Here is a 57,450-nt window from a genome sequence, read left to right on the forward strand (position 1 = left end):
CTTCGGCTGGGACGGCACCATCGAAGCTGTGGAGGTCCGTGCCGGGGACGAAGCTCCGGATGGTTCCGGCCCCTTAGAAGCCGCACGGGGCATTGAGATGGGGCACATTTTCCAGCTCGGCCGCAAGTATGCGCAGGCGCTGGATTTGAGGGTATTGGATCGTAACGGCAAGCTGGCGGTGGTGACCATGGGGTCCTACGGGGTCGGCGTGACCCGCGCCGTTGCCGCGCTGGCGGAGTCGAACCACGATGACAAGGGCCTTATCTGGCCGCGTTCGGTCGCCCCCGCGGATGTCCATATTGTCGCCGTCGGACGGGGCGAGGAGATTTTCGCTGCTGCGCAGAAGCTGGCCGATGACTTCGAAGCGGCAGGCCTGGAGGTCATTTACGATGACCGTCCGAAGGTCTCGCCCGGTGTGAAGTTCTCCGATGCCGAGCTGATCGGAGTCCCCACTATTCTGGCCGTTGGCCGTGGCCTGGTGGACGGTGCAGTCGAAATCAAAGACCGCGCGACGGGTGAAGCCGAGAATATTGCGGTCTCGGATGCAGTGCAGTACGTGCTCAGCACCGCCGGCCGGTGATTTCCGGCTTCGAAAACCTGCAGCTGGCCACGATCATTCTGGTGATCGTGGCCGGCTTCGCAGCCGGCTGGGTTGATGCAGTCGTCGGTGGCGGGGGTCTGATCCAGCTTCCCGTCATGCTGATGATTCCCGGCATTACTCCCGTGCAGGCGCTGGCGACCAACAAAATGGGCTCTATTTTTGGCACGACCACCAGCGCCGTGACGTATTACCGGCGGGTGGGACCGGACCTCAAGACGGCCATCCCAATGGCGGTGGTAGCCCTCGGCGGGAGCTTTGGTGGAGCGGTACTGGCCGCCCATCTGCCGCAGTCCGTGTTTAAACCGATCATCGTCGCCGCTCTCATTGCGGTGGCGGTCTTCACCGCACTGAAGCCAAATGTCGGCGAACTGACAGCGCTGCGGCACACGGGCCACCGGCACTACGTTTTGGCCTGCATCATCGGCGCGGTAATCGGTTTCTACGATGGACTGATCGGACCGGGAACCGGTTCTTTCCTGATCATTGCCTTGGTGACCCTGATGGGCTACGCATTCCTGGAGGCCAGTGCCAAGGCCAAGATCGTCAATATGGCAACGAACGTCGGTGCACTGCTGTTTTTCCTCCCGCATGGTTCGCTGCTGTGGGGGGTGGGCCTGCTGCTCGGCGGGGCGAATATGGCCGGCGGGTATCTTGGCGCCCGTACCGCCGTCCGGCAGGGCAGCGGCTTCATCCGGATAGTGTTCCTGCTGGTGGTCGGCGTCCTGATCGTCAAACTTGGCTTCGACGTCTGGAATGAGAACTTCGCGCACCGTTAGCGACCCGCCGGGGTTTTGAGCTACGGTGTTCTGCAGTCACAAGGTCTTAAGCTCGTGGGCCGCCGGCAGCCAGGACAGTGTCCTCCCGGCCAGGGTGCTGGCCACCCAGAGTGACCTTTGAGCGTCGCCCGACGCCGCACTACCGGAGCTGATGCTGCCAGGCTGCGCCCTGTCGGCTAAATAGCAGAGCGCATTGTCCACCTCACGCGCAATAGTCCACTGCCGGGCAATCTCGTAGTCCAGCCCGGCAGCAGCACAAAGATCCGCGCAGCGTTGGCGCAACGCTGCCTGTGGATCCGCCCTGGAAAGCTCCGGAATCCGGTTCCACAGGCAGGGAGCTACCGCAAACTCCGCCTCGCCTACCGTCGGTTGCGGGTCGATTGCTGCGTAGCCCGCATTCGCGGGCCGGCCGAGGATATTCATAAAATGCAGATCGGAATGCACCAGGACATCCCGGGATGACCGTCGGCCCACCGCCCCGCGGGTCTGGCATACCTCCAGCGCCGCTTCCAGGAGCCAGCGGTCAAAGGGCCGTCCCAGCTCATCCCAATCGGCCGGCAAATCGTCACTCCAGCGCTCGGCAGTGTCCGCGATGTGGGAAAGCCCGGACCAGCCCGGCTCGAGCTTAGGGACTATCGACAATAGCCGCACTATGCCGCCCCAGATCTCAACAGCCGAATTCAGATCGCACACCTGCAGGGAGCGAAAGGCGTCCAGCCGTTCCAGCACCATCGCGCAATCACCGGCATTGTGATGAAGCAGGCGTACTGCCCCATGTCCGGCCCACCATTGCAAAGCCAACGGCTCCAAGCGGGTCTCGGCCGAGGGGTAGGCGACCTTCAGGACTGCCGGTGTACCGTCGTCGGCCTTCACCGGAAGCACGATGCCGGTCCTGCCGTTCCACGGTTCCAGGCCCGACGGCAGATCCACTGTGAGATTCCAACGCTGCAGGGACGCATCCAGCAGCCCGGGCAGGCTCGCCAGCCACGTGCGCCGGACGCTGCTGGTGGCGTAACGTCTTCGCAGATCGGCGGGAATCGGTATGACGGCGGTCACAGTCCATAGCCTACTGCGCAAATGGTCCGCCGGTGGCGGATCAGCCGCCGACCAGGCCGCTGGCGCCGAGCAGATTGCCGATGGCATAGGTGGCCGCCAGTGCCAGGGCCCCACCAATGACCACCCGCCACGCGGCACGCGTTCGCGAGCCACCGCCGATCCGCGCCCCGAGCCAACCGGTGGCGCCGAGGGCGATCAGTACGGCGAGGAAGGTAACGGGCACGCGCCAGCCTTCCGGTGGCAGCAGAATCGCCGCCAGCGGCAGGATCGCACCGAGGGTGAACGCGACCGCCGACGCTATTGCGGCGTGCCACGGACTGACGACGTCGTCCTCGTTAATGTTGAGCTCGATGGCTAGATGCGCGGCCAGGGCGTCCCCGGCCGTGAGTTCCTCCGCGACCAGCGCAGCGGTTGCCGGGCTGAGGCCCTTGGCCTGGTACATCGACGCCAACTCGGCAAGTTCTTCGTCGGGCTGTTCGGCGAGCTCGCGGCGCTCCTTGGCGATCAAATCCCGCTGGCTGTCGCTCTGGCTGCTGACCGAGACATATTCGCCCAGTGCCATGGAGATGGCTCCGCCGACCAGTCCTGCCATCCCCGCGGTCAGAATCGGTCCCGTGCTGGTGGTCGCGCCGGCAACCCCGACGACGATGGCAGCTACGGAAACTATGCCGTCGTTGGCGCCGAGCACGCCGGCCCTAAGCCAATTGAGCCGCTGCGCGGTGTCCTGCTGGTGCGGCTCATTGTCATGCGTGGAGAGTCCCTGCGCTTCGCTCATGGGTTAAGCCAACCACTCGTCATTGGGCACCGCCAGCAAGGGAAGGATGCCCTAGTTTAGCCAACCCTATTTTTGCATCCGGCTGGGCGCCGCCGGCGGGGCGTCCGGTAGGTCGATTCCCGGCAAGGGCACTTCGGGCGGCCCCCAGCTCCAGCGGTGCCGGGCGTTCTGAACCAACGCCATAATGGCCGTCGTGCGCACGACAGGGGTTGAGCCGCCGCCGGCGGGATCGCTGAGCGCCAGCAGTTGTGCATAGACGGTGGCAAGCTGGTCCTCCAAGGCTGCCAGCGCAGCGGCAGGAGCTGCGGTGAATCCCGGTGCCAACTCGTAGCCGGGTTGGAGTACCGGTTGTGGAAGGCACCGTGTGGAGAGCAAATCCTGCAGCGACGAAAGAGTCGATTCATGATCCGACAGAAGGTGCACGGCTAAACGCGAGGTCGGGTCTGTCAGGCGCGTCGCTGCTACCTGATATGCATAGATGGCCTTGTGTTCGGCTTCCACCGCGGTCAGCAGGGCCTGGTCTTCGTTGACCCCCGCAGGCGCTGCTTGCTGCGTGGCGCAGGGTGCGGGTGTGGATGCGGGCGCCGGGACCGCCGTGGCGAAGATGCCGGGAGTTTCGGGCGTGCCACTTGCCCCGCCGGGTCCTTGCCCGCCGGGTCCTGCCCCGCCGGGTTCTGCCAAATTAAGTGTGCTCGAAGCATCCAGATAGGGGGACTGCGGAACCGGGAGCCCCAGATCGCCGGCGAGTGAGCGGGCCTGCATGAGGGCAGCTGTACCTCCCGACGCCAGTACTCGCGCCATGCCGCCAGGTGCCGTACGGGCCGCTGTGAGAGAGGCAGTGCTGGCGTCCACCAGCCCTTGGATCAGTTCCGGGATGCCCGCCGGCGCGGCCTGGGTTTCATTCGTCTGCTCCGCCGTTGACGCCGCCGCAGTGGCGGAACCCGGGGTTTCGTCGCTGCGGAGCGACAGCGCGGCCGCGTACGCATCCAGCATGGTCCTGGCGTTGCGGAGCTTTAGGACGACGGCGGGCACGCTTGCCGTCGCCTGCAGCGCAGCGGCGGAACCGGCCAGGGTCGTGACACGATTTAGCGCGTCTGCTCTCGCCAGCCCGCTGGCCGACGGCCCGCCCGCCTCGCCTGGTTTAACACTGACAACGACGGTCCCCATCCCAAGGACGATGGCGCCCGTGAGCAGCAGCAGGAGCAGCCGCCGCACAATACGTCCCGCTCTGTGCAGGTTTGTGCCCGTCGCCTGAATCCTGGACGGGGGCGTGACTTTCGTCTCCACCGGAGCACTTAGCTGGTCATCAGCTCCCGCGCGCCGCAGCCCGGTACGTCGGGTGCGGCGTGGAGTCGAGGAGGATGTGGCTGCCCGCTGGCGGGCGTCATCGTCGGCGGCCCAGTCGGCGGGGGAGCGGGAGTCGGTCACAACACTTGATGATGTCACGACGGGCGGCTCCGCACCCACAGCAGCACCCACAGCCGCATGCACAGCCGCGTCGCAGCCGCCGGTGTTTAGCCAACTACGCGTGCTGTTGAGGAAGGTCCCGGTTCACCGGATCGGCCGGGAATTCGGTAGGCTATTGGCTACAACATCATCTAACCGGGAGGCGGCAAACTCATGACCCAGCCGAATCGGCCCAACGCTCACGGTGCGTCCGACAATCTGCATTCGGACAGCCCCTCGGATGGTGGAAACCTTGCCGGCACCGCGGAAGCACGGCGGCTCTTTGACCTGCTTAACCCCACGGTCGCCAACCATGGGCTCTTCCTTGAGGACGTGAACGTCCATCTTGCCGGGGCGCACCGGACGGTTAGCGTCGTCGTCGACCTTGAACAGAATCTTCGCGGCGGAGTCGGCATGGACGTGATCGCGGCAATTTCCCGTGAGCTCTCCGACGTCCTGGATGCGGATCCGCAGGATGACGGCCGCCCCTTCGACCTGGAAGTGTCTTCCCCCGGTGTGGGCCGGCCACTGACCGAGCGTCGTCACTGGTACCGCGCCCGCGGCCGAATGGTGAAGGTCAATGTGGTTGCGGGCGAGAACGTGACCGGAAGACTGCTGGAGGTCGACGACGACGGTGTAACTGTCCGTCCGGAGCTGACCGTCAAAAAAGGAATGAAGCCCAAACAGGGCAATCCGCAACAGATAGCTTTTGATAAAATCCGCCGGGGCACGGTCGAAGTTGAGTTCAGCCATCTGGACGAGGCCGGTCCCGAAGCGGGGCTGCATGAAGATTTTGGTCCGACCGCAGGTGCGGTCGATGGAGAGGAAAGCTGACATGGATATCGATATGAGCGCGCTGAGATTGTTGGAGCGTGAACGCGAGATCCCGCTGGATCTGCTGATTCCCACGATCGAACAGGCACTGCTGGTGGCCTACCACAAGTCCCCGGGAGCGATCACCGCGGCACGGGCAGAACTGGACCGCAAGAACGGGCACGTCACTATTTGGGCCGCGGAGCTCGATGAAGAAGGAACCGCAGTCGGCGAATTTGATGACACTCCCGCCGGTTTTGGCCGGATCGCGGCAAGTACGGCACGGCAGATTATTCTGCAGCGTCTGCGCGACGTTGAAGACGACAACGTGCTGGGTGAATTCCGCGGCAAGGAAGGCGAGCTGGTTTCCGGCCAGATCCAGCAGGGCCATAATCCAAAGATGGTCCAGGTGAACCTGGGCTCGGTGGAGGCCCTACTGCCTCCCACGGAGCAGGTCCCGGGCGAGCAGTACAAGCACGGGAACCGCATCCGGGCCTTCGTCATTGACGTGCGCCGCGGGCTCAAGGGCCCCTCGATTACGCTGTCCCGGTCCCACCCGGGACTGGTGCGGAAATTGTTCGAGCTGGAAGTCCCGGAAATCGCCGACAGGTCGGTGGAGATCGTGGCGCTGGCGAGGGAGGCCGGGCACCGGACCAAGATCGCAGTGCTCGCCCATCAGCCCGGGATCAACGCCAAGGGCGCCTGCATTGGCGAAATGGGCTCCCGTGTGCGCGCTGTCATGAGCGAGCTCAACGATGAGAAGATCGACATCGTCGATTTCAGCGAGAATTCAGCGACCTTCATTGCGAATTCGCTCTCACCGTCCAAGGTTATTTCCGTCACGATCACCGACGCGGATACCCGCAGCGCCCGCGTCGTTGTTCCGGACTACCAACTTTCGCTGGCGATCGGTAAGGAAGGGCAAAACGCGCGTTTGGCTGCCAAGCTCACCGGCTGGCGCATCGACATCGTTTCCGATGCGGCCGTTGACGCAACCCAATAGCTGTCCCTTCCGGCTCCTTGGCCATCAGGGGGCGCCCCCAACAGCTTCGCTGCGCCGGTTTAGGATCACTACGCCCTAAGCGCTAGAATGGCTGTGACCGGGTCAGCGACCGTCAACTCCCATTTGAGGCAATTGCAGTGTTTGAAGCTCCATTGGTGGGTCAAACACAGACTCTACCGTTGCGCACATGTGTTGGTTGCCGTCGTCGTGATACCCAGTCGAAGTTACTGCGGATGGTGCGGGAAACATCTGCCGACGGCATTATCGCCGCGGTAGCTGACCCACACCGTCGTCGCTGGGGCAGGGGTGCCTGGTTGCACCCGAGCCCTCAGTGCCTTGCGCTGGCGCTCAAGCGACGTGCCATTGGCCGCGCCCTTCCGGGCGTCGTCGACTGTTCGTCGGTGCAGAACCGGATACGCGATGAGGGTTCCACCGAAATGCTGGTGGAACAGCAGTAACTGCAGACCTAGAACTGTCCAACCTGAAAGCGGGTCAGAAAACTGATGGAAACCCGATGAGTACCCAGCGATGAGTGCCCAACGATGAGTGATTTTTTATGCTCTCACACCGCACATTCCAGCATGGAGTGTCGCATTAAGAATTAGAGGCTCGTACCTGTCCGGTGCGGGCCAAGACAGGAGAAATGTGGCCAAGGCCCGCGTACACGAGCTAGCAAAAGAGCTCGGCATCACCTCTAAGGAAGCTGTCACCAAGCTTCAGGAATTGGGCGAGTTTGTCCGTTCCGCTTCCTCGACCATTGAGGCACCCGTCGTGAAGAAGCTTCGCGACGCGTTCCCTGCGGCGCCCAAGGCAGCTGCCGGGTCCAATGGGACAGGGTCTGCCCCGGCAGCAGCTGCTCCCGCAGCAGCCGCACCGGCAGCGAAGTCCGGCCCGAAGCCGGCCGGACAGTCTGCCGCCGGGTCTGCGACTCCGGGGCCAGCCACCCCCGGACCCACAGCCCCCGCGGCTCCGGCCCCGGCCGTCCCGGCATTCTCAGAGCCCGCGGCGGCAACGCCTGCCCCCGCTCCGGCAGCAGCTGCTCCGGCAGCAGCTGCTCCGGCAGCCACAGCTCCTGCTGCGCCTGCTCCGGCCAGCTCCGCACCGTCAGCCGCCGCACCAGCAGATGTGGCTCCGCCGGCTGCGGCTGCGCCGTCCGCTGCTCCGTCCGGAGTCAAGCCCGGTGCCCGTCCGGCACCTGCTCCGGCAGCCCCGGCTCCGTCGCGTCCGGCTGCCACAGGCCGGCCAGGTGGCGCTGGTCCGCGTCCGGGTAACAACCCGTTCGCTCCCTCGCAGGGCATGCCACGCTCCGGGCGCCCCGACCGCGGCGAAGGCGAGCGGCCGGCACGTTCGGGTGCCGCTGGTCCGCGTCCTGGCAACAATCCTTTCGCTCCGTCGCAGGGTATGCCCCGTGCCGGAGCTCCACGTTCAGCTGAAGCCGGCACGGGCGGTCCCCGTCCCGCAGCCGGAGCCGGTGGGCCGCGGCCTGCAGCAGGTGCAGGTGGTCCCCGCCCCGGCGCTCCGCGTCCCGGCGGAGCCCGCCCGACTCCGGGTATGATGCCTAACCGCACCGAGCGTCCTGTGGCCCCGGGCCGCGGCAATGACCGCCCCGGCGGAGCTGGCCGTGGACGTCCGGGTGCACCGGGTACCGGTGGTGCTCCGGGTGCAGGCGGCGGGACAGGCGCACCGGCAGGTGGCGGTTTCGGTAAGGGCGGCCGCGGACGCGGCGGGACCCAGGGTGCCTTCGGTAAGGGAGGCGCCGGCCGCGGTAAGCAGCGCAAGTCCAAGCGCGCAAAGCGGCAGGAACTGGAGCAGATGAGTGCTCCGTCGCTGGGCGGCGTGAGCGTGCCCCGTGGCGATGGCAACTCCATTATCCGGTTGCGCCGCGGTTCGTCGATTACTGACTTCGCTGACAAGATCGAGGCGAATCCGGCGGCCCTGGTGACGGTGCTCTTCCACCTCGGTGAGATGGCTACCGCAACCCAGTCCCTGGACGAGGACACCTTTGCCCTGCTCGGCACCGAGCTTGGTTACAAGCTCCAGGTAGTTTCACCGGAGGATGAGGAGCGCGAGCTGCTCAGCAACTTCGACATTGACTTCGAAGCCGAGCTTGAGGCCGAGGGCGACGAGGACCTTGAGGTCCGCCCGCCCGTGGTCACCGTCATGGGCCACGTGGACCATGGTAAGACGCGTCTGCTGGATGCTATCCGTAACTCCGACGTCATGGCCGACGAGCACGGTGGCATCACCCAGCACATCGGTGCCTACCAGATCGTGCACGAGCACGAGGACACCGAGCGCCGCATTACCTTCATTGACACTCCGGGCCACGAGGCGTTCACCGCCATGCGTGCCCGTGGTGCCAAGGTCACCGACATTGCCATCCTGGTGGTCGCCGCCGACGACGGTGTCATGCCGCAGACGGTGGAAGCGCTCAACCATGCGCAGGCAGCCAACGTGCCGATCGTCGTCGCAGTGAACAAGATCGATAAGGAGGGTGCCAACCCGGAGAAGATCCGCGGTCAGCTCACCGAGTATGGTCTGGTTCCCGAGGAATACGGCGGCGACACGATGTTTGTGGATGTATCCGCCCGGGAGAATCTCAATATCAATGAGCTCCTTGAAGCGGTCCTGTTGACCGCGGATGCGGCGCTGGATATGCGGGCCAACCCGAACAAGGATGCCCGCGGTATTGCGATCGAAGCGAACCTGGATAAGGGTCGCGGTGCCGTTGCGACGGTACTGGTTCAGTCCGGTACGCTGCACGTGGGCGACACGATTGTGGCGGGAACCGCGCACGGCCGGGTCCGCGCCATGTTCGATGAGGACGGCGGCAATATCACGGAGGCGGGCCCGTCCCGTCCCGTGCAGGTGCTCGGTCTGTCCAATGTACCGCGTGCCGGCGATACCTTCTTCGTCACCGGAGATGAGCGCACAGCCCGTCAGATCGCTGAAAAGCGTGAGGCTGCGGACCGTAACGCTGCGCTGGCCAAGCGCCGCAAGCGGATTAGCCTGGAAGACTTCGATCAGGCAGTCGCTGCGGGTAAGGTTGACACGCTCAACCTCATCCTCAAGGGTGACGTTTCCGGTGCCGTTGAGGCGCTGGAGGATTCGCTGCTCAAGATCGATGTCGGCGAGGGTGTCCAACTGCGGGTTATCCACCGCGGCGTCGGTGCCATCACGCAGAACGACGTCAACCTGGCCACCGTGGACAATGCGATCATCATTGGCTTCAACGTCAAGCCGGCGGAGCGCGTTGCTGACCTGGCGGACCGTGAAGGCGTCGACATGCGCTTCTACTCGGTCATCTATGGCGCGATCGATGACATTGAGCTGGCTCTGAAGGGCATGCTCAAGCCGGAGTACGAGGAAGTCCAGTTGGGTACCGCGGAGATCCGCGAGATCTTCCGTTCGTCCAAGTTCGGAAACATCGCCGGTTCCATCGTTCGTTCCGGTACCATCCGTCGGAACTCCAAGGCACGCGTGCTGCGCGCCGGCAAAGTTATTGGGGAAAACCTCACCGTGGATTCGCTCAAGCGTTTCAAGGATGACGCCACCGAGGTCAGGGATGGCTTTGAGTGCGGTATCGGTCTGGGGTCGTTCAACGACCTGCAGGCCGAGGACATCATCGAGACGTTCGAGATGCGCGAGAAGCCGCGCGCTTAACATTGGCATCTGAGGTGCGCAAAATGGGGTTGAACAAGCCAAACGGCCCCGTTTTGCGCACCTCACCTGATTGAGGAGAAATTTCATGGCCGATTCGGCACGCGCTGCTAAGTTGGCGCAGCGGATAAAGGTTATTGTCGCTGAGGGTCTGCGCCGGCGGGTCAAGGACCCGAGGGTGGAGGGCGTCACCGTAACGGATGCCCGCGTGACCAACGATCTGCAGCACGCGACAGTGTATTACACGGTGCTCGGTGATGACACAGCCCAGGCGGATGCCAAAGTAGGGCTGGAAAAGGCCCGTGGCGTGCTGCGTCAGGAAGTGGGCAAGAACGTCACGGTGCGGCTGACGCCGACGCTGGAATTCGTCGCCGACGAGATCCCTGTCAATGCCGGCCATCTGGAGGACCTGATCCGGACAGCCAAGGCGCGGGACGCCGAGGTAGCGGCGATTGCGCAGGGCGCGACCTTCGCCGGAGATGCGGATCCGTACAAGAAGGACGACGACGGCGCCGAAGCGGACGACGACGGCGCCCAAACGCAGGAGAAGTAGGCCCGTAGGTTGACCGAAGTACTCGTCAGGGGCGCCCGATCCAAAGACCGGGCGCCCCTGACGTATTTCACAGTGGGGTTTATCTGCGGTCGACGGCGTCAGTCGTCGTACTGGTTCATGGATGGGTAATTCTCGTCGCCGGTGTTGAGCGGGACCTTAATGATCTGGCCCGCGGGCGGAGTCCCGTCACCGGGGAGTGCGTTGACAGTGGCATAGAGCGTCCCGCCGCGGATCGCCACATCGGCCGGCAGTGGAACCGCCAGGAACGGCTGTGCCGTGGAAGTCCCGCGCGGAATCACCGAGATCTGACCGCCGAAAAGTTCGGCGACGTAGATATCTCCGCTCCGGCTGACCGCAAGTCCGGTCGGCGAAACGAGCCCGGAGGCAACCAACCGCACAGTTGAGAACCAGGGACTGACCTTGTATACGCTGCCGCGGGCTCCGAGCGCGGCGCCTTCGGGACCGCCGGGCAGCGTGCTGACGTACAGCCACCCATCCCGGCCCCAGCGGATGTCCGTCGGAACCGGCTCGAAATAGTAGTCGTGGCCTGCTGCGCAGTCGGGAAGCCCGAAGGAAGCTGCGAGGGCAGCAGTAACATGCGTTATGGAGGGCGGGAGGACCGCAACAGTGCGCACCCGTCCGGTGAACTGATTGACGGCGACAATGTCATTGCCGCCCGCGTCGGCTACATAAATCTCGAACAGGCCGGGCTCGGTGGCATAGGGGTGTGAGTCCGTTACGCCGGTGTAGCTGCCGGGGAGCGTGTCGGGGATTTGCTGCAGACAGGCCGCGTCCAGATCACGGAAGCCGTAAGTGACGGATGCATCGGGATTATGCGTGGCCTCATATTGGGCGACATCCGCGATGGAACGCACCTTGCCGGCAGACGTAATGGACTTGATGATGCCGATGTTTGGGGCCGGATCCTCTCCGGCCCCGGCGTTCTCCGCAAAATAGGTCCTGCCGAACCGGGAAGAAACGGCGCCGACCTCATGGCCGGGGACGGACGCCTGGTAGACGGTGCTGACTGCGCCTTTCGCATCCAACTTGTCCAGCGAACCGGCAAAGTTCTGCGTGAAGTAAACGGACTGGGATGAGCCAAGGGTCAGGCTCAGCGGTGATAAGAGCCCGCTGGCCAATGTCTCGGGGACGCCGGGAACCGGTAACGGTTTATTGCCGGCCGCTTGGACCGGACCGGCGCCGAGTCCCACGGCGCCCATTCCCATGAGGGCTGTCAGCGCGGCAACGGTGCTGACCCGGATAATTATTCTGCGCATTTCTGGCTCCAAAGGTGACGTGACTAATGATCGAGACCAATGGTTCGCTGGACGCCCTCCGCATCGCCCGCCCGGGCCCGCCGTTCGCCGCGGGGTTGGGCGGCAAACAACATCAGCTGCGCTCACTGTAGGCTTCTGCGGGAGGTGTGTCATCCATTGTTGCCCTGCCAAACTTCACAGTAAACACTCGGACAGCGTACTGGCACCGTACAGCTCCCGGCTTCTACCATGAATCATGAATACTTTCCAGCAGAGCGCGGAAGAGCAACCGCACGGGGATGGTGACGCAGAGCCGCAACGCCGGCCGCGCGAACGCAGTATCTTCAGCCGCCGTGGCTTCCTGGCCGGTGCCGGGCTAGTGGGCGTAACCGCCGTAGCGACGGCCAGCTATGCCGGACATGATGCCATCTCCGGAGCGTTGACACGGGTAGCCGGCCATCCGGGCGGGGCATCGTCGTCGGGCTCTACGCTCTCCGGCGCTGCGGCGCCGGCCAGCAGCAAGCCGCCGGGACCGGCGGCTCCGCCGGATCGGACATTCGTCAGTACGCAGCTGACTGCGGCGCACGTCTCCAGCTGGGCTACGGCCGCCACCGCGGCCGGGCTGATCTTTGCCGGCCCGCAGGGGCACGGTTCCAGCGGCCTGATCGTGGACAATCATGGTGAACCGCTCTGGATGGAACCAACCGGCGTTGGCGTCACGGACCTGCGCGTTCAGACGTTCGAAGGCAAACCGGTATTGACCTTCTGGACCGGGACGGGAACCGGCGGCCACGGTTTGGGCTCCGGGCGAATATTGGATACCAGCTACCAATCCGTGGCAGAAGTCAATGCCGGCAACGGGCTCAAGGCCGATCTGCACGAGTTTACGCTCACCGAGGCAGGAACGGCTCTGATGATTGCCTACCCCACGGTGCCTTATGACCTGCGGCCGGTGGGAGGACCGGCCAACGGATTCATCTACGACTGCCACGTCCAGGAAATCGATGTCAGGTCCGGCGCAGTGCTCCTGGACTGGTCAGCCGTGGCGCATATCGATATCACCGAAACCTATGTCCATCCGGGGGACAACAATGCCAGCGCGGACGGGACCACGCAGGCGAAGGCGTTTGACCCGTTCCACCTGAACTCCGTGGACGAAAGCGGCGACGCGCTGCTGATCTCCAGCCGCCACACACATGCCCTTTATCTGGTGGATCGTACCGCCGGGACAATACGGTGGCGCCTCGGCGGGAAGCAGAGCGATTTCAACGTCGCGGACAACGCGGCCTTTGCCTGGCAGCACGACGCGCGGCGCAGGTCGGCAACGTCCCTGACGGTATTCGATAATCACTACTCCGAAGGCAGCACCGGAATTTCCCGTGGTCTGCTCCTGAACGTGGACGAGTCGGCGCGGACGGTGACGCTGCAGCAGGAGTTCAGCCACGCCGGCCACCGGGGAAATGCCGAGGGTAATGTGCAGTTGCTCGACAACGGCCATTACCTGGTTGGGTGGGGGGCGGATCCTGCCGTCACGGAGTTCACCCCGGACGGGACAGCGCTTTACGAATCGATTGGCCTGGGGAACGCTTCCTACCGTACCTATCGATGTGCCTGGACCGGGAGACCGGCTTCCTTGCCGGACGTCGCGGTGCTGCCGGGCAACGGCTCCAGCATGCAGGTCTACGCCAGCTGGAACGGCGCCACGGAGGTAGCCAGTTGGCGCTTTCTCACCGGCGCAACGCCGGAGTCGCTGACGCCTGCGGGAACCGTCCCGCGGCGCGGGTTCGAAACCTCGACGGCGGTCGCGGTGGCGGCCAAGGTGGCCGTGCAGGCTCTGCGCAGCGACGGCTCCGTGCTGGCCACCTCCACGGCGGTCAGCACCTAGAGGCGTCCCATATACTGGAAGGCGTGCATTCTGGACTGATCATCGTGGACAAGCCGCCCGGCCTCACCAGCCACGACGTCGTCGCCCGGCTGCGGCGCCTGACCGGAACCCGCAAGGTGGGCCATGCCGGAACCCTCGATCCGATGGCCACCGGGGTCCTGGTGATCGGCATCAACAAGGCCACCCGGCTGCTCACGTACATTGTGGGGACCGCCAAGACATACCGGGCCACCATCCGGCTCGGCGCCAGCACTCTCACGGACGACGCCGAGGGTGAGATCACCGGCAGTACGACGACGGCGCCCGTCACCGATGCGGCAATTCATGCGGGAATCGCCGCCCTCACCGGGGAGATCATGCAGGTCCCCAGCAGCGTCAGTGCTATCAAGGTCAAGGGCGAACGCGCCTATGCACGGGTTCGTGCGGGTGAGGATGTGGTCCTGGCCGCCAGGGGAGTAACCGTGCACAGTTTTCAGCTGCAGGCGATGCACCGGCTCACCGCTAAGAATCCTGCCGGGGAGGAAGCCGAATTCATCGATCTCGACGTTACCGTCGAATGCTCCTCCGGTACCTACATCAGGGCGTTGGCCCGCGATCTTGGGGCCGGGCTCGGCGTTGGCGGTCATTTGACCGCGCTGCGCCGCACCCGGGTGGGACCGTATGACCTCGGACAAGCCAAGACCCTCGAGCAGCTTGAACAGCAGGCGGATAATGACGGCGCGGTGCAGATCCTCGACATCACAGACGCTGCCCGTGCGCTAATGCCGGTCCGGGAACTGACGGACGCCGAGGCTTCTGAGCTGTCCTTTGGCCGGTGGATCGCGCCCAGCCTGACGGGTCTCCATTCCGTAGCACAGCCGGCCGCTGCCTTCCGGCCCGACGGCGAGCTTGTCGCGCTGCTGGCCGATGCGGGCAGCCAGGCCAAGCCCGTTCTGGTCTTCACCCCGGATCTGGGGGCTTAAGCGGTGACGGTGGATGGCTGGTTTACCGCTGCCCTTGTGGTCGGACTGGTTTCCAGCGCGATCTGCGTCATTGCCGCGCTGCTGAAGAAGGGTCCCAACGACGTCACGTTGCTCGCTGTGGCGGCCGTTGAAGTGTTCCTGCTGTGCTATCTGGTGGCCTCGATTGTGCGCACCGCGACCGGAACCGCGATCGCGGGTGCTCCGTGGGAATTCTGGGCATACCTGATCACCGCGATTTCCCTGCCGGTTGCAGGATTCTACTGGGCCATCCTGGAACGCAGTTTCTGGAGCAACTATGTACTGGCTGCAGTGGGAGTCACTGTGGTGGTGATGATGGCCCGGATGGCGCAGATTTGGTACGGCGTGGCAGCACCGGGACCGGGGGCAGCCCTGGGGACAGCACTAGGCACAGCACTAGGGACAGCATTAGGGACAGGACGCGGTCAGTGAGCACGAACCAGCCGGCAGTGGCCCGGACGCAGGATACGAAAGCGACGGGCCCGGGCCGTCTGCTGATCGCCGTCTACGGTATTTTTGCCTTGGCGGCCACAGCCCGTGCGGGATTCCAGATCATCAGCAAGTTTTCCGAAGCGCCCGTGGCCTACCTGCTTTCCGCAGTGGCCGCCGTCGTCTACATTGCAGCGACGATCTCGCTCGCGAGGAAGGGCCCGTTCTGGTACAAAGCGGCGGCCGTGGCGGTGTGCATCGAGCTATTAGGTGTGCTCATTGTGGGGGCGCTGAGCATTTTTGACGTCCGGGCGTTCCCGCAGGACACTGTCTGGAGCCAGTTTGGCCGTGGCTATGGATTCGTCCCGCTGCTGCTGCCTATTCTCGGTCTCATCTGGTTGTACCGGCACCGGAAGCCGATGGAGCAGCCATGAACGCGGTGGTAGCGGATGAGTCCGGTATCCCTGAACTTTCCGACGGCGTCGTCACTTTACGGGTTTTCCAGCGCGCGGATGCGGCCGATTATGCGGCGCTGAATCGGGACCCGGTCAACGTCCGCTGGGCCAATTCCCGGGCCCGTATGACCGCAGGCGAGGCCGAAGCTGCGATTACCGGGGCCATTCCCGAGGGTTGGTCCAGCGGTCACACCCGCAGATTCGCCATCGTGGACAGTGCCGGCGCACTCGTAGGAACAACGGCGCTGCATAATGTTGGCCAAGGTAGTGCATCGCTGGGCATCAAGCTTGCTGCGGACGCCCGCGGCAAGGGCCTGGCCCGGCGGGCGGCCAAACTGATGGCTGACTACGCCTTTGACATCCTTGGTCTGGCCGTCCTGCACTGGCATGCCGTCGTGGGCAATACGGCCAGCAGACGGCTGGCGGAGCACCTCGGGTTCACCCTGGAGGGCACCATCACCGGCTACAGCAACGTCGCCGGAGCGCCAGCCGACGCCTGGATTCTCACCCTGACGGCGCAGGGCCGGCTGGCTCCTGCCATGGTGGTGCCGGTCCTGCGCGGGGATACTGTGGTGCTTCGTGCCCTGGATCGCCGGGATGCGGACGAGTTGGTGGCCAATTGTCTGGATCCCGCGGCCGTGCAGTGGACCACGGTTCCGTTGAATTACAGCCGGGCTGACGCGCTGTCGTTCATCAATGACTTTGTGCCCAAGGGCTGGACCGGCGGGGAAACCCACACATTCGCCGTCGCCGATTCCCGGACCGATGCACTGCTGGGCACCATTGATCTGCATAACTTCAGGCCCGGATCCGCGGAAATCGGCATTAACATGGGTCCGCAGTCGCGCGGCACCGGGGCTGCGGCCGCGGCAGCGCATTTGCTGCTTGACTACGCGTTTTCGGGGCTGGCCCTGCAGTATGTATATTGGCGCGCCCTGCTGCCGAACTGGGCCAGCCGCAAGCTGGCCTGGAAAATGGGATTCCGGCTGGAAGCGCAGTTGCGCGGCTTCAGTGATGACAGAGGCATGCCCACCGATGCATGGATACTCACTCTGGCCGATTCGGATCCGCGGCAGCCGCAGCAGCCGTGGGACGGAGCGCGCGCGGGCGACGCGGGTAGCCTAGGAGAGGTTCCGGGCCCTCAAGGGCCGGACACGAACGAGGCCGCGCAGCTGTACGCGGCAAAGAGGCGAGGGTGATGGTGCACTACTGGAACGGACTTCACGAGGTTCCTGCCGGCTACGGCCCGTCGGTGGTCACTCTCGGGAATTTCGACGGCGTGCACCGCGGGCACCAGCATGTACTGTCCACGCTGGTGGAGACGGCGCACGGCCGCGGCGCCCGCGCCGTTGCCATCACCTTCGACCCGCACCCGGCCACGGTCCACCGCCCTGAGACGGCGCCGGAGGCCCTGATGGGGTTGGCGGACCGGCTTGCCACCATGGCCGCGTGCGGGGTGGATGCGGTGCTGGTGATGCCTTATACCCTGGCGCTCGCGGCGCAGACGCCGGAAGAGTTCGTTCGGTCGGTCTTCGTTGACACCTTGGGCGCCGTTGCCGTGGTCATCGGCCACGATGTGCGTTTTGGCAAAAGCAACTCCGGAGACCTCTCCACAATGCAGGCCCTCGGCCGGCAGCTCGGCTTTGACGTCGTCGTCGTCGATGAATTTGGGGCGGACCGGCGCTGCTCCTCGACCTGGGTGCGGGAGGCGCTGGCGCGCGGGGACGTCGGCACGGCAGCCGAAGTGCTGGGACGTCCGCACCACATGCGCGGCGAGGTTGTCCATGGTGCTGCCCGTGGCCGGGCGCTTGGTTTCCCGACAGCGAACCTCGCACCGGAATCCGACGGCTACATACCGGCCGACGGCGTCTACGCCGGTTGGCTGACCGACGCCGGCGGTACCCGCTGGCCCGCGGCCATCTCGATTGGCTCAAACCCCACCTTCGCTGGAGTCAGCCGTCAGGTAGAGGCCTACGTCCTGGACAGGCCGACGGAACCGGTGGAAGCATTCGATCTGTATGGCCAGTCAGTCATGATTGAATTTGTCAGCCGGCTGCGCGGCATGGTGGCGTACACCGGGCCCGAGGCGCTCGTGGAGCAGATGCGTCTCGATGTAAAGCAGGCACGGGAAATCCTGCTCTGCGGAGGTGGTACGGCCACGAGGGCCGCACCGCCCATTTCGACAGAGTCAACCCGGGCAGAGTAAACTTGGCAGAGTTGAATCCGGCTGCAGTCCGTGGCGGCTGGGTTCTGCCCCCAGGCTCGGGGGCGCACCCGGCAGCGCAACGCTGATCCGGGCCTCACGGCACAATCCTAGGAGTATCTGTGGCATTAGACGCCGCTGTAAAGCAAGAAATCATGAAGGCTTACGCCACCAGCGAGGGCGACACCGGTTCGCCGGAGGTCCAGGTTGCGATGCTCTCCAAGCGCATCCTCGATCTGACCGAGCACCTCAAGGAGCACAAGCATGATCATCACACCCGTCGCGGCCTGATGGGTCTGGTCGGCCGTCGTCGTCGTCTTCTGACGTACCTGCATGACACCGACATCACGCGCTACCGTACGCTGATCGAGCGTCTGGGCCTGCGCCGCTAGCAGCACCATGAGGCGGTCCCTTCCGAGTCGGAAGGGCCGCCTTTGCCGGTTTTAGCCCCGGCAAACCGCATGAAATAACCAAATAAGGAGCCAACCGGCGTCGCGCATTCGCGGTCCTCGGTAGTGATTTCCGGGACAGACGCCCCCTTTTTTTGGCGGCCGGTCCCGTGAGTCTCGATCGAAGACCGGGTGTTGTTCAGGTCCCACAGCTAAAGACGGTGGGCCTGAGGATGTTGATTGCCTCCTGCCACATACGCAAAGAAACGGAGGTGACTCTCTATGGAGGGTCCCGAAATTCAGTACTCAGAGGCCGTCATTGACAACGGCCGCTACGGCAAGCGCGTTATCCGCTTCGAGACCGGCCGGCTGGCGCAGCAGGCCGCCGGAGCGGCAATGGTCTACATCGACGAGGACACGGCACTGCTGTCGGCGACGACGGCGGGCAAGCACCCGCGTGAAGGATTCGACTTCTTCCCGCTGACGGTTGACGTAGAGGAGCGCATGTACGCTGCCGGACGTATCCCGGGCTCGTTCTTCCGCCGCGAAGGCCGCCCGTCCACGGAGGCCATTCTGGCCTGCCGCCTGATGGACCGCCCGCTGCGCCCCGCGTTCGTAAAGGGTCTGCGCAACGAGGTCCAGATTGTGGTCACCGTGCTGGCGATCAACCCGGACGTTCTGTATGACGTGGTTGCGATCAACGCCTCCTCGATGTCCACCCAGCTCTCCGGTCTGCCGTTCTCCGGCCCGATCGGCGGCGTCCGCGTTGCTTTGGTCAACAATGAGCAGGGCTCCCAGTGGGTTGCCTTCCCGAAGCATTCCGAGCTTGAAAACGCCGTGTTCAACATGGTGGTTGCCGGTAAGGTCACCGCTGACGGTGACGTTGCGATCATGATGGTCGAGGCCGAAGCGACGGATAACTCCTGGAAGCTGATTAAGGAAGAGGGGGCAACCGCTCCCACCGAGGAAATCGTTTCCGAAGGACTGGAAGCGGCCAAGCCGTTTATTAAGGCCCTTTGCGAAGCACAGGCAGACCTGGCAGCACGCGCTGCCAAGCCGACCGCGGTATTCCCGGTGTTCCTGGACTACCAGGATGACACCTTCGCAGCCGTGGAAAATGCCGCGGCGGCTAAGCTGACCGAGGTCTTCCAGATCGCTGACAAGCAGGACCGCGATAACGCTTCCGATGCGCTCAAGAACGAGGTTGTCAGCTCGCTGTCCGGTGCGTTCGAAGGACGCGAAAAGGAGCTTTCCGCTGCTTTCCGCTCGGTGACGAAGCAGGTGGTGCGCCAGCGCATCCTCAAGGACCAGATCCGCATCGACGGCCGCGGCCTGACGGACATCCGCCAGCTCACCGCCGAGGTAGAGGTCCTGCCCCGCGTGCATGGTTCCGCAATCTTCGAGCGCGGCGAGACCCAGATTCTGGGTGTCACCACCTTGAATATGCTCAAGATGGAGCAGCAGATCGATTCGCTGTCTCCTGTCACGCGCAAGCGCTACATGCACAACTACAACTTCCCGCCCTACTCCACCGGTGAGACGGGCCGCGTCGGTTCCCCGAAGCGCCGCGAGATCGGTCACGGTGCCCTCGCTGAGCGTGCGCTGATTCCGGTACTGCCCTCACGTGAGGAATTCCCGTACGCGATCCGCCAGGTCTCCGAGGCGCTGAGCTCCAACGGTTCCACCTCGATGGGTTCGGTCTGCGCCTCCACGCTGTCCCTGCTCAACGCGGGTGTGCCGCTGAAGGCGCCGGTTGCCGGCATCGCCATGGGGCTGGTGTCCGATCAGGTTGACGGACAGACCCGCTACGCGGCGATGACCGATATCCTGGGTGCCGAAGACGCTTTCGGTGACATGGACTTCAAGGTTGCCGGAACGTCCGAGTTCGTCACGGCCATCCAGCTGGACACCAAGCTGGACGGAATTCCGGCCTCCGTGCTCAGCGCGGCCCTGAAGCAGGCCCGCGAGGCCCGTTTGCACATCCTGGGCGTGCTGAACGCCGCGATCGACGTTCCGGACGAGCTCTCCGAGTTCGCGCCCCGCGTCATCGCGGTCAAGATCCCGGTGGATAAGATCGGCGAGGTCATTGGGCCGAAGGGCAAAATGATCAACCAGATCCAGGAGGACACCGGCGCCGACATCTCCATCGAAGATGACGGCACGGTCTACATCGGCGCGACCAATGGTCCCTCCGCCGATGCTGCCCGTTCGGCGATCAACGCGATCGCCAACCCGCAGATCCCCGAGATCGGCGAGCGTTACCTGGGTACCGTCGTAAAGACGACCACCTTCGGGGCGTTCATTTCGCTCACTCCGGGCAAGGATGGTCTGCTGCACATCTCCGAGCTGCGCCAGCTCGCCGGTGGCAAGCGCGTGGACAATGTGGATGACGTTGTCTCCGTTGGGCAAAAGATCCAGGTGGAAATCACCAAGATCGATGACCGTGGAAAGCTCTCCCTCTCGCCCGTCGTGGCCGAGGAAGCCGCTGCCGAGTCCGCCGTGTCGGCAGATAGCGCTGCTGAGTAATTCATGGCCTTTACCCCTTTGCCGCTCATGTCCGCCGCCGGAACGGTCGGTCAGGACTCCGCAGTGATTTCGGGCCACGCCGGTGGCGCCGTTGTGCGTCGTTCCGTCCTGCCCGGGGGAGTGCGGGTGTTGACCGAGTCCATGCCGTCGCAGCGGAGCGCGACAATCGGGTTTTGGGTCGGTGTTGGCTCTCGGGATGAAGCCGAGGGCCAACACGGCTCGACCCATTTCCTCGAGCACCTGCTGTTCAAGGGAACCCGGCGCCGCACGGCGCTGGAAATCGCCTCCGCTTTTGACGAGGTCGGTGGGGAGTCCAATGCGGCTACCGCCAAGGAAAGCACCTGCTACTACGCCCGAGTGCTGGATACTGACCTGCCGATGGCCATCGACGTCATCGCGGACATGATCACCGGCGCGGTGCTGGATCCTGCCGAGTTGGAGCAGGAACGGGACGTTATTCTCGAGGAAATCGCGATGGACCGCGATGACCCGACCGACGTTGCCCACGAAAATTTTGTTGCAGCCGTCATGGGCGGCCATTCACTGGGCCGTCCGATTGGTGGCACACCGGCTGCTATCCGCGCCGTTTCACGCGATTCCGTCTGGGCGCACTACCAGCGCTACTACCGACCCGATGAACTCGTCATTACTGCTGCGGGCGGGTTGGACCATGAAACGGTCTGCAGCCAGGTCCTTTCCGCGCTCAGCGCGGCCGGCTGGGAAATGGACGACGACGCAGCCCCGACCGCGCGTCGGTCCAGCGATCCGGTGCAGATTGCCGGGACTGCCGGCCTGCATGTGATCAAGCGGCAGGTCGAGCAGGCCAATATCATTCTGGGCTGCCCGAGCATCGTTGCCACCGACGAACGCCGCTTTGTGATGAGCGTGCTCAATGCCGTTTTGGGGGGCGGAATGTCTTCACGCCTGTTCCAGGAGATCCGGGAAAAACGCGGACTGGTCTACTCGACGTACTCGTTTGCCTCCGGCTACGCGGACGCAGGCTACTTCGGTATGTATGCCGGCTGCGCGCCGCTAAAGGTCGGCCAGGTGATCGCCCTGCTGACCGGTGAGCTGGAAAAACTCGCCGCGGACGGGATCACGGTGGAAGAGCTGAGCAAGGCCGAGGGCCAACTATCCGGCGGTATCGTGCTGGCATTGGAGGATACCGGCTCGCGGATGTCCCGGCTGGGGCGATCGGAACTGGTCTCCGGAGAATTCCTGGATATCGACGAGACCCTGGAGCGCATCGCGAAGGTCACTGCGGAAGAAGTTCAGGCACTGGCGCGCGAACTCGCAGCGGCGCCGCGGACCATCACCGTCGTCGGGCCGTTTGAGGAAACCGAAACCTTCGGTCTCTGACCCCTCGGCCGGGCAAAAGCGCACAAATCTGCGCAGCGTTGGCACGGAACCCTGCGCAGAAGCAACTCCTGCGCAGCGCAAGCACCCAGCGCTGCGCAGGTGCGCACCAATCTGAAGGGGTAGCGGGCACTTTAGCTCAGCAGCTCATCCGGGTAACACCAACGCCAGTTTTCTCCCGGTTCGGCGCTGCGCATCACCGGATGCCCGGTGGCACGGTAGTGCACGGTCGCATGCAGGCCGGGGGAGGAGTCGCAGCAGCCGACGTTGCCGCAGGTAAGGCACATCCGCAGGTGTACGGGTGTGGTGCCCTCGCGGATGCAGTCCGCGCAGAACGGTTCAGCCGGTACGGGCAGATCCGGTGCAGCCTGCAGGTGTTCGCATCCACCGGAATCCGTGAACCGGGCGCCCGGGGCCATTGCCGTCGTTTCGCCGTCGTCGTTCGTTTCTTCTATCGCTGAATCCAACATTGATTCCTCCACATCCAGACTTTCCAGGACACCGTCGAATACTTCATCGTCGTACGCACCGGAACGGCGCATGGTCAAAACCTTCTCCCGCTCCGCTTCCAGCATAGAGAGCCTCAGCCGGGCATACCTCTGACTGGGCGTTCCCTGGTCCGCCTCCGATCTACCCAATCGTTCCCAGGCAGCCAGGCCCCGTTCCTGTGTGCGTCGCTTGAGCATTGCCAGAACTTCCGGGGGATCCTCGGCCGTCCGCATGTCCTGCAGCCGGGCAAGCCCGGCTGTGGTGGCCATTTGCATCAGGGACGCCTGGCTCAGCACGTCCTCCCGCCGGTCCGGCCCGCGCACACCCAGCTTCCGCACCAGGGCGGGCAAGGTGAGCCCCTGCAACCCCAGGGTGCCGCCGACGACGATCAGTGCTGCCAGGATCAGGACGGATCGGTGCGCAAGGGAGACCGGAAGGACAAGGACCGCAGCGAGAGTCACCACGCCGCGCATGCCCGCCCAGGAAATGATGGTGGGATACTGCCACGGCGGGGCCGGGTCCTTTTCCCGGACTGCGGGAATCAGCCGGGGAAGGTAGGTGGCGGGAAAGACCCAGATAGGCCGCAGCAGCAGCACAGCCAGCAGAATAACGCCGCAGCCCGTCCAAATCCTGCCGGGACCGAAGGAGTCGTCCGCGACAGCTGCGATGATGGACCGCACCTGCAGACCGATCAGCAGGAACACGGCATTTTCCAGGAGGAACTGGACCGTGCTCCAGTTGCTGCGCTGGCTTAGCCGCGCCGCGCCGCCTGGCATCAACGGTGCTTTGGCCCCCATGATCAGCCCGGCAACTACAACGGACAAAACACCCGAGGAGTGAATGGCCTCGGCGGGGAGATAGGCAACCAACGGCGCCACCAGTGACAGCGAGGTGTTAATCGGCACATTTCGGGTGCGCTTGCGCAGCTGCAGCAAGAGGAATGCTGCGGCAATTCCGACGGCAGCGCCGCCGCCGGCTGCGAGCAGGAAATCGGCACCTATTCCGACTGCTGAGACCGTACCTCCGATCGACGCTATGGCGGCCCGGAGGCAGACCAGTGCAGTGGCGTCATTGACCAGCGATTCGCCCTCCAGGATATTCACAATGCGTCGGGGCATCCCGACCTTGCGGGCAATCGCAGTAGCCGCGACAGCATCCGGTGGTGCCACCACGGCCCCCAAAGCGATGGCTGCGGCCAGCGGTATTTCGGGGAACAGCCACCAGGAAACGAAGCCGATGGCAAGGGTCCCGAAAATCACATAACCCACGGACAGCAGCGCAATGGACCTTTTGTTGGAGCGGAAGTCAGTGATGGACGTCCGAAGTGCGGCCGCATACAGCAGCGGCGGTAACAACCCGATCAGCACCAGATCCGGGTTCAGTGCAATCCGCGGCACAAAGGGCAAAAAGGACCCGGCCACTCCGACCAGAACCAGCAGCAGCGGAACCGAAAACCCGATTTTCCGGCCTACTGCGCTGCAGGCACACACCACGGCCACCAGCGCCAGCAGCCCCAAAGCTACGTCCATCGCCCTATTCTCTCAGCTGCACGCTGGACCCGGCTTAACCGCCTGCGAACGGCGGCAGAACATCGACAACGTCGTCCGGGTGCAGTTCCGTTGTCAGATCCCGGACAGCGGTCTCGTTACGCAGGAAGCTGCACCGGGACAACAGGTCCGCCAACGGCTGTGCATGGGCGGAGGCCGAAACCGGATGCAGGGCAATCAGCTGTTCCAGCAGCTCATTGACGCTAATGGGCCCCCCGTGCAGCAGCGTCTCCTCGTTCATGCCCGTGGCCGCGCGGGCAGCAGCGAAGTAGCGGATCAGCATCTATCCACCGATCGCGCTCATCGTGCGCTCCGGCTGGACGTAATCCGCGTCGCCGAGCCCGGTGTGGTCCATTCCGTGGGCCTTTGGCTTGGCCCACATGGCCTCCTGCCAGCGGGCCGCAATGGCGCCGTCGCCGGCCGGTGTCTGAGGTTCCGAACGGAGTAAGGCCAGCAGATCCACCTCGGTGCGGGAAAACAGGCAGCTCATGACCTTCCCCTCGGCAGTGATCCGGGTCCTTTTGCAGTCCGCGCAGAACGGTTCAGTCACGGAGGCGATAATGCCCAGTGTGCCCAGCAGCGCACTGGAACCGGGGAGCCGGACCTCGTAGCGTTCGGCCGGTGCACCGTCGCGGTCGCGAGGATCAGCCGATAGCTCAAAACGGGGAGCCAGCAGCCCCCGGATCTCCTCGGCCGTCACCAGGTTGTCCCGGGTCCAGCCGCGGTCCGCGTCCAGTGGCATCTGCTCGATGAACCGGAGCTCGTAGCCACGGGTCAGCGCCCAGTCCAGCAGATCAGCGGCGCCGTCGTCATTAATGCCGCGCATCAGTACGGCGTTGATCTTAATAGGGCCCAGCCCTGCGGCATCGGCGGCGTCAATCCCGGCCAGCACCTTGTCCAGGAACGGGCGACGGGTCAGTTGCGCAAAAGTTTCCGCACACAGCGAATCCAGTGACACGTTGATCCTGGTCAGGCCGGCATCCTTGAGCGCCTGCGCCTTGCCCGCCAGACCGATCCCGTTGGTGGTCAACGAGACCGGGAGCAGCGGGTGGGCGCTGCGCAGACCCGCGATAATGCCCACCAGGTCGGCCCGGACCAGCGGCTCCCCGCCGGTCAGGCGCAGTTCGCGCACGCCAAGGCCATCCACGCCGATGCGCACCAGCCGCAGAATCTCCGCCGCCGTGAGGACCTTGTCCTTGCTCAGCCAGTCCAACCCGTCGGCGGGCATGCAGTAGGTGCATCTGAGATTGCATTTATCCGTCAGCGACAAACGCATATCCGTGGCACGCCGACCGAAGCGGTCCACTAATGCCGCGCTGTTTTCCGGCGCTGCACCGCTAAGCGCGCCGGGCATGCCGAGAGTCACCGGTCCTGAGACTGCGTTCATACCCCCCACGCTACGCCACTGGAGCCAGAGGTGGGAGGACGACGGCCGACGGCGGCAGGGGAGTGCCGTCGTCGGCCACCGGAACGTGACCATGGAACAGCAGCCCCGCGCCGGTCGTTATGTGGGTATGAGAGCTCAAACGGATGAACCACGCGCAGCCGTCCAACGCGCGGATATACCCCGCAGCGCCGGAATCTGGGCCGCGGCCGGGGGAATAGTCTCCGTGGCGTTAGGTGTCATCGCCGGTGAACTGACGGCCGCCGCGGTCAGCCCCGCGGTTTCTCCTGTCACCGCAGTGGGCGGCGCAGTTATCGATGCACTTCCGCCCGCTGTCAAAGAGGGTGCAATTTCGCTCTTTGGCACGTCCGACAAATTGGTCTTCCTGATCGTAATGTGCATCGTGATCGCGGTCCTGGCTGGCGCGGCGGGAATTGCGGAAACGCGCCGACGATTCACGGGGATAGTGGGGATCGCGGCCTTCGGCGTCATCGGAGCAGCAGCGGTGCTGACCCGGGCGCAGGCCAGTGCGGCGGCACTGGCCGGTCCTGTCGTGGCGGCTCTGCTGGCCATGGCGCTACTGGCGTTTTACCGCAATCGGTACCAGCGCTGGCTGGGCGTTTGGGACCCCGCGGTTGGGCATAGCGCAGACCGGACGCCGGATTTGGGCCGCCCGTCGGACCGTGCGACGGATCCGGACCGTGCGACGGATCCGGACCGTTCGCCGGCGCGACGCAGCTTCCTGCAGGCCGTCGGAGTTGGTGGGGCCGTCGCCGTCGTCGTCGGAATCGCCGCAGCGGCAGTGCGCTCGACCGCCGTCGGCATCGCGCAGGCCCGGGCAAATCTGGTTCTGCCCGCGCCGGCCACCCCCGCCGCTGCCCTTCCGGAGGGTGCCGAACTTGCCCTGCCGCATATTGCGCCGCTGGTGACCCCGAATGCCGACTTTTACCGCATCGATACCGCGCTGGTCGTTCCGACGGTCAATCCGGACAGCTGGAAGCTCAAGGTCAACGGCATGGTCGACCATGAGGTGGAAATTGACCTGAGGGCACTGCTGGCCAAGCCGCTCGTGGAGAACTACACCACGTTGGCCTGTGTATCCAACGAGGTGGGCGGCTCCCTGGTGGGGAATGCGAAGTGGCTGGGCTGGCCGGTCCGGGAGCTGCTGGCAATGGCCGGTGTGCAGCCCGGAGCGGACATGGTGCTCTCCCGCAGCACGGATGGATTTACCGCCGGAACGCCGCTTGAGGCCATGACGGACCAACGCAACGCAATCATCGCCGTCGGCATGAACGGTGAGCCGCTGCCGCAGGAACACGGTTTCCCGGCGCGGCTGGTAGTTCCTGGTCTGTACGGATTCGTCTCCGCAACGAAGTGGGTCACCAGTTTGACGGTCACCCGCTTTGCCGACGAGAAGGGCTACTGGTCAACCCGAGGCTGGTCGGATCACGGGCCCATCAAAACCCAATCCCGGATCGACACACCCCGCGACGGCACCTCACTGAAGACGGACACCGTTGCCCTCGGTGGCGTCGCGTGGGCACCGCACAGGGGCATCTCGAAGGTCCAGGTCCGAGCCGATGGCGGCAGCTGGCAGGACGCTGTGCTGGGTGCCGGGATCTCCAAGGACACGTGGGTGCAGTGGACGGCGCGGCTCGCTCCCGGAACCGGTCAGCATCAGATCCAGGTCAGAGCGTTCGACGGCGGCGGCGAACCGCAGACGGATCAGGTGGCACCGGTGGTTCCGGACGGGGCCAGTGGATATCATACGATCACGCTGCAGACGGCCTGAGCAGACGGTGCTGCCCCGCCCCCAGCTCAGGGCCGCGGGCCTGCCTCATCGTTACGCACTGTTTTCGCAGGATAGATGACAACGGCGGCGGCCTTGACTACGAAGTAGACGATGCTCCCTGGAGCTGGAGCGAGGTCGGCGGCGGCAGACAGCGTGACATCGGCGGCGAGTGCGCCGGCTCTTATCCGAATCTGGTCTCCATGCGGTTCCAGATCCGTGATGGTGGCGGGGAAGGTATTGCGCGGACTGCCGTGCACCGGCTCCGGGAAGACCGAGACTGCACCGGGCCGGAAAACAGCCACCCCCGGCTCTCCGGGAACAGCGGCGTCGTCCACCACTCCGGCAATAGACATATTGTCCTCGCTGACGAGCCCGTGGCCGGTGACGGTCCCGGTGATCTGATTGAGTCCGGCGAGACCGGCTGCGAAGGCGCTTTGCGGCCGTTCCAGCACCAGCCGTGTCGGCCCCGCTTCGACGATTCTGCCGGCGTCGAGCACCACGAGCCGATCGGCCAGAACCAGGGCGTCGACCACATCATGGGTGACAATGATGGCCCGGCGGCCGGCCAGGACGCGTTTGAGTAGTTTGCGCAGCATCGGCGCGACGGTGATATCGAGGGCCGCCATCGGCTCGTCGAGCAGCAGCAGGTCCGGCTCGGCAGCTAGAGCCCTTGCGATGGCGATGCGCTGGGCCTGGCCGCCGGAGAGCTGTCCGGGGCGGCGGTGGGCGAAGCCGAGGGCGTCGACTTCACCCAGCCAGTGCCTTGCGGCACGTCGGGCGTCGCCCCTGCTGGCGCCCGCAGACCGAGGGCCGAAGGCCACATTATCCAGCACAGTAAGGTGCGGGAAGAGCAGGGGTTCCTGTGCCAGCAGCGCGATTTTGCGCTGGTGCGCAGGGACCCAATGGGTGCCGGCATCGAACAGTACTCTGCCATCGAGATCGGCGCGGCCGGAGCTGGGGCGGAGCAGGCCCGCGATCAGCCCGAGCAGGGTCGACTTTCCTGCACCGTTAGGACCAAGTACGGCCACCGTTTCCTTGTCGGAAAGCTCCAGGGAAACACTCATGCCGCGGTCAGCTACAGCGGCGTCGATGCTAAAGACCGCGGGTCTGACCGTCACGGCGCCGGACGTGCCCTGGCCGGACGGGACCTGGCGGGACGTGCCCTGGCCGGAGGGGACCTGGCCGGAGGGGACCTGGCGGGACGTTTCCGGGCTATGCGTCACGGGTGCCTCCGGAGTTTAGGAGCTTGGGTGCCGTTCGGCGGAAGGTCAAGCCAACAATCGCGACGGCAATCACCACGAGCACCAGGGACAGCGCGACGGCGGTGTCCGGATCGGTTTCACGCTGCAGATAGATTTCCAATGGAAGGGTGCGGGTAACACCCTCCAGACTGCCGGCGAACGTCAGGGTGGCTCCGAACTCACCGAGGCTGCGCGCGAAAGCGAGCACCGCTCCGGAAGCCAGACCCGGCAGGACAAGCGGCAACGTGACACGGCGCAGAACTGTTCCGGGCCCGGCCCCCAAGGTTGCTGCGGCTGACTCATAGCGGGTTCCGGCGGAACGGAGAGAGCCCTCGAGGCTGAGGACAAGAAATGGCAGTGCCACGAATGTCTGAGCCAGCACCACCGCAGTCGTGGAAAACGCTATCTGGATACCCAGCACACTCAATGACGAACCCAGCAGGCCGCGTCGGCCAAAGGTATACAGCAGCGCGATTCCACCCACTACCGGGGGGAGTACAAGGGGCAGCAGCACCAGCGAGCGCAGCAGCCGTTGACCGGGAAACTGACCGCGTGCCAGCACCAATGCCAAAGGAACGCCCAACACAATGCACAGGACCGTGCTGACCGCAGAGGTGCGCAGGCTCAATCCCAGGGCCGTCAATGACGGACCGGAGGTTATCAGCGGCACAAACTGAGGCCAGTTGACACGGGTCACCATGGCCGCCAGAGGCAGGAGAATAAACAATCCTCCGGCGGCGGCGACAACCCAGATCCACAGCGGGATCGTAATGGCAGCGGGGGCTTTTCCTGCTCCGTGCACGCTCAGGGTTTTCCAAACCCCGCGGCGAGAAGGACTCTCTGCCCCGCCGGCCCGGTCACCAGTGCAATGAAGGCAGCTGCGAGCTCCTTGTGCGTGCTGCCGGCTACGGTAGCAATCGGATAGGTATTAACGGCAGTTGCTGCCTCGGGAAAATCAATAGCGGTGACTTTGTTGCCCGCGCCCTTGGCATCTGTGACATAGACCAGGCCCGCATCGGCCTCGCCGGAGCTGACCTTTCCGAGCACATCCGTCACCGAAGACTCCTCGCTGACGGGTTTCACCTCGGTACCTGTGACCTGCTCAACCTTTGCCGCTGCAGCACCGCAGGGGACCTGCGGCGCACAGACCACCACTTTCACCCCGGACCGGCCCAGGTCTTTGAAACTTCCGATATCAGCCGGATTATCCGGCGGAACCGCGATGGTCAGCACGTTGCTGGCGAAGTTCGTGGGACCGGCTGCGAGCAGGGACGCAGTCTCCAGCTTTGACATATTGGCATTGTCGGCGGAAGCAAAGACATCTGCCGGAGCGCCCTCGGAAATCTGCGTGACCAAATCGGAGGAACCTGCGAAACTGAGCCGGATTTTGCTGCCGGGATGGTCCGTTTCGAACTCCTTGGCCAGATCTGTAAAGGTGGTAGTCAGCGAGGCCGCGGCGAAAACGGTCAGAGTTCCGGACAAATCCGCGCCGGCGGACGCAGATCCCGGTGACCCGGCTGCGCCCGTTGCCTTCGAGGAGCCTGCTCCGGCGGGACCGGCATCCGAGGAACCACAGCCGGCCAGGACCGTGCAAAGGAGGAGCCCGCAGATCAGGCCAGCCAGGCGCCGCAGCCGGCGTTCAAGGGTGACCCGGGTTAAATGACCGGGCCGGGCGCGGGACGAAAGCCGGCTCATACGGCACTCTTGCGTTGCGCTGTCTCGACGATGACGGTGGTTGCTTTAACAACGGCGGTGGCCACGGAGCCCGGCTCCAGCCCCAGCTCTCGTACGGCTTCGCTGCTCATCAGCGAAACGATCCGATGCGGGCCGCATTGCAGTTCAACCTGGGCCATCACCTTGTCCGCCACGATATTGGTCACCAATCCGACAAACCTATTGCGCGCGGAACTGCTGACTTGTGCCGGGTCATCCGGCAGTACCGACTGTTTCCGCGCCAGCGCGGCGAGTTCCAGGCCTTCCACCACCGCCAGGCCGGAATCATCCTTGGCACCGGAAAGCATCCCGTTCTCAATCCAGCGCCGCACCGTGTCATCGCTGACGCTCAAAAAGCGCGCTGCATCTGAAATCCGTATCTGCGTCACATACGTCACATTATTTCCTCAGACGCGGTTAGGCAAGAGGATTGGACCTGCATGGACGACTGAGCGCACACCAGGGGCATTTGACGGTTTCAAACCTAATTTTGTGCACCGCAGATTTCAGCAGACTGTCAGAGTAGAATCCTGCCCACGGAACGTGACCGGCTCCCTGGCCGGCCGCACGAAAGTGCGTCCCGCTTCACAAACTCCACGGAAGGAATTGTTATGACGGTAGACGCCGGCCATGCCATGAATCTGCTGGAGCGCGCTTTGCTGCAGACGGGTAACCTCGTTGCGGGCGTGAAGCCGGAACAGACCTCACTCCCCACACCATGCAGCGCCTGGGACGTAAAGGCCCTGCTGGCACACATTGTGGTGCAGGACCTGGAAAATTTCACGCTGGCGGCCCGTGCTCAAACAGCCGATTGGGCACCAGCGCCCAAGCCCGCTGTAAGTGACTGGTCCGCCAACTTCCAGGAACGCGCACAGACGCTGCTCAGTACCTGGCGGGGTGCGGACCCGAAGGCGACTGCCCAAGAACCGGGTGGTCAGGACGTACCGCTGATTAGCCGCGCCGACCAGCAGATCACCGAGTTGACCGTCCATGCGTGGGATCTTGCCCGTGCCACCGGGCAGCGCGTTGAGCTGGATCCTGCCGTGACGTCCTATGCCCTGGCTTGGGGACGGCGGATGCTCCAACCGGCCTATCGTGGTCCAGACCAGGCCTTCGGCGCGGAGATCCCGGTGCCCGATGATGCTCCGATGCAGGATCGACTTGCCGGATGGTTCGGCCGGGATCCCGTCTGGGAGCCGGCCGCCGGCGTGTCAAACGTCGGACGCTGAGCCGATGATGGTCCGCCCGCCAACGAAAGGGACCAATTGATGAGCCAGGCGTCGCAACAGGTCTGGATCGCGATCAACCGCCCGATCGCCGAGGTTTACGCCTACGCCTCTAATCCTGCCCATCTGCCGCAGTGGGCCGCGGGGCTCACCGGAAGCCAGCTGGTGCGGGCCGGTGACCACTGGCTTGCTGATTCACCGATGGGACGGATTCGAATCGATTTCATCGGTACGAATCCTTAAGGCATCCTGGACCACGATGTGACGCTGCCTTCCGGAGAGAGCGTCTACAACCCGGTTCGCGTGATCGCTGATGGGGAGAGCTGCGAGGTGGTTTTCACAATCCGCCGCAGGCCCGGAATAAGCGAGGCGGACTTTGCCGGCGACGCGGCGGCCGTCGCCGCAGACCTTGCCGCGCTCAAGCGGATTGCAGAGAACGGCTGCTGACTGCGGTGCTGGTCTTCCCGGCAACCGGCTGTGGCAAGCTAGTGGAGAACCGCTAGCGAAAAGGATGGGCCATGCGCAGAACCGTTGCCGAACATCAGCTGGCGGTGCTTTCGCTGCTGAGCGCCGCATGGGACGGAAAGTTCGACGGCGGCACGCCCCTGCCGCTGATCGCGGCCCTGGGGCGGGTGGCGGCCGATGATGTGCTGGCGCCGCTGGATCTTCCGCCGTTCGCCAACTCGCAGATGGACGGGTTCGCGGTCAACAGTGTGGACGTGAACGGCCCGGACGGCATCGACCCGGATGTGAACAACCCGGATGTGAACAACCCGGATGTGAACAACCCTGATGTGAACAGCCCGGACGTCGACGGCGTTGATCGTGCGCGCGGTGCACACACAGTGGTGCTCACGCTCGCCGCGGCCATCCCTGCAGGCGCCGTTCCGGCCGCGCTGCTTCCCGGCCAGGCGGCGCCGATCATGACCGGCGCCATGCTGCCCGACGGCGCGGACGCTGTGGTCCCGGTGGAACTGGCCATTCCGCCGGTTTTCCCGGACGCGTCGCCGGGTTCCGGACAAACGGTAGCGCTGCCCGCCACCGCAGCAGGCACCTTTGTCCGTGCCGCCGGCAGCGATGTACGCCGCGGCGAGCGGGTGATCAAGGCGGGAACGCGGCTGACTGCCGGGCATTTGGGCTTGGCCGCTGCGCTGGGACTGACAACGTTGTCCGTCCGGCGCCAACCGCGTGTTCTGCTGCTGACCACGGGGGACGAGGTCGTCCTTGCCGGAACCCTGGCCCCGGGTACTGGGCTTCCGGCGGGCAAAATCTATGATGCCAATTCAATGTTGCTGCAGGCCGCCCTGCTCGAGGCGGGTGCGGAAGTACTGCCGGCAGGGCTGGTGCCGGACGATCCTGCCCTGTTCCTGCGGACAGTCCGGCAATACCTGGCCACCGGCGGCGGCGTAGACGCGATCGTTACCACCGGGGGAATCAGCGCCGGAGCCTATGAAGTCGTCAGGCAGGGACTGGCCGGAGAGCAGGTGGATTTTCTCTCCGTGGCGATGCAACCGGGGGGCCCGCAGGGACTGGGGACCTTCGACGGCGTACCTTTCCTGGGCTTCCCGGGGAACCCGGTGAGCGGGGTGATGTCCGTCGAAATGTTCCTCCGGCCGGCCCTGACGGAACTCATTGGAGCTCCGCGGTCACGAATCAAGGTCTTGGCGTCCTTGACCGAAGCGTTGACCTCGCCACCTGGCAAACACCAGATCCGCCGGGCGGTTTTCGAAGCTGCCCGCCCGGCGGCTCATCCCACCGTCCGTCCCGAAGGTGGGCCGTCGTCGCACCTGCTCGGTGCGCTTGCTGCCTCGAACGCGCTGATTCACGTCCCGGCTGAGATAACTTCCCTTGCCGCGGGGGCAGAGGTGGAAGTATGGCTGCTATGAATATTTCACCGATTCCGCCCGAGGCCGTGCCGAAGGCAGTCCCGCCCGATTCGCCGGACGCCGTCCCAACCGATTTGCGTGCCGATGGGCTGACTCATTTGCGTGCCGATGGCACGGCGCAGATGGTGGACGTTTCGGCTAAGGCGGAGACCACGCGGCAGGCCACGGCGCAGGCGGTGGTGACGACGACGGCGGCGGTCATGGCTCTGCTCGGGGCCGGCGAACTTCCCAAGGGCGACGCGCTGGCCGTGGCGCGCGTGGCCGGGATCATGGCCGCCAAGAAGACCCCGGAGCTCATCCCGCTTTGCCACCCGCTGCCGATCAGCAAAGTCACCATCGACTTCGAGCTTTCGGATTCCTCGGTAACGGTGCAGGCGATGGTCAAGACGCGTTCGGTGACGGGTGTGGAAATGGAAGCGTTGACGGCCGCGAGCGTGGCGGCGCTGAGCGTTTACGACATGATTAAAGCCGTGGACAAACATGCAGTCATTACGGACATCCGGGTGCTGGCAAAAAGCGGCGGCAAGAGTGGGGACTGGGCGCTGTGAATGCCAATCCCGGCCGGGTTGCCGGAATCGTCATTGCTTCCACCCGGGCCGCTGCCGGGACGTATCCCGACGCCAGTGCTCCGCTGATCGCCCAATGGCTGGCCACGCGCGGATTCGAGCTGCTCCCGGCGCAGATAGTACCGGACGGAGAGAACGTCCGCATCGCGCTGCAGAGCCTGCTCAACCAGCACCCCGCCGTCATTATCACCAGCGGCGGCACCGGATTGAGCGCCGATGACGTGACACCGGAAATGACGCTTCCACTGCTGGAGCGCGAGATTCCGGGCATCATGGAGGCGATCCGCGCGGCGGGAGCAGTGAAGACACCAACGGCGGCGCTGAGCCGGGGCTACGCCGGAGTCGCCGGCCGGACCTTTGTGCTGAACCTGCCCGGCTCAGCCGGTGGAATTCGGGATGGGTTGGCGGTTCTGGCGCCGATGCTGGACCATATTTGCGATCAGCTGGAGGGCAGTCATGAGCATTGAAATTCTTGCAGCGTTGTTAAGTGAGGCGCCGATTAGCGTCGATACCGCACTTGCCGCCGTCGAAGCCCCCGGCTGCGGGGCCGTCGTGAGCTTCAGTGGCGTGGTGCGCGATCACGACGGCGGCAAGGACGTACACCGGCTGGGCTACTCGGCGCATCCGAGCGCCGAACGGGTGATGGCCGACGTGGTGGCAGCCGTCCTGGCCGAATACGCAGCTGACCAGCCGAACGGTGCCGTGTCGGACAGTGCAGTGCCGGACAGCGCCGTGTCGAATAGTGCCGAGGCAAATATCCGCATTTGGGCTGCGCACCGGGTGGGTCCGTTGGAGATCGGCGACGCCGCGCTGGTGTGCGTCGTCGCAACCCCGCATCGGCAGCTGGCCTTTAGCCTATGTGGTGCACTGGTGGACCGGATCAAGGAAGAGGTGCCGATCTGGAAGGAGCAGCTCTTCGCGGACGGCACGGTGGAATGGGTTGGTGCCGGGCAGGGGCCCGGCCACCGGTAAACTTGGCGGTATGAGTGAACACGCACGCCAAATCCCCGCGGTCGGGCCGGCCGGTGGCCGGTCCGGCCGCGCCGAGCCGCGCCGCGGACCAGCCGGCCCTGCGGTGCGGGTCGCGGTGCTGGGTGCGCGTGGACAGATGGGGCAGGAGGCCGTTAAGGCGGTCGCCGCCGCGCCGGATCTGGAGCTGGTCGCCTCGCTGGGCCGCAGCGACGCGCTGGAGACACTGCTGACTGCGGATGCACAGATCGTCATCGATCTGACCGTCCCGGATTCCACCGAGACCAACGTCAGGTTCGCCGTCGAACACGGCATCCACGCCGTCGTTGGCACCACGGGGTGGACCGATGAAAAACTGCAGGCGCTGCGCTCCCTGCTGGCGGAGCATCCGAAGACCGGCGTGCTGATTGCACCGAATTTTGCCGTCGGCTCCGTGCTGGCGGGCAGATTTGCCGCCACCGCCGCCAAATACTTTGACTCGGTGGAGATCATCGAGCTGCACCATCCCCGCAAGGTTGATGCCCCTTCCGGGACGGCACTACGCACGGCGCAGCTGATCGCCGCAGCCCGCGCAGAGGCTTGCATGCCGCCGTCGCCGGATGCGACCGAAACCGCGCTCGACGGCGCCCGCGGGGCTACGGTGGCCGGCATCCCGGTGCACAGCGTGCGGCTGGCTGGCTTGACCGCGCACCAGGAGGTGCTCCTGGGCGGATTCGGCGAACAGCTGACGATCCGCCACGACTCGTTTACGCAGGCCTCGTTCATGCCCGGTGTCCTGCTCGGTGTGCGTACCGTCGCATCCCGTCCGGGCCTGACCATTGGACTCGACGGTTATCTGGACCTGGAGGCCTAGGAATGTCAAAAACAAAAATCTGGGTCGGGCTGATCTGCCTGCTGCTGGTCTTTTATCTGGTGATTATGGTCCAGCGCGCCTTCCTGCTCCTCGCGGACCCCAACCTGACCTCCAAGGGCCTTGGGGCCGCTTATCTGGTGCTGCCGATGGTGGGCGCGTGGGCCCTGATCCGCGAACTGCTCTTCGGCTCGCGGATGGAACGACTGGCAAAAATCCTGGAAGCCGAGGGCGGTCTGCCGGTGGATGAGCTGCCGCGCACGCCCGGTGGCCGGATTGTCCGTGCGGCCGCGGACGCAGAATTTGCGAAGTACCAGTTGGAGGCGGAAGCGGCACCGGAGAACTGGCGTTCCTGGTTTCGGCTTTCCTGCGCCTACGATGCGGCCGGGGACAGGACGCGGGCGCGCAAGACCATGCGTGCGGCCATCACCATGTTTCGCGCCGCTCCGGCCGCTGCAGGCCGCTGACCGCGGCAGCGCGCGCGCTGTGCGTACAGGAGCAGGGCTAAGCTTTTGCCATGTCCGACCAGCCCCTGCCATCCCGTCGCCAGCTGCTGCTGGTGTCTGCTGCAGCGCTGCTGACGGCTGGCTGCGAGGGCCGTGCCAGCGCTCCGTCAAGTGCGCCGCAGAGCCCATCCGGCCCGGTTCCGAGCTCCGGTGGCCCGGTGCAGAGCTCCGCCACGAACGCCGCCGGTCCGCCGGACTGGCCGTCGCTGGCGTCCGGGCTCAAGGGCACGCTGACGCTGCCGGACTCCAGCGCTGAGAACGCCGACCGCTACAACTCGCTGCGGCTGACCGAGAACCCGCGCTTCGATGCGGCCATGCCCCTTGCCGTGCTCTCGGCCGCGGCTGAGGAAGACGTCGCCGCTGCGGTGCAATTCGCCGTGCGGGAAAGGGTGCCGCTGGCGGTGCGCTCCGGCGGTCACGGCTACCGCGGATACTCCGCCGGTGGGGCGCCCGGAACGGGAATTGCTCCTTCGCTGGTGCTGGACACGCGCCCGCTGGCTGGAATCACCGTGGCCGCCGATGGCACCGCGACCATTGGCGCCGGTGCATCGCTGGTGTCGGTCTACGCCGCACTCGCCAATGCCGGCCGGGCGTTGGCCGCTGGATCCTGCCCCACAGTGGGAATAACCGGTCTGGCCTTGGGCGGCGGTGTCGGCGTGCTGACCAGGGCCTATGGCCTGACCTGCGACGCGTTGACAGGCGTTCGGCTTGTCACCGCTGACGGCCGGATCCGCACGGCCGACGCCAACAATGAGCCGGATCTGTTCTGGGCCTGCCGCGGTGGCGGCGGCGGCCTGCTGGGCGTGGTGACATCGCTGTCCTTCGCCACGCAACCGGCTCCGGTGATCAGTACCGTGTATTTACAGTGGGATTACGCCGTCGCGGCGGCGGTTATCCAAGCCTGGCAGAACTGGGCGCCGCAGGCCGACACCCGCCTCTGGTCGACGCTGAAACTGCTCGGCGGCAGCAACCACGCCGAGCCCTTGGTCCAGCTTTCCGGCACGTGGACGGGACCGGCGGCGGAACTGGACGCGCAGTTCGCGCCGCTGCACGCCGCCGTCGGCAGCTATCCACTTCTCACCCGCCCTGTCCTGAACCGCAGCTACCTCGACGTGATGCTCGGGTATGCCGGCTGTGCATCAACGCCGGTGGACCAATGTCACACCGGAACCGGCGGTGCGCTGCAGCGCGGTGCATTCAGCGGCACCTCGCATGTTCCCTACCGCATGCTCGACGCCGGCGGGGTAGCTGCGCTGTTGGCGCGCGTGCAGGCGGCATCGGCCGTGCCTGGGCTGGTCGAAGGCGGGGTCTCACTCGACGCCCTGGGCGGCGCGGTAGCCAAGGCGGCCCCGGACGCGACCGCGTTTGTCCACCGCCAAGCCCTGGCCACCGTCCAGTACACCGCAACGTATGCCAGCGGCGTTGACCCGGCGCCGTTCGACGCGTATGTCCGCGGAAGCCGCGCCGCCATGGTTCCCTCGTGGGGCAATGGCGCCTACGTTAACTATGCGGACGCAAGTATCCCGGACTCCGCTGCCGCCTATTTCGGTGTCAATGCCGGCCGGCTCAAGGAGATCAAGGCGACTGTTGATCCGGACAACCTCTTCAACCTGCCGCAAGGGTATTAGCAGCAGGGCAACTAATCCGTACCTGCCGACTCGCTGACGTGCGATGGCGTTCGCCGCCGTCATAATTGATCGACTTTAGCGTGTCCGCTTGCCGCGGTGTGGGCGCGTTGCTTCAGACCGCGGACGGAACGGGTAACGTTTTAGCCATGGCTGAGTCTGATACGCGCAATTATCCCTTTGGAACGCTGGTGACCGCGATGGTTACTCCCTTTACCGCAGACGGTGCGGTGGACTATCAGCAGGCCGCCGAGCTGGCCGGCAGGCTCGTGGACGACGGGTGCGACGGACTCGTTGTCACCGGGACAACGGGTGAAACGTCAACGTTGACAGATGAAGAAAACCTAGGCATGTTCGAGGCTGTCGTGGGCGCAGTCGGTGGCCGTGCCAAGGTGATCGCCGGGACCGGTACCAACGACACCCGCCACTCAATCAGCCTTTCCCAGCGTGCCGCTGCGTTGGGGGTGGACGGACTGCTGCTGGTCACGCCCTATTACAACAAGCCCAGCCAGGGAGGAATCCAGGCGCACTTTGAGGCCGTGGCGGACTCGACGGAGCTTCCGGTGATGCTGTACGACATTCCCGGCCGCAGCGGCGTCCCCATCGCCACAGAAACGATTATCCGGCTGGCGGATCACCGGCGGATCCTTGCGCTCAAGGATGCGAAGTCGGATTTTTCCGCTACGACGCGGGTGCTGGCCAATACCGATCTAGACGTGTATTCGGGCGACGACGGCCTGACGCTGCCGTGGATGGCCGCCGGCGCCGTCGGACTCGTCAGCGTTTCCGCACACGTTGCTACGAAGAAATTCCGCGCCCTCATTGATGCCGCGCATGCCGGCGACTTTGCCACTGCCCGGATCCTGCACTTTGAGCTGGATCCGGTGGTGCGTGCCGTAATGACCCATATTCAAGGTGCCGTTTCCACCAAGCAGATTCTCAAGTGGCAGGGCGTGCTGCCCAACTCGATGGTTCGGCTGCCGCTGCTGGAACCGGGCCAGGCCGAGATCGACGTAATTAAGGCCGATCTGGCAGAAGCCGGAATAGCGCTTTGATTCCCGGTTGATCCGGCGATGATCATTTTGCGTGGCTGGGCAGAGGGCATTGATCTGCCGAAGCCGGACTGCACTAATGCCAATGTCCGCGCCAGTGTTTATTCCGGCGGCACTTCAGGGCGCAGGGCGGGCGCTCCTTGCTGCCGGCCGGTGCATCTGTTCCCGGCACCTTCCACACGGCCTGGGGAAATGCCCGGAATTGCAGTGATTCACAGGTACTATGGCGGATATGGCGACTAGAACTTCCCCCGCCCGCCCGTCTGCCGGCCGTTCGGGCGGTACCTCCGGGCGCTCCCCGAAGTCCACCAACCGGCCGGCCTCATCGGACAAGCAACCGGGCACGCAACCGAGGGCACAGCCGCGCACAAAAGCACCCGACCCCGAGCCGGAAATCCGTCCCATCTGGCCGGCGCGGCTCATCGCCGCCTGCTGGCAGGGAATCGGACACCTCCTCGGCGGTGTCACCCGCAGAATGGGGCGGGATCTGAGCGCGCTGCCGCCGGAGGAACGCCGTGACGGAAGCGGTCTGTTCTTTGTGCTGCTTGCCGCTTTCATCGCGACCTTCGAGTGGTGGGGGCTGACAGGCGGGTTCGTTGATGGGGTGCACGGTGTCCTGCGCGGAACGTTCGGCTGGTTCGCCGTGGTCCTTCCGCCGATGCTGCTGATCTTCGCCATCCGGGTCTTCCGCCGGCCGGCGGATGTGCGGGGAAACAATCGCGTTGCCATTGGCTTTAGCCTGCTCACGCTCGCCGGAACGAGCCTGGCCCATGTAGGGGGCGGCATGCCGGGGCCGGGCGGCGACTTCGCCGGTCTGCAGGCCGCCGGCGGCATGCTCGGCTTCCTGGCCGGCGGCCTGTTGGCCGGGGTCAATGTCTGGTTGGCCGTGGCCGTCTGGTCGGTACTGGCGTTTGTCAGTGTGCTGATTCTGACGGCTACCCCGTTCCGGGCGATTCCGATGCGGTTGCGCGCGCTGTACGAGGCCCTGATGGGGCAGTATCCGGACGAGGCGGCAATGGATGCCGCAGGACATGATCAGAGCTACCTCTATGACGAGGACGGCCAGGCATCCGGACGGGACACCGAGGCCCGCGTCGGCCGGAAAAAGGGCAAGGGGCTGTTCGGGCGCAAACGCGGGGCCGACGATGGCGCGCTGCTGGACGGTTATGTCGGCGACGAGGCGTTTGAGCGTGCGCTGATTGACGACGACGGCACGCATCCTGCGCCGTCCGCCGGCGCTGTTCCGGCACGGGCCGAGCCTGCGGTGGCTCCGGGCGTCCGCCGCCCCACCCAGGCCGAAATCGCGGCCGACAAGATCAAGGCCCGACAGGGGCTGGCCACCAGCACGGATGCCGCTCCGGTGACGGAAGCCATTTCCACCGTGGCTTCGGGTATCGGCGGCGCGGGCTCTACGTCCACGGGGTCCGGTGCTGCAGCAACCGTGGCTGCACCGACGGTTCCGGTGCTGTCCCGGGTTCCGGCTCCGCAGCCGCCGATTCCGCAGCGCACCGAACAGCTCTCGCTGGCCGGGGACGTCACCTACACGCTGCCCGATGCCGAATTGCTGGCTCCCGGCACGCCGCCGAAGGAACGCTCCGAAGCCAATGACGCCGTCGTCGCCGCCCTGACCGACACGCTGACGCAATTTAACGTGGACGCGCAGGTAACCGGCTTCTCCCGCGGGCCCACCGTGACCCGATATGAGATAGAGCTCGGTTCCGGCACCAAGGTCGAGCGCGTCACACAGCTGTCCAAGAACATTTCCTACGCGGTTGCCAGTGCCGATGTCCGCATCCTCTCGCCCATCCCCGGCAAGTCCGCCATCGGTATCGAAATCCCCAACACGGACCGCGAAACCGTGTCGCTGGGGGACGTGCTGCGGAGCCAGAACGCGCGCCGCAATGAGCATCCCATGGTGATGGGCGTCGGCAAGGACGTGGAAGGCGGCTTCGTGGTGGCCAACCTCGCCAAGATGCCGCACCTTCTGGTGGCCGGAGCCACCGGGGCCGGCAAGTCCTCGTTTGTGAACTCGATGATTACCTCCATCCTGATGCGGGCCACCCCGGATGAGGTGCGGATGGTAATGGTGGACCCCAAGCGCGTGGAACTGACCGCGTACGAGGGCGTCCCGCACCTGATCACGCCCATCATCACCAACCCGAAGAAGGCCGCCGAGGCACTGCAGTGGGTGGTCCGGGAAATGGACACCCGCTACGACGATCTCTCCAATTACGGCTTCAAGCACATCGACGACTTCAACAAGGCCGTGCGCGCCGGCAAGGTGCACCCGCCGGTTGATTCCAAGCGCGTCGTCAAGCCGTACCCGTATCTGCTGATCATTGTGGACGAGCTCGCGGACCTGATGATGGTCGCCCCGCGCGACGTCGAGGATTCGATTGTCCGCATCACCCAGCTGGCCCGCGCCGCCGGGATCCACCTGGTGCTGGCTACCCAACGTCCCTCCGTTGACGTGGTGACCGGTCTGATTAAGGCCAACGTCCCGTCCCGGATGGCGTTCGCCACGTCCTCGGTGACGGATTCCCGCGTCGTCCTGGACCAGCCCGGTGCGGAGAAGCTGATCGGTCAGGGAGATGCGCTCTTCCTGCCGATGGGCGCCTCCAAGGCCATCCGGGTGCAGGGCGCCTGGGTCACGGAATCGGAAATCCACCAGGTCGTGGAACATGTGAAGGGGCAGCTGAAGGCGGTCTACCGCCAGGATGTTGCGGTAGAGGCGCCGAAGAAACAAATCGACGACGACATCGGCGACGATCTGGACGTCCTGCTGCAGGCCACGGAGTTGGTGGTGACCACACAGTTTGGCTCCACCTCGATGCTGCAGCGCAAGCTCCGCGTCGGTTTTGCCAAGGCGGGCCGGCTGATGGATCTGCTCGAATCCAGGGGAGTAGTGGGGCCCTCCGAAGGTTCCAAGGCCCGCGACGTGCTGGTCAAGCCCGATGACCTCGCGGCTACTTTGTCGGCATTGCGCGGGGATGACGCTGCGGCGCAGGCCCCGGTGAGTCCCTCCACAGCTGCACTGGCGGAGAACGCCAATGCCAATCACGGCTACGGCGGCGATCTGGTGGCGGATGACCTTGCCGCCCGCACACACGCGGTGGAGTACTACGATGGCGCAGATGTGCCATCCGGGGAGGACGACGACGGCGACAGCGACGCTTGGTCCCTGACCGGGCGTTGAGGGGCGGCGTCGCGCGGCGGCGGCTGAACGTGGCACGTCCCGGGGCCTCGCGCGAACGGTCGCTAACTGTCGTTTTAGTAGTCGTTTTAGCGTCGGGATAACGGCAGATAGTGACCGTTGGGCAATGGCGTGCCCGCCGGCGGGCCCCTCGGCGGGTAGCGGCTCCCGCCTCCCACCGGCCAAAGGCCGCCGGCGGGCCCCTCGGCGGGTAGCGGCTCCCGCCTCCCACCGGCCAAAGGCCGCCGGCGGGCCCCTCGGCGGGTAGCGGCTCCCGCCTCCCACCGGCCAAAGGCCGCCGGCGGGCCCCTCGGCGGGTAGCCTTAGGTGGTGAGCGAATCGACCGCGCCGGCCGCGCAGCTATGGAACCTGCCTAACATCCTGACGATGTTGCGGATTGTGCTGGTGCCGTTCTTCATCTGGTTCCTGCTCGCGGATAACGGTGCGGAGGGGATCTGGCGCTGGGTTGCCGTCCTGGCGTTCGCCGTCGCCATTTACACGGACAAGCTGGACGGCGACATCGCCCGCAAACGCGGGCAGGTGACCGACTTCGGAAAAATCGCCGACCCGATTGCTGACAAACTCCTGATTGGCTCGGCGCTGATAATTCTTTCGGCGCTCCAGGAGCTGCCGTGGTGGGTGACCATCCTGATGCTGGTCCGCGAAGTGGGCATCACCGTGTTGCGGTTCGTAGTGATCCGGTACGGCGTCATTCCGGCATCGCGTGGCGGAAAGCTCAAGACGGTGCTGCAGACAGCGGCAATTTTCCTTTATCTTCTGCCGCTGAGCACGGTCGCGCCGTGGCTTGGCATCATTGCTTTGATCGTCATTCTCGTCGCACTGTTGGTTACCTTGGTCACCGGCGTTGACTACATCGTTCAGGCCATCCGGTTGCGGGCGGCAGTAAAGGCGGGGCCTTCGTGATTATTTTGGATCTTCCGCGGATTATTGCCGATGCGACAGCCGCCGGGCTGAGCGTGGCGACGGCAGAGTCGCTCACCGGCGGGATGGTCGCCGCAGCGCTGGTCCAGGTTCCGGGAGCATCGGCCATGCTACTGGGCGGGGTCATCGCATACCAGAATTCGGTGAAGTCCTCGGTCCTCGGCGTCAGCGCCGGGCTATTGGAAAGCTCCGGGGCCGTTGATCCTGAAGTGGCCCGGGAAATGGCGCTGGGAGCATGCCGGATCACCGGTGCCCGAGTGGGCGTAGCCACCACCGGGGTCGCCGGTCCGGAACCGCACGGCGGAAAGTCAGTAGGTAGTGTTTACATCGGTATAGCGCTCGACGGTGTAGCGCAGGCCTACGAGTACCACTTTGCGGGCGTGCGCTCCGACGTCCGGCAGCAGGCGTGTGATGAAGCGCTGTCCTTGCTGCAGCAGGTGGTGGCCCAGGTCCGGGAACAAAACCCGTAACCCAATAGTTAGTCATAATGAAAGCGGGCAGGGAGTTCCGGTCTTAGGATTGGATGACCAACCTGCCGACACGGCAACCGGGCAACGCCGGTCGTCGTACCGAACAAAGAGGGAGCAAGGCGATACAGATGGTGAAGCAACCCGTATCCATAAACGGCGTGGTGCGCTGGCGGGATGTGGGTTTGACCGAGGCAAAGCACGAGCAGAAGGAGCGCAAGATGGTTGTTTTACGCCATGAGATCGGTGATGTCTTGCGCGACGTCCGTCAACGCCAGGGTCGTACCCTCCGTGAAGTCTCACATAACGCGCGTGTCTCGCTGGGGTACCTCAGCGAAGTTGAACGTGGGCAGAAGGAAGCGTCCTCCGAGCTGCTGTCCTCTATCTGTTCGGCCCTTGAGGTACCACTGTCACTGATGCTCCGGGAGGTCAGCGACAGACTGGCCATAGCCGAGGGCGTCTCGATTCCGGATACCGTTCCGCAGGAGTTCTCTGCCCGCTATGGCAGGGATCTGGGCGAGGAAATTTCCGATGAACTGAGCAAGGATCTAGTGTCCAACGCGTTCTAGTCTTGTAGTACTTGAGTTGGAAGGGCCCGACACCGCTGGTGCCGGGCCCTTCCGCGCGTGCACTGACATTGACACAATGGGGAGATGGAAAAGCTCAGCAGTGCGCAGATCATCAACGCCGGTCTGGCCGATTGGCGCAAGCTCGCCCGGGCGCTGCATGGTCGGTTTCTGACCGGAGATTTTGCCGGCGGTCTGGCGTTCGTCACGGCTGTGGCCGAGGCCGCCGAGGAGGCTAACCATCATCCGGATGTGACGCTGACATATCCGTGGGTGGATTTAAAGCTGATCAGCCATGACGCGGGCGGACTCACCCAACGGGACCTGAATCTCGCCGGCCGGATCAGCGAAATTGCCCGGGAGCGGGGCATCGCTGCGGAGCCGAGGGCCGTTACCGGGCTCGAGCTCGCGTTGGACACCGCCGACCTCGCCGCCGTCGGACCTTTTTGGGCCGCCGTACTCGCCGGCAGCCCGGCTGCACTCCAGGGTGACGACGTTGTCGATCCCACTGGCCAGTTGCCCTTGCTTTGGTTCCAGCACACGGACGCAGACGAGACTCCCCGTCAGCGCTTCCACCTTGACCTGTGGATCCCGCCGGATGTGGCGGACGAGCGCATCCGTACCGCGGTAGCCGCAGGTGGCCGCGTAGTCGATGATTCCCAAGCGCCGGCCTTTACTGTCCTGGCTGATCCGGAAGGCAACAAGGTGTGCGTCTGTACATTCCTCGATCGGTGAAGCACCGGCCATCCACGCGGCAATAGCCGCACGGCACGCTAGTGTGGTTCCTGCGGTTCCCCGGCTGCTTCTTTGCGTGCGTCTTTAGCAAGGCGGACCGGAAAGTCCTGGCCGTAGTCATCATTGAGCTTGGACATCAGCTCGGCGAGATCCAGCAGCTGGCCACGGGACCAGTGCTGCAGCTGGGAACGAAAGGCTTCTTTGCGGGCCGCATGGACGGCACGCATCCGTTCGGCCCCCCTTTCGGTCAGTAAAATCGCCTGGGACCGCCCGTCCAGCGGGTCGGCTTCCTTGCGGACCAGTCCGATGGTTTCCAAAAAAGCCACCTGCCGGCTGACCGAGGGTTTCCCCACACCGATGCATGCCGCGAGATCGGTCAGCCGCATGGAACCTTCGCGGACCAAAATTGTCAGAAGGCCGTAAGCGGCAGGTTCCAGCTCCGGATGAACGCTGCGGGAGAGGTTGAGGGAAATCGAGCGGGCACGGCGCCACAGCAGTGTTAATTGGCGTTCGACGGCGTCAACGGCGTCGTCGTCGCCGGCTTCGGCTATCGCTTGGGTCTGCAGGACGTCCGCCGGAACGGCGGCGGCATTGGGATGCGGGCCAGAGGCTGAAGCAGTCATTTATTCATTGTAGGTTGGGGGACCGTGAGAGACTCTACGGGTGCGGATAAGCGATTTTTGGCGTTTGATGGATGACGAATTCGGCGCGGGCTATTCCCGCGTGCTCGCGGGCGATCTGGTATTGAGCGAGGCGGGTGGCCGCAGCGCACAGGAGGCACTGCAGGCGGGGCTCGATCCCCGCTTGGTATGGCAGGCGGTCTGTCAGATGCAGGATGTGCCGCCCGAGCGTCGATTGGGCAAAGACACCCCGGCGACGTGACACGCCGCCTTTCATACTCGAATATCTGTTCGTATACGGATATCATGTAGACAGTGACTATGGCACGCATTCCATTCGGTTGTTGTCCACACCCGGGAGCTTCCCGCTCAAAATGTCGGTGGCCTGGACTAGCGTCGTAATTGACGGATATGGCAAAACCAGAAATGGCAAAAAAGGAAAGACCGAGGTGAATCATGGCAGCTCCGGCAGACCGTGAAAAAGCACTGCAAGCAGCACTGGCGCAGATTGACAAGCAGTTCGGCAAGGGATCGATCATGCGGCTGGGGGACGAGGTCCGCGTTCCGATCGAGACCATTCCAACCGGCTCCATCGCCCTGGACATCGCCCTGGGCATCGGCGGTCTGCCTCGCGGGCGGATAGTGGAGATCTACGGGCCCGAGTCCTCGGGTAAGACCACCGTTGCGCTGCATGCCGTGGCCAACGCGCAGAAACTCGGCGGAATTGCCGCCTTCATCGATGCCGAACACGCCCTGGACCCTGACTACGCTGCCAAGCTGGGCGTGGACGTCGATGCGCTTCTCGTTTCGCAGCCGGACACCGGGGAGCAGGCCCTGGAAATCATGGACATGCTGATCGGCTCCGGGTCGCTGGATATTGTTGTCATCGACTCGGTGGCGGCGCTGGTACCACGGGCCGAAATTGAAGGTGATATGGGTGACAGCCATGTGGGCCTGCAGGCCCGCCTGATGAGCCAGGCCCTGCGCAAGATCACCGGACGGCTGAGCCAGACCAAGACCACCGCTATTTTCATCAACCAGCTGCGTGAAAAGATAGGGGTCTTCTTCGGCAGCCCGGAAACCACCACCGGCGGCAAGGCGTTGAAGTTCTACGCCTCCATTCGCATCGATGTACGCCGGATACAGACCCTGAAGGAAGGCTCGGATGCGGTGGGTAACCGCACGAAGGCCAAGATCGTCAAAAACAAGATGGCGCCGCCGTTCAAGATCGCCGAATTCGACATTATCTATGGCCAGGGCATTTCCCGCGAGGGTGGCATCATCGACATGGGCGTAGAGCACGGCATTATCAAAAAATCCGGTTCCTGGTTCACTTATGACGGTGATCAGCTCGGACAAGGCATGGAGAACTCCCGCCGGTTCCTGCGGGATAATCCGGAACTGACCGAAGAGCTGGAACGGCTGATCAAGGAAAAGCTGGGCGTCGGTGTCAAGCCGGAGGCCGCCGATGAGGCCGAACCCAAGCTCAAAGCCGTCGACGGCTTTTAGGCGCGCGAGTGTCCGCTAACCGGGGGCATGCCGAAATGGACCCGGATGCGGATCCGGCCGCCGTGGCGCGGACGATCGTGCTGCGGCAGCTGACGGGTTCGGCCAAGAGCCGGCTGCAATTGGCCGACAAACTCACCGAGCGTAACGTCCCCAAGGACGTCGCGGATGCGGTGTTGGACCGGTTTGAAGAAGTGCATTTGGTTGATGACGCCGAATTCGCCCGGATGTGGGTCCGCAGCCGTGCGCAGACGCGTTCCTTGACCCGCAGTGCTCTTCGGCGGGAGCTGACGCAGAAGGGTATTTCGGGGGACTGCGCTGAGCAGGCGCTCGAACAATTATCCGACGATGACGAACACCGCTCGGCGGCTGCGCTGGTTCGCCGAAAGCTCCGCCCTCAGATGGCGCTTGGGGGCCGGGGGGAACGGGACAAATATGTCCGCCGACTGGTCGCCATGCTCGCGCGCAAGGGTTATGCGCCCGGTCTGGCGTTCGGCATTGTGACCGCGGAAATTGATGCTTACCTGGAGCAGTTACAGGAGAGCTGACAGCGGCTGCGGGAAACCAGTGCAACCTGCGGTTATGCTGGTCGGATTATGTTCATGTTCCCCATGCGGTTGAGAGTTATGAGTACAGCGGCCCTGCTGGCCGCTGTACTGCTGTACGGTGCCGTAGTTCCGGTCGCATTGGCCGGACCGGCGAGCGCCGATGAGGCGACTCCACCGAGCGGATTTCCGTCCTGGCAGGATGTGCAGACGGCGAAACAAAACGAATCCTCCAAGGCGTCCGAAATCACGCGGATCAACACGCTGCTGGACGGGCTGCAGGGGCAGGCAGATCAGCTCGGTAATGCCGCCGTTAAGGCCGGCGCCAGTTATGCCGAGGCCAAAGCCGGGCTGGACGTTGCCGGCGCGAAGGTGGATCTGCTGGCCGCACAGGCGCAAAGTGCCGGAGCGGTCGTGGGGCACTATAAAAAGGAAGCCGGTGCACTGGCTGCGCAGAGTTACAAATCCGGCGGCTCAAGCCTTGGCCTGTTTGCCTCCCTTGATGCGCTGGGAAGCAAGGACGGTCTGCAGCGTCTGGGTGTTTTGGGTATTGTCACCGACAGGGCTACCGCTCTCTACAACAAGTCCATGGTGGCTCAGGGGACGGCCACGTCGCTGGCCGATCAGGAAAAGGCGGCGAGGGCCGAGCGGGAGCGGCTCGCCGGCGAAGCCCAGCACAAGCTGGATGACGCCGTGGCGGCGCGGGCAGCCGTGGAGGCTCAGGTTGTTAGCCAGCAACAGCAAAGCGGGCAACTGGTAGCTGCGCTGGCGTCCCTGAAGGATTCCACGGTTGCCACCGAAGATCAGTACCGCAAGGGCCAGGTGGCCATGGCGGTTTATGAAGCGGCGCAGCAGGCCAAGCGGGCGGCAGCCGAGGAGCAGGCCCGGCAAGCGGCCGCCGCCGCAGCTGCTGCCACGCAACAAGGAACCAGAGGCGCCGGTGGGAGCCCTGCGGGGACCGCAGGCTCCGGCTCGCCTCAGGCGCCGGGTTCCGGCACCTCAGGACCTGCTGAGGGAGAAGGCTCCGGCGGTGGTGGGTACATTCCCGTGGACGTGTTACTGCCGAACATTCCGGGGAACCAGGTCAATGATCCTGCGGCGGCGAAGGCCTACGCCTCGGCCCGGCTGGGGGCGAACGGCTGGGGGCAGGATCAGTTCCCGTGCCTGGTGCAGCTGTGGATCCAAGAGTCCAGCTGGTTGACCAATGCGACTAATCAGTCCAGCGGCGCCTATGGCATTGCCCAGGCACTGCTGCCGAGCAAGTATGGTTCGCAAGGCAGCGATTGGCTGACCAGCTACCGGACGCAAATCGACTGGGGCCTGGGGTATATCCGGGATAGATATGGTTCCCCCTGCGGTGCCTGGGACCATGAGGTCTCGCACAATTGGTACTAGCAGAAGTCACCGGTTAACGACCACCACCGTGCAGGTCTTAAGCTGGTGGGGTGAGTTTGACCATTTCCGGCGTTGAAAATTCCGCCACCGACACCATGACCCGTCCGCGTACCTACCAGGTGCGCACCTTCGGTTGTCAGATGAACGTCCACGATTCCGAGCGGATGGCTGGTCTGCTTGAGGCGACGGGCCTGGTCGAAGCGGCGGGCGGCCCAGCAGACGGCCACTTCGAAAACTATGCGGACGTCGTTGTCTTTAATACCTGTGCTGTGCGTGAGAACGCTGACAACAAGCTCTACGGGAGCCTGGGGATGCTCGCGCCGGTCAAGAAGGCGCATCCGGGCATGCAAATTGCGGTGGGCGGCTGTCTGGCGCAAAAGGACCGCGAGACCATCCTGAAGCGTGCGCCCTGGGTGGACGTGGTGTTCGGGACCCACAATGTGGGCTCCCTGCCGGTTTTGCTGGAGCGCGCCCGGCATAATGACGATGCTCAGCTGGAGATTCTGGAGTCGTTGGACGTCTTCCCCTCCACCCTTCCGGTCAAGCGCGATTCGGTTTACGCCGGCTGGGTCAGCATTTCGGTGGGCTGCAATAACACCTGCACGTTCTGCATCGTGCCCTCGCTCCGCGGGAAGGAGCGTGACCGCCGTCCGGGCGAAATCCTGGCCGAGATCCAGGCGCTGGTGGACGACGGCGTCATTGAAGTGACCCTGCTGGGCCAGAACGTCAACTCCTACGGCGTTGAATTTGGTGACCGGCAGGCTTTCAGCAAACTGCTGCGCGCCTGTGGCGGGATCAGCGGACTGGAACGAGTCCGTTTCACCAGCCCGCACCCCGCGGCCTTCACCGATGACGTGATTGACGCGATGGCGCAGACACCGAACGTCATGCCGCAGCTGCATATGCCGCTGCAGTCGGGCTCGGACAAGGTACTAAAAGACATGCGGCGTTCCTACCGGTCCGCAAAATTCCTGGGCATCCTGGACCGGGTCCGGGAGCGAATTCCACACGCGGCAATTTCCACCGACATCATTGTCGGTTTCCCCGGCGAGACCGAGGAGGATTTTCAGGCGACCCTCGACGTGGTGGAACGATCCAGGTTTGCCACCGCGTTCACTTTTCAGTACTCCAAGCGGCCGGGCACACCGGCAGCGGAGCTGCCCGACCAATTGCCCAAGGCCGTCGTCCAGGAACGATTTGAACGTCTCACGGCGCTGCAGGACAGAATAGCCGCCGAGGAGAACGCACGCCAGATCGGGCGCACTGTTGAAGTCATGGTGACGGCTCAGTCCGGACGCAAGGCGGCACAGACCCGCCGCCTCTCCGGCCGTGCCCAGGACCAGCGCCTGGTGCACTTCACCGTCCCCGACGGCGGCACTGTGCCGCGGCCGGGCGATCTGGTTACGGTGACTATCACCTCGGCCGCGGCCTTCCATCTGGTTGCTGACCCTGAAGCTGGCTCAGACTACAGCGTCCGCCGCTCCAGCGCCGGCGATGCCTGGGACCGCTCGCAGGCCGGATCCTGCGGGACACCGTCCGCGGGGCAAGCAGGGCAATCAGGGCACACCGGTTCCACGGGACCGCGCAGGGCTGTCGCTCTTGGCATGCCCGCACTCCCGGCACCGCTGGTCGGATAGGCGTGCCCGCGCACCGGCCCGTCGTCGCCGTCGTCGGCCCTACCGGGTCGGGGAAGTCGGACCTTGCGGTCGCGGTCGCACTTGAGTTGGACGGCGAAATCGTCAATGCAGACTCGATGCAGTTTTACCGCGGCATGGATATTGGAACGGCGAAAATGCGCCTGTCCGAGCGTTGTGGCGTGCCGCACCATCTGCTGGACATTCTGCAGGTCCGTGAAGAGGCCAGCGTGGCTGACTTCCAGCGGCTGGCCCGTGCCGTCATTGCGGACATCCACCGGCGGGGCAAGACACCCATCCTGGTCGGCGGTTCCGGGCTTTATGTCCGGGCGGCCGTGGATGTGCTGGAGTTTCCCGGTACGGATCCGGCGATCCGGCTGCGGCTGGAGCACGAACTGGTGGAACAGGGATTCGAGCCGCTGTTGGAGCGCCTGCACAAGGTGGATCCCGTCTCTGCGGGCAGGATAGGCGATGGCAGGCGCGTGGTTCGTGCGCTGGAGGTCCACGAACTCACCGGCAGGACGTTTAGTTCATTCATGCCTGAACGGGTCTATTTTCAGCCAACCGTCCAGATCGGGCTCAGCGTGGAGCGTCCTGTCCTGTACCGCAGGTTGGAGGAACGCGTTGCCCGGATGGTTCAGGCGGGACTGGCCGCTGAGGTCGCGGGGCTGGATCGGGACGGCCTGCGGGAAGGCAAAACTGCCTCCCGTGCGCTGGGCTACCAACAGTTCCTGCGCATGCTCGACGGCGACGCGACGGTAGGGCAGGCCAGCGCGGAAACGGTGGCGGCAACAAGGCAGTTTGCCCGCCGCCAGCTGACCTGGTTCCGCGCCGATCCCCGGATCAGCTGGTTCGACAGTGACGCTGCAGGTCTGCTGCCGGCAGTGCTGGCCCAGGTTGCACTGACGTAGGGTTAATAGATGACAAATGATCCACAGGCGCCCGGATTACCGGGCCTCACGGGCCTCACGTTCGCGAAGGGCCACGGCACGGGCAATGACTTCGTCATAATCGCCGACCCGGATGGCCTACTGGACATGCCGGCAGGTCACGTCGCCGCGCTGTGCGATCGGCACCGCGGGATCGGTGCGGACGGGCTGATTCGTGCGGTGCGTTCGGAAGCGCTTGCCGAGGGGCGGGCGCTGCTGGCCGGGGAGCCGGAGGCGCAGTGGTTCATGGACTATCGCAATTCGGACGGCTCCGTTTCCGAAATGTGCGGTAATGGCGTTCGGGTCTTTGTTGAATTTCTGCTGTCCCGGAAGCTGATTTCGCTTTCCATCGGGCAGACTCTGACCATTGCCACCCGTGGGGGTGCCAAGATCGTCCTCCGCACGGCGGGTGGTTATGCGGTGGACATGGGACCGTGGAGTTTCATCCAACCGGGGCAGGCGGACGCCCGCGGGATGGATTCGCTCGTCACGGCCGGCGGCCTGGACGTGGCCCGTCCGGGCATCTCGATCAGCATGGGTAACCCCCATACCGTGGTCGCGTTGGCCCACGTCGATGAACTCGCGGCTGCGGATCTGACCAAAGCGCCCCTCGTGGATCCGCTGCCGAAGAATGGAACGAACGTGGAGTTGGCCGTCCCGGCCGATCCGCTGGTCGTCGACGGCGTCGGCGTTATTGCCATGCGCGTCCACGAGCGGGGAGTGGGGGAGACCCTCTCCTGCGGTACCGGCGCCTGCGCAGCCGCTGTGGCGACCCGCTTCTGGGCGGGCGCGACGGCACCGGATGTGTGGCGGGTTAGCGTTCCCGGCGGCGACTTAGGCGTCCGGTTCCTTCCCGGTGCCGATGGGACAGAGCACGTCGAGCTCAGCGGACCGGCAGTTATCGTGGCCACCGGAACCATCAGCTAGGACTTGACATGCGGTGCAGTAAATATTCTGCACTAATTATTTTCCTGTTTCCCTATGTTCCCAGTTTCCGTCGGTCCGGGATATTTCCAGAATACGGAACGTCTTTGCCGTGCTGTGCCGGTCGACGCCGAGGGTGGGAAACTCCGCGGTAAGCCAGCGCTGCAGGGAGTCCGCTCCAAGGTTCTTCTGCACCACCAGATACGCCAACCCGCCGGGAGCGAGCCGCGGCAGCCAGAGGCGGAGCAACGCATGCAATTCGTCTTTTCCGACCCGAATCGGCGGATTGGACCAGATTGTATTAAAAGTCAACAGCGGGTCCACCTCCCCGGGGAGGCTGGCGGTTACATTGGACAGACCCAGCGTGTCCGCGTTGTCGCGGGTCAGCGACACGGAGCGTTCGTTGATGTCTACTGCAAAAACCCGCGCCCCGGGGGAACGTAGGGCCAGCGTCAATGCCACCGGACCCCAGCCGCAGCCAATGTCCAAAAGATTGCCCTGCTCCGCGGGAGCCGGAGCGTGCGCCAATAGCATGGCCGTTCCCTTGTCTATGGCGTCCGGGCTGAAGATGCCGGCCGCGGTGGTCAGCTGCCGTTTCTGACCACTAAGGATCACCTGAAGTGGCCGCCGTTTTTCCGGCCCTGCCGGTTGCGCGCTGAAATAATGATCCGAGCCCATAGTCCGTCACGTTAGTGTGCTGGAGCCGGAAACGGAATCCGACTCAGGACTCGTCCGCCGCGCGCATAATTCTCCAGAGCACTGCACGGAGCACTGGTAGAGTAACTACATGAACTTTGTGTGATTAGACTGTCTCCGCCCCGACCGCCGGTGTGGGCGGTACGCAAGGCACTGTCAAGGGCTCACCGGGCCATTGCGTTCAACGTCGATTGATCCGCGGCCTCGCCGGCTGGCCCGCCATTGTTTGGGCAGCCGCCCCGTAATCCATATTCCCATCCGGCACGCGCCGAAGTTTCCTTCCGTGAGCAACCCTGACGATGAACAAAATCCGGGCCGCCTGCGTGCCGGCGATTAATGATGTCGACGATTAATGAGCAGGACCACTAATAAAGGACAAAAATTCAGGGCTACCGCCCCATGCAACCGGCCCGGGCCCTCGAGACGCAGATGTCTCTGGACCGGACTACGATATTAAACATCACACTCTGAAGGAGACTATGACCCACGCTAACCCGGCCTCCGGCCAGGATGATATCCGCCCAGACGGAACCGGCGCAGATGAAGCCGGTACCTCCGGGGATGGTCAGGACATGTCTGCCGCGGACATCCAGGCTGTTATTGACCGGATCCTGGCCAAGGACGCCGGGATGACCGCGCACTCTGGTGCCCGCGCGGTCAGCACCAATTTGAGTAAGGCGCAGGCAATCTCTGCTCTGGAACGCGAACATGGCTCGTATGACGGCGATCAAGAGGATCTGCAGGACCGTCGCGCCCTGCGACGCGTCGCCGGGCTCTCCACCGAGCTGGAAGACGTTACCGAGGTCGAATACCGCCAGTTGCGGTTGGAGCGGGTGGTATTGGCAGGACTGTGGACCGAAGGGACGCTCGCCGACGCGGAAAACTCGCTGCGTGAACTGGCCGCGCTGGCCGAGACGGCCGGTTCAGAGGTTTTGGACGGCATTGTCCAGCGGCGGATGAAGCCTGACCCCGGCACCTATTTGGGATCCGGCAAGGCGCAGGAACTCAAGGACATTGTTGCCGCGACAGGGGCTGACACAGTCGTAGTCGACGGCGAGCTGGCGCCGTCGCAGCGCCGCTCACTGGAGGACATCGTATTGGTGAAGGTGATCGACAGGACCGCGCTGATCCTGGACATCTTCGCCCAACATGCCAAGTCCCGCGAGGGCAAGGCACAGGTGGAATTGGCTCAAATGGAATACCTGCTGCCGCGGCTGCGCGGCTGGGGTGAATCCATGTCCCGGCAAGCGGGCGGCCGGATCGGTGCCGCCGGTGGCGGAATCGGTGCCCGCGGTCCGGGTGAGACGAAGATCGAGCTGGACCGTCGGCGGATCAGGACAAGGATGGCGAAACTGCGGCGGGAAATTGCCGCCATGAAACCGGCGCGCGATACGAAGCGGGCCAACCGCCGTCGTAATTCCGTGCCTTCCGTGGCCATCGCCGGCTACACAAATGCCGGTAAGTCCTCCCTGCTAAACCGACTCACCAACGCTGGAGCCCTGGTGGAAAATGCCCTGTTTGCCACGTTGGATCCAACAGTCCGCAAGGCGGAAACGGCGGACGGGCTGGGGTACACCTTGGCCGATACCGTCGGGTTTGTCCGGTCCTTACCGACCCAACTGGTCGAGGCTTTCCGCTCGACGCTGGAGGAAGTTGCGGATTCGGACCTGATTTTGCATATCGTGGATGCGTCCCATCCCGATCCGGAGGGCCAGATCGCAGCCGTACGCCAGGTGTTCAGTGAAGTGGATGCGCGGAAGATTCCGGAAATTATTGTCCTGAACAAGGCCGATGCCGCTGACCCTTTTGTGATCGAGCGGCTCCGTCAGCGTGAGCCGCGCAACGTCGTTGTTTCAGCGCGCACGGGTCAAGGCATTGACGAACTCCTCGCTGCCATCAGCGAGGCGATCCCGCGCCCCGAAGTGAAGCTGGAGCTGCTGATCCCCTATGACAGGGGGGACCTGATCAGCAAACTACACGAATCCGATGCAGAAATCCTCGCTCTTGACCACGGTGAGTCCGGAACGCACGCGAGCGTGAAGGTGCGGGCGGGACTGGCCGCGGAATTGGAGCCCTTTGTCCTCCATGGCTAAGGCTTCGGTTCGGATAGGTGACACCGGTCAGCCTACTGAAATTGTCCGGACAGGCGAGGCCAGGGGGGCAGCTGAGGCAGGGGTGGAACTGCAGGGTTCTGCCGGTGAACAATTCGCTTTTGGGCTCCTGGATGCGGCGGTGGAATCGATGGGCGGCCAACGCCGGGACGGGCAGCATGAAATGGTCCGGCAGGTGGTCAGGTCAATCCAGACCGGTGACCACCTGCTGGTACAGGCCGGTACCGGGACCGGAAAGTCGCTGGCCTACCTGATTCCGCTCATTGCCCATGCGCTCCAGAGCAACAAGCCGTCACTGGTCTCCACCGCCACATTGGCACTGCAGGCGCAGATTGTCAGCCGCGATCTACCACGTCTGCTCGAGTCCATTTCCGGGATGCTGCCGCGGCCGGTGAAGGTGGCGTTAGTGAAGGGCCGCAGTAACTACGTCTGCAGGCACAAGCTGCAGGGTGGCTTTCCTTCCGAGGAACCATCCGAAGGCCAGCTGTTCGCCCTCGGGGAGGACACCAGCGTAGTTCACCCTGCCGGGGCTTCCTCGGGACCGGGCAGCCAACTGGGCCGCGAGGTAGTCCGGCTTCGGGATTGGGCAGAGGAAACCGAAACGGGGGATCGGGACGAACTCACCCCCGGTGTCAGTGACCGCGCTTGGCGTCAGGTATCGGTGACGTCGATGGAGTGCTTGGGTGCGCAGAAATGCCCTCTGGCCTTGGAGTGTTTCAGCGAACTGGCGAAGGTCCGCGGCGCGGAGGCGGACCTGATCGTGACCAACCACGCGATGCTGGCCATCAGCGCCTTTGAAGGTCTTGCCGTCCTGCCGGAGTATGACGTCGTCGTCGTCGACGAGGCCCACGAGTTGCAGGACAGGGTCACCGGCGCGGTCAGCGGCCAGCTCTCCGTCCAAATGATTCACGTTGCGGCGTCCAGCGCCCGCAAGAACACGGGCATCTCGGCCGAAGCACTCAATTCCGCTGCAACGTATCTTGAAGCCGCCATTGACGGTTTGCCGTCCGGTTTGCTGGCTTCCGGACTGAATGAAGCGCAACTAATGGCCCTCGACCAAGTGCGGGACGCATGTCGAACGGCGCTGTCGGATTCGAAGGCCGACTCCGGCAATGCAGCCGACGGCGGACGGCAGATGGCGCGTTCACGCATTACCCTGATTCTGGAGTTGGCCGAGCGGCTGCTGGTAGCGCGCGCGGCCGGTGAAGTCGTCTGGATCTCCCGCCCCAGCGGGTTTACTCCGCAGCAGGGGTATTCCCCGCCCGACGAGTCTGCTCCTGCCCTGATCAACATTGCCCCGCTCAGCGTCGCCGACAAGTTGCGCGAGGGGCTCTTCGCCGAGCACACGGTGGTGTTGACCTCGGCAACGTTGGCTATCGGTGCCGCCTTTGATCCCGCCGCGGCCGGCTTGGGGTTGCTTGGGCCCGGGGCCCCGAGCTGGAACGGGGCGGACGTTGGATCTCCGTTCAATTACGCCAAACAGGGAATGCTCTATGTGGCGGCGCATTTGGCCAAACCGGAGCGCGGAACTTCAGCCGAGCAGCTTGACGAGCTGGAGGCACTGATCTGTGCCTCTGGAGGCGGTGCCTTGTGCCTGTTCTCGTCCCGCCGCGCTGCCGAGGATGCAGCCGACGCGCTTCGGCCGCGGTTGGCTGTCGACGTACTGTGCCAGGGCGAGTCGTCGATGGCAGCACTGGTTAAGCAATTTGCCGCGGAACCGGACACCTGTCTGTTCGGCACCATGTCGCTGTGGCAGGGTGTTGACGTTCAGGGTGCTTCCTGCCGTTTGGTGGTGATCGACCGGATCCCGTTTCCCCGCCCGGATGATCCGCTGATGACTGCGCGCTCGCGGGCGATCGCGAAGGCCGGCGGCAACGGCTTTATGTCAGTTTCCGCCACGCACGCGGCGATCCGGCTTGCGCAGGGGGCCGGCCGGCTGATCCGTTCCTCCACCGACCGGGGCGTGGTGGCGGTGTTGGATTCGCGCCTCGCCACGGCCCGTTACGGCGGATTCCTGCGGGCCGCGCTGCCACCGTTCTGGCCAACCACCGATCGTGCACTGGTGATGAGCGCACTGGAGCGCCTGCGGCACGAAAAGGAAACGGCGCAGTAAGTCAGGAACGGCGCAGTACGTCAGGAACGGTGCAGTACGTCAGGAACGGTGCAGGCGAAAGCGGCC

The 57,450-nt window shown here is 64.5% G+C and carries 54 protein-coding genes and 1 pseudogene (1 of these 55 cut by a window edge); 42 read left to right on the forward strand and 13 right to left on the reverse strand.

Annotated features, from left to right (window positions below; all coding sequences use genetic code 11):
- Together IV500_RS07675 and IV500_RS07680 are read left to right on the forward strand one after the other, a co-directional pair.
- Nucleotides 1-580, forward strand: partial view of a proline--tRNA ligase gene (locus IV500_RS07675; RefSeq protein ID WP_196396215.1) — the final stretch only. Its footprint begins 1,220 nt before the window's first position; the window shows 580 of its 1,800 coding nt (coding positions 1,221-1,800); the start codon falls outside the window, past its left edge; its stop codon occupies nt 578-580.
- A complete protein-coding gene (locus tag IV500_RS07680; protein WP_196396216.1) occupies nt 577-1,377 on the forward strand; it encodes a sulfite exporter TauE/SafE family protein in 801 nt (266 codons plus the stop codon). Before IV500_RS07675 ends, IV500_RS07680 begins: the two co-directional genes overlap by 4 nt.
- Before the next feature lie 36 nt (nt 1,378-1,413).
- Here the strand turns inward: IV500_RS07680 and IV500_RS07685 are convergent, their stop codons facing one another.
- The 3 genes from IV500_RS07685 to IV500_RS22125 form a co-directional block, all read right to left on the reverse strand.
- Entirely contained in the window at nt 1,414-2,433 is a 1,020-nt protein-coding gene (locus tag IV500_RS07685; RefSeq protein WP_312875860.1) for an aminoglycoside phosphotransferase family protein, read from the reverse strand.
- A 40-nt stretch (nt 2,434-2,473) separates the two neighbouring features.
- Nucleotides 2,474-3,208 (reverse strand): VIT1/CCC1 transporter family protein, encoded by a 735-nt coding sequence (locus tag IV500_RS07690; protein ID WP_196396218.1) that lies wholly within the window; start codon nt 3,206-3,208, stop codon nt 2,474-2,476.
- Nucleotides 3,209-3,274: 66 nt separating this feature from the next.
- Nucleotides 3,275-4,654, reverse strand: a complete 1,380-nt coding sequence (locus IV500_RS22125) for a DUF4439 domain-containing protein (protein ID WP_196396219.1) — start codon at nt 4,652-4,654, stop codon at nt 3,275-3,277.
- Nucleotides 4,655-4,828: 174 nt separating this feature from the next.
- Here IV500_RS22125 and rimP point away from each other — a divergent pair, with 174 nt between their 5' ends.
- The 5 genes from rimP to rbfA all read left to right on the forward strand — a co-directional run bounded on the left by rimP (nt 4,829) and on the right by rbfA (nt 10,683).
- Nucleotides 4,829-5,488, forward strand: a complete 660-nt coding sequence (gene rimP / locus IV500_RS07700) for a ribosome maturation factor RimP (protein WP_196396220.1) — start codon at nt 4,829-4,831, stop codon at nt 5,486-5,488.
- Nucleotide 5,489: 1 nt separating this feature from the next.
- Nucleotides 5,490-6,470 (forward strand): transcription termination factor NusA, encoded by a 981-nt coding sequence (gene nusA / locus IV500_RS07705; protein WP_196396221.1) that lies wholly within the window; start codon nt 5,490-5,492, stop codon nt 6,468-6,470.
- 233 nt (nt 6,471-6,703) lie between these two features.
- A complete protein-coding gene (locus IV500_RS07710; protein WP_230854648.1) occupies nt 6,704-6,928 on the forward strand; it encodes a YlxR family protein in 225 nt (74 codons plus the stop codon).
- Between the two features lie 187 nt (nt 6,929-7,115).
- On the forward strand, nt 7,116-10,133 hold the full coding sequence (infB, locus tag IV500_RS07715) for a translation initiation factor IF-2 (RefSeq protein WP_196396222.1): 3,018 nt from the start codon (nt 7,116-7,118) through the stop codon (nt 10,131-10,133).
- An 85-nt stretch (nt 10,134-10,218) separates the two neighbouring features.
- Nucleotides 10,219-10,683 (forward strand): 30S ribosome-binding factor RbfA, encoded by a 465-nt coding sequence (rbfA, locus tag IV500_RS07720; protein WP_196396223.1) that lies wholly within the window; start codon nt 10,219-10,221, stop codon nt 10,681-10,683.
- Nucleotides 10,684-10,781: 98 nt separating this feature from the next.
- On the opposite strand, the gene IV500_RS07725 is transcribed toward rbfA, so the two are convergent.
- Nucleotides 10,782-11,960, reverse strand: coding sequence for a ScyD/ScyE family protein (locus IV500_RS07725; protein WP_196396224.1), 1,179 nt, complete (start codon nt 11,958-11,960; stop codon nt 10,782-10,784).
- A gap of 235 nt (nt 11,961-12,195) precedes the next feature.
- On the opposite strand from IV500_RS07725, the gene IV500_RS21390 reads away from it, so the two are divergent.
- The 9 genes and pseudogenes from IV500_RS21390 (at nt 12,196) to IV500_RS07765 (ending at nt 22,165) form a co-directional block, all read left to right on the forward strand.
- Nucleotides 12,196-13,824, forward strand: a complete 1,629-nt coding sequence (locus IV500_RS21390; protein ID WP_230854649.1) for an arylsulfotransferase family protein — start codon at nt 12,196-12,198, stop codon at nt 13,822-13,824.
- A gap of 23 nt (nt 13,825-13,847) precedes the next feature.
- On the forward strand, nt 13,848-14,786 hold the full coding sequence (truB, locus tag IV500_RS07730) for a tRNA pseudouridine(55) synthase TruB (RefSeq protein ID WP_312875861.1): 939 nt from the start codon (nt 13,848-13,850) through the stop codon (nt 14,784-14,786).
- A gap of 9 nt (nt 14,787-14,795) precedes the next feature.
- Nucleotides 14,796-15,146 (forward strand): annotated as a pseudogene (locus IV500_RS07735) (hypothetical protein); the annotation flags it as partial.
- Nucleotides 15,147-15,232: 86 nt separating this feature from the next.
- Entirely contained in the window at nt 15,233-15,667 is a 435-nt protein-coding gene (locus IV500_RS07740; protein ID WP_196396226.1) for a hypothetical protein, read from the forward strand.
- Nucleotides 15,664-16,887, forward strand: a complete 1,224-nt coding sequence (locus IV500_RS07745; protein WP_196396227.1) for a GNAT family N-acetyltransferase — start codon at nt 15,664-15,666, stop codon at nt 16,885-16,887. The genes IV500_RS07740 and IV500_RS07745 overlap by 4 nt, the downstream gene beginning before the upstream one ends.
- The gene (locus tag IV500_RS07750; RefSeq protein ID WP_196396228.1) at nt 16,887-17,894 is read left to right on the forward strand and encodes a bifunctional riboflavin kinase/FAD synthetase; all 1,008 of its coding nucleotides are present in this window, start codon (nt 16,887-16,889) and stop codon (nt 17,892-17,894) included. The genes IV500_RS07745 and IV500_RS07750 overlap by 1 nt, the downstream gene beginning before the upstream one ends.
- Nucleotides 17,895-18,013: 119 nt before the next feature.
- Entirely contained in the window at nt 18,014-18,283 is a 270-nt protein-coding gene (rpsO, locus tag IV500_RS07755; protein ID WP_196396229.1) for a 30S ribosomal protein S15, read from the forward strand.
- A 279-nt stretch (nt 18,284-18,562) separates the two neighbouring features.
- Nucleotides 18,563-20,806, forward strand: coding sequence for a polyribonucleotide nucleotidyltransferase (locus IV500_RS07760; protein WP_196396230.1), 2,244 nt, complete (start codon nt 18,563-18,565; stop codon nt 20,804-20,806).
- A gap of 3 nt (nt 20,807-20,809) precedes the next feature.
- Entirely contained in the window at nt 20,810-22,165 is a 1,356-nt protein-coding gene (locus IV500_RS07765; RefSeq protein WP_376770193.1) for a M16 family metallopeptidase, read from the forward strand.
- A 131-nt stretch (nt 22,166-22,296) separates the two neighbouring features.
- Here the strand turns inward: IV500_RS07765 and IV500_RS07770 are convergent, their stop codons facing one another.
- Genes IV500_RS07770 through moaA form a run of 3 tightly spaced genes read right to left on the reverse strand, consistent with a single transcriptional unit; the run spans nt 22,297 to nt 25,552 of the window.
- On the reverse strand, nt 22,297-24,180 hold the full coding sequence (locus IV500_RS07770) for a cation:proton antiporter domain-containing protein (RefSeq protein ID WP_196396231.1): 1,884 nt from the start codon (nt 24,178-24,180) through the stop codon (nt 22,297-22,299).
- Between the two features lie 34 nt (nt 24,181-24,214).
- Nucleotides 24,215-24,481: a MoaD/ThiS family protein gene (locus IV500_RS07775; RefSeq protein WP_196396232.1), complete on the reverse strand. Its 267-nt coding sequence runs from the start codon at nt 24,479-24,481 to the stop codon at nt 24,215-24,217.
- Nucleotides 24,482-25,552: a GTP 3',8-cyclase MoaA gene (gene moaA / locus IV500_RS07780; RefSeq protein ID WP_230854683.1), complete on the reverse strand. Its 1,071-nt coding sequence runs from the start codon at nt 25,550-25,552 to the stop codon at nt 24,482-24,484.
- Nucleotides 25,553-25,676: 124 nt separating this feature from the next.
- Here moaA and IV500_RS07785 point away from each other — a divergent pair, with 124 nt between their 5' ends.
- On the forward strand, nt 25,677-27,374 hold the full coding sequence (locus IV500_RS07785; protein ID WP_230854650.1) for a molybdopterin-dependent oxidoreductase: 1,698 nt from the start codon (nt 25,677-25,679) through the stop codon (nt 27,372-27,374).
- A gap of 26 nt (nt 27,375-27,400) precedes the next feature.
- Here IV500_RS07785 and IV500_RS07790 read toward each other — a convergent pair whose 3' ends face one another.
- From IV500_RS07790 to IV500_RS07805, 4 genes are all read right to left on the reverse strand, one after another.
- Nucleotides 27,401-28,438 carry a sulfate/molybdate ABC transporter ATP-binding protein gene (locus IV500_RS07790; RefSeq protein ID WP_196396333.1) on the reverse strand — a complete coding sequence of 346 codons (1,038 nt, stop codon included), beginning with the start codon at nt 28,436-28,438 and terminating at the stop codon, nt 27,401-27,403.
- A 148-nt stretch (nt 28,439-28,586) separates the two neighbouring features.
- A complete protein-coding gene (locus IV500_RS07795; RefSeq protein ID WP_196396235.1) occupies nt 28,587-29,417 on the reverse strand; it encodes an ABC transporter permease in 831 nt (276 codons plus the stop codon).
- Between the two features lie 2 nt (nt 29,418-29,419).
- Nucleotides 29,420-30,310: a molybdate ABC transporter substrate-binding protein gene (gene modA, locus IV500_RS07800; protein ID WP_196396236.1), complete on the reverse strand. Its 891-nt coding sequence runs from the start codon at nt 30,308-30,310 to the stop codon at nt 29,420-29,422.
- Nucleotides 30,307-30,717, reverse strand: coding sequence for a TOBE domain-containing protein (locus IV500_RS07805; RefSeq protein WP_196396334.1), 411 nt, complete (start codon nt 30,715-30,717; stop codon nt 30,307-30,309). The genes modA and IV500_RS07805 overlap by 4 nt, the downstream gene beginning before the upstream one ends.
- Before the next feature lie 222 nt (nt 30,718-30,939).
- On the opposite strand from IV500_RS07805, the gene IV500_RS07810 reads away from it, so the two are divergent.
- From IV500_RS07810 to IV500_RS07880, 16 genes are all read left to right on the forward strand, one after another.
- A complete protein-coding gene (locus IV500_RS07810) occupies nt 30,940-31,557 on the forward strand; it encodes a TIGR03086 family metal-binding protein (protein ID WP_196396237.1) in 618 nt (205 codons plus the stop codon).
- A gap of 39 nt (nt 31,558-31,596) precedes the next feature.
- Nucleotides 31,597-31,797, forward strand: a complete 201-nt coding sequence (locus IV500_RS21395) for an SRPBCC family protein (protein ID WP_230854651.1) — start codon at nt 31,597-31,599, stop codon at nt 31,795-31,797.
- Between the two features lie 18 nt (nt 31,798-31,815).
- Nucleotides 31,816-32,001 (forward strand): hypothetical protein, encoded by a 186-nt coding sequence (locus IV500_RS21400; protein ID WP_230854652.1) that lies wholly within the window; start codon nt 31,816-31,818, stop codon nt 31,999-32,001.
- A gap of 71 nt (nt 32,002-32,072) precedes the next feature.
- On the forward strand, nt 32,073-33,440 hold the full coding sequence (locus IV500_RS07820; protein WP_196396238.1) for a molybdopterin molybdotransferase MoeA: 1,368 nt from the start codon (nt 32,073-32,075) through the stop codon (nt 33,438-33,440).
- On the forward strand, nt 33,437-33,988 hold the full coding sequence (gene moaC / locus IV500_RS07825; RefSeq protein WP_196396239.1) for a cyclic pyranopterin monophosphate synthase MoaC: 552 nt from the start codon (nt 33,437-33,439) through the stop codon (nt 33,986-33,988). Before IV500_RS07820 ends, moaC begins: the two co-directional genes overlap by 4 nt.
- On the forward strand, nt 33,976-34,473 hold the full coding sequence (locus IV500_RS07830; protein ID WP_196396335.1) for a MogA/MoaB family molybdenum cofactor biosynthesis protein: 498 nt from the start codon (nt 33,976-33,978) through the stop codon (nt 34,471-34,473). Before moaC ends, IV500_RS07830 begins: the two co-directional genes overlap by 13 nt.
- The gene (locus IV500_RS07835) at nt 34,463-34,978 is read left to right on the forward strand and encodes a molybdenum cofactor biosynthesis protein MoaE (RefSeq protein WP_196396240.1); all 516 of its coding nucleotides are present in this window, start codon (nt 34,463-34,465) and stop codon (nt 34,976-34,978) included. Before IV500_RS07830 ends, IV500_RS07835 begins: the two co-directional genes overlap by 11 nt.
- A 10-nt stretch (nt 34,979-34,988) precedes the next feature.
- Nucleotides 34,989-35,828: a 4-hydroxy-tetrahydrodipicolinate reductase gene (dapB, locus tag IV500_RS07840; protein ID WP_196396241.1), complete on the forward strand. Its 840-nt coding sequence runs from the start codon at nt 34,989-34,991 to the stop codon at nt 35,826-35,828.
- Between the two features lie 2 nt (nt 35,829-35,830).
- Nucleotides 35,831-36,292, forward strand: coding sequence for a hypothetical protein (locus IV500_RS07845; RefSeq protein ID WP_196396242.1), 462 nt, complete (start codon nt 35,831-35,833; stop codon nt 36,290-36,292).
- A 50-nt stretch (nt 36,293-36,342) separates the two neighbouring features.
- Nucleotides 36,343-37,959, forward strand: a complete 1,617-nt coding sequence (locus IV500_RS07850) for an FAD-binding oxidoreductase (RefSeq protein ID WP_196396243.1) — start codon at nt 36,343-36,345, stop codon at nt 37,957-37,959.
- Nucleotides 37,960-38,105: 146 nt separating this feature from the next.
- Nucleotides 38,106-39,011 carry a 4-hydroxy-tetrahydrodipicolinate synthase gene (dapA, locus tag IV500_RS07855; protein ID WP_196396244.1) on the forward strand — a complete coding sequence of 302 codons (906 nt, stop codon included), beginning with the start codon at nt 38,106-38,108 and terminating at the stop codon, nt 39,009-39,011.
- Between the two features lie 229 nt (nt 39,012-39,240).
- Complete coding sequence (locus IV500_RS07860) at nt 39,241-42,204, forward strand: FtsK/SpoIIIE family DNA translocase (RefSeq protein WP_196396245.1); 2,964 nt, start codon at nt 39,241-39,243, stop codon at nt 42,202-42,204.
- Between the two features lie 327 nt (nt 42,205-42,531).
- Entirely contained in the window at nt 42,532-43,125 is a 594-nt protein-coding gene (gene pgsA / locus IV500_RS07865; RefSeq protein WP_312875863.1) for a CDP-diacylglycerol--glycerol-3-phosphate 3-phosphatidyltransferase, read from the forward strand.
- Nucleotides 43,122-43,613, forward strand: coding sequence for a CinA family protein (locus tag IV500_RS07870; RefSeq protein ID WP_196396246.1), 492 nt, complete (start codon nt 43,122-43,124; stop codon nt 43,611-43,613). Before pgsA ends, IV500_RS07870 begins: the two co-directional genes overlap by 4 nt.
- Before the next feature lie 128 nt (nt 43,614-43,741).
- Nucleotides 43,742-44,179 carry a helix-turn-helix domain-containing protein gene (locus IV500_RS07875; protein WP_196396247.1) on the forward strand — a complete coding sequence of 146 codons (438 nt, stop codon included), beginning with the start codon at nt 43,742-43,744 and terminating at the stop codon, nt 44,177-44,179.
- 84 nt (nt 44,180-44,263) lie between these two features.
- Nucleotides 44,264-44,911 carry a 4a-hydroxytetrahydrobiopterin dehydratase gene (locus IV500_RS07880; RefSeq protein ID WP_196396248.1) on the forward strand — a complete coding sequence of 216 codons (648 nt, stop codon included), beginning with the start codon at nt 44,264-44,266 and terminating at the stop codon, nt 44,909-44,911.
- A gap of 38 nt (nt 44,912-44,949) precedes the next feature.
- Here IV500_RS07880 and IV500_RS07885 read toward each other — a convergent pair whose 3' ends face one another.
- The gene (locus tag IV500_RS07885) at nt 44,950-45,534 is read right to left on the reverse strand and encodes a MarR family winged helix-turn-helix transcriptional regulator (protein ID WP_196396249.1); all 585 of its coding nucleotides are present in this window, start codon (nt 45,532-45,534) and stop codon (nt 44,950-44,952) included.
- Between the two features lie 40 nt (nt 45,535-45,574).
- On the opposite strand from IV500_RS07885, the gene IV500_RS07890 reads away from it, so the two are divergent.
- From IV500_RS07890 to dapF, 7 genes are all read left to right on the forward strand, one after another.
- Entirely contained in the window at nt 45,575-45,793 is a 219-nt protein-coding gene (locus tag IV500_RS07890) for a DUF3046 domain-containing protein (protein ID WP_196396250.1), read from the forward strand.
- Nucleotides 45,794-45,987: 194 nt separating this feature from the next.
- Nucleotides 45,988-47,040 carry a recombinase RecA gene (recA, locus tag IV500_RS07895; RefSeq protein ID WP_196396251.1) on the forward strand — a complete coding sequence of 351 codons (1,053 nt, stop codon included), beginning with the start codon at nt 45,988-45,990 and terminating at the stop codon, nt 47,038-47,040.
- Between the two features lie 35 nt (nt 47,041-47,075).
- Complete coding sequence (locus IV500_RS07900; RefSeq protein ID WP_196396337.1) at nt 47,076-47,585, forward strand: regulatory protein RecX; 510 nt, start codon at nt 47,076-47,078, stop codon at nt 47,583-47,585.
- A 78-nt stretch (nt 47,586-47,663) separates the two neighbouring features.
- The gene (locus tag IV500_RS07905) at nt 47,664-48,977 is read left to right on the forward strand and encodes a coiled-coil domain-containing protein (protein WP_230854654.1); all 1,314 of its coding nucleotides are present in this window, start codon (nt 47,664-47,666) and stop codon (nt 48,975-48,977) included.
- A 95-nt stretch (nt 48,978-49,072) separates the two neighbouring features.
- Nucleotides 49,073-50,614, forward strand: coding sequence for a tRNA (N6-isopentenyl adenosine(37)-C2)-methylthiotransferase MiaB (gene miaB / locus IV500_RS07910; RefSeq protein ID WP_230854690.1), 1,542 nt, complete (start codon nt 49,073-49,075; stop codon nt 50,612-50,614).
- Between the two features lie 2 nt (nt 50,615-50,616).
- Complete coding sequence (gene miaA / locus IV500_RS07915) at nt 50,617-51,522, forward strand: tRNA (adenosine(37)-N6)-dimethylallyltransferase MiaA (RefSeq protein WP_312875864.1); 906 nt, start codon at nt 50,617-50,619, stop codon at nt 51,520-51,522.
- Between the two features lie 9 nt (nt 51,523-51,531).
- A complete protein-coding gene (dapF, locus tag IV500_RS07920; protein ID WP_196396254.1) occupies nt 51,532-52,467 on the forward strand; it encodes a diaminopimelate epimerase in 936 nt (311 codons plus the stop codon).
- Between the two features lie 36 nt (nt 52,468-52,503).
- Here the strand turns inward: dapF and IV500_RS07925 are convergent, their stop codons facing one another.
- Nucleotides 52,504-53,142, reverse strand: a complete 639-nt coding sequence (locus IV500_RS07925; protein WP_196396255.1) for a class I SAM-dependent methyltransferase — start codon at nt 53,140-53,142, stop codon at nt 52,504-52,506.
- A gap of 590 nt (nt 53,143-53,732) precedes the next feature.
- On the opposite strand from IV500_RS07925, the gene hflX reads away from it, so the two are divergent.
- A complete protein-coding gene (gene hflX / locus IV500_RS07930) occupies nt 53,733-55,253 on the forward strand; it encodes a GTPase HflX (RefSeq protein ID WP_230854691.1) in 1,521 nt (506 codons plus the stop codon).
- On the forward strand, nt 55,246-57,384 hold the full coding sequence (locus IV500_RS07935; protein WP_196396257.1) for an ATP-dependent DNA helicase: 2,139 nt from the start codon (nt 55,246-55,248) through the stop codon (nt 57,382-57,384). The genes hflX and IV500_RS07935 overlap by 8 nt, the downstream gene beginning before the upstream one ends.
- Nucleotides 57,385-57,450: the final 66 nt, after the last annotated feature.

The organism is Arthrobacter terrae (genome assembly GCF_015708085.1).
In the GTDB taxonomy this organism is placed as follows: domain Bacteria; phylum Actinomycetota; class Actinomycetes; order Actinomycetales; family Micrococcaceae; genus Arthrobacter_M; species Arthrobacter_M terrae.

Bases quoted from the DNA above. Each gene is read 5' to 3' on its own strand.
- IV500_RS07690 (WP_196396218.1), bottom strand. From the start codon at position 3,208: ATGAGCGAAGCGCAGGGACTCTCCACGCATGACAATGAGCCGCACCAG.
- rimP (WP_196396220.1), top strand. From the start codon at position 4,829: ATGACCCAGCCGAATCGGCCCAACGCTCACGGTGCGTCCGACAATCTG.
- nusA (WP_196396221.1), top strand. From the start codon at position 5,490: ATGGATATCGATATGAGCGCGCTGAGATTGTTGGAGCGTGAACGCGAG.
- IV500_RS07710 (WP_230854648.1), top strand. From the start codon at position 6,704: ATGGTGCGGGAAACATCTGCCGACGGCATTATCGCCGCGGTAGCTGAC.
- rbfA (WP_196396223.1), top strand. From the start codon at position 10,219: ATGGCCGATTCGGCACGCGCTGCTAAGTTGGCGCAGCGGATAAAGGTT.
- IV500_RS07725 (WP_196396224.1), bottom strand. From the start codon at position 11,960: ATGCGCAGAATAATTATCCGGGTCAGCACCGTTGCCGCGCTGACAGCC.
- IV500_RS21390 (WP_230854649.1), top strand. From the start codon at position 12,196: ATGAATACTTTCCAGCAGAGCGCGGAAGAGCAACCGCACGGGGATGGT.
- IV500_RS07745 (WP_196396227.1), top strand. From the start codon at position 15,664: ATGAACGCGGTGGTAGCGGATGAGTCCGGTATCCCTGAACTTTCCGAC.
- IV500_RS07750 (WP_196396228.1), top strand. From the start codon at position 16,887: ATGGTGCACTACTGGAACGGACTTCACGAGGTTCCTGCCGGCTACGGC.
- IV500_RS07760 (WP_196396230.1), top strand. From the start codon at position 18,563: ATGGAGGGTCCCGAAATTCAGTACTCAGAGGCCGTCATTGACAACGGC.
- IV500_RS07765 (WP_376770193.1), top strand. From the start codon at position 20,810: ATGGCCTTTACCCCTTTGCCGCTCATGTCCGCCGCCGGAACGGTCGGT.
- IV500_RS07770 (WP_196396231.1), bottom strand. From the start codon at position 24,180: ATGGACGTAGCTTTGGGGCTGCTGGCGCTGGTGGCCGTGGTGTGTGCC.
- IV500_RS07775 (WP_196396232.1), bottom strand. From the start codon at position 24,481: ATGCTGATCCGCTACTTCGCTGCTGCCCGCGCGGCCACGGGCATGAAC.
- moaA (WP_230854683.1), bottom strand. From the start codon at position 25,552: ATGCCCGGCGCGCTTAGCGGTGCAGCGCCGGAAAACAGCGCGGCATTA.
- IV500_RS07785 (WP_230854650.1), top strand. From the start codon at position 25,677: ATGGAACAGCAGCCCCGCGCCGGTCGTTATGTGGGTATGAGAGCTCAA.
- IV500_RS07790 (WP_196396333.1), bottom strand. From the start codon at position 28,438: ATGAGTGTTTCCCTGGAGCTTTCCGACAAGGAAACGGTGGCCGTACTT.
- modA (WP_196396236.1), bottom strand. From the start codon at position 30,310: ATGAGCCGGCTTTCGTCCCGCGCCCGGCCCGGTCATTTAACCCGGGTC.
- IV500_RS07810 (WP_196396237.1), top strand. From the start codon at position 30,940: ATGACGGTAGACGCCGGCCATGCCATGAATCTGCTGGAGCGCGCTTTG.
- IV500_RS21395 (WP_230854651.1), top strand. From the start codon at position 31,597: ATGAGCCAGGCGTCGCAACAGGTCTGGATCGCGATCAACCGCCCGATC.
- IV500_RS07820 (WP_196396238.1), top strand. From the start codon at position 32,073: ATGCGCAGAACCGTTGCCGAACATCAGCTGGCGGTGCTTTCGCTGCTG.
- moaC (WP_196396239.1), top strand. From the start codon at position 33,437: ATGAATATTTCACCGATTCCGCCCGAGGCCGTGCCGAAGGCAGTCCCG.
- IV500_RS07835 (WP_196396240.1), top strand. From the start codon at position 34,463: ATGAGCATTGAAATTCTTGCAGCGTTGTTAAGTGAGGCGCCGATTAGC.
- dapB (WP_196396241.1), top strand. From the start codon at position 34,989: ATGAGTGAACACGCACGCCAAATCCCCGCGGTCGGGCCGGCCGGTGGC.
- IV500_RS07845 (WP_196396242.1), top strand. From the start codon at position 35,831: ATGTCAAAAACAAAAATCTGGGTCGGGCTGATCTGCCTGCTGCTGGTC.
- IV500_RS07850 (WP_196396243.1), top strand. From the start codon at position 36,343: ATGTCCGACCAGCCCCTGCCATCCCGTCGCCAGCTGCTGCTGGTGTCT.
- dapA (WP_196396244.1), top strand. From the start codon at position 38,106: ATGGCTGAGTCTGATACGCGCAATTATCCCTTTGGAACGCTGGTGACC.
- IV500_RS07860 (WP_196396245.1), top strand. From the start codon at position 39,241: ATGGCGACTAGAACTTCCCCCGCCCGCCCGTCTGCCGGCCGTTCGGGC.
- IV500_RS07875 (WP_196396247.1), top strand. From the start codon at position 43,742: ATGGTGAAGCAACCCGTATCCATAAACGGCGTGGTGCGCTGGCGGGAT.
- IV500_RS07880 (WP_196396248.1), top strand. From the start codon at position 44,264: ATGGAAAAGCTCAGCAGTGCGCAGATCATCAACGCCGGTCTGGCCGAT.
- IV500_RS07885 (WP_196396249.1), bottom strand. From the start codon at position 45,534: ATGACTGCTTCAGCCTCTGGCCCGCATCCCAATGCCGCCGCCGTTCCG.
- recA (WP_196396251.1), top strand. From the start codon at position 45,988: ATGGCAGCTCCGGCAGACCGTGAAAAAGCACTGCAAGCAGCACTGGCG.
- IV500_RS07900 (WP_196396337.1), top strand. From the start codon at position 47,076: ATGGACCCGGATGCGGATCCGGCCGCCGTGGCGCGGACGATCGTGCTG.
- IV500_RS07905 (WP_230854654.1), top strand. From the start codon at position 47,664: ATGAGTACAGCGGCCCTGCTGGCCGCTGTACTGCTGTACGGTGCCGTA.
- miaB (WP_230854690.1), top strand. From the start codon at position 49,073: ATGACCCGTCCGCGTACCTACCAGGTGCGCACCTTCGGTTGTCAGATG.
- dapF (WP_196396254.1), top strand. From the start codon at position 51,532: ATGACAAATGATCCACAGGCGCCCGGATTACCGGGCCTCACGGGCCTC.
- IV500_RS07925 (WP_196396255.1), bottom strand. From the start codon at position 53,142: ATGGGCTCGGATCATTATTTCAGCGCGCAACCGGCAGGGCCGGAAAAA.
- hflX (WP_230854691.1), top strand. From the start codon at position 53,733: ATGTCTGCCGCGGACATCCAGGCTGTTATTGACCGGATCCTGGCCAAG.
- IV500_RS07935 (WP_196396257.1), top strand. From the start codon at position 55,246: ATGGCTAAGGCTTCGGTTCGGATAGGTGACACCGGTCAGCCTACTGAA.